We start from the raw sequence: 55486 nt of genomic DNA, 5'->3' as shown, positions 1-55486 counted from the left end.
CGGTCCGGCCGCCACCCCTCCGAAGGTGTTTTCCCGACTCCCTCGACGGGTTCGTCACCGCATGACCTCGTGAGAGGTCTGCGCCCGCCTCTGGGACGGGATGGTGCCGAGCGCACCGTTTTCCACGGGGAGTGTCTCGACCGCCGACGCCCGCCGACGGCGGCCGGCGCGCGGGATCGCGGCGATGAACAGCGCGCCCAGCAGGGCGGGCAGGACGAACCCGTAGAAGTTCCACTCGAATCCGAGCCCGGAACCCAGCAGCCAGCCGCCCAGGAGCGGTCCGGCGATCGCACCGGCCCTGCCCACCCCGAGCGTCCAGCCGAGGGCCGAGCCCCTGCCCGCGGCCGGGTAGAAGATCGCGACGTAGCCGTTGACCAGGATCTGGGTCCCCACGCTGCCGAGTCCCGCGACGGCGACGCAGAGCATCAGCAGGCCGGTGCCGAGGTCGAAGCTCATCAGGTAGATGGACACGGTGGCGGCGAGGAAGGCGCAGACCGTGATGGTCTTGGCCCCGATCCTGTCGGCGAGGACGGACATCACGATGGTGCCGACGATCGCTCCGATGTTCAGGACGAGCAGGAATCGCAGTGAGGGGCCGAGGGGATAACCGGCCTGGCGCATGATCTGCGGCAACCAGGTGTTGAGACCGTAGACCAGCAGCAGGCCGCAGAAGCTGGCCGCACCGAAGAGCAGGGTGGCGGCGAGGTAGCCCCGCCGGAACGGCAGTGTGAAGCCCTTCCTGTCGCGCGGCTCGCCGGGCTCACCGTGACCGTTGCCGAGGTCGAGCCCGTAGCGGGCGGCCACCGCCTCGGCCTCCGCCCGGCGTCCCCGCGCGAGCAGGTAGCTCGCCGACTCGGGAAGCAGCCAGATCGCGAGCGGCAGGATCAGCACGATGGGCGCGGCTCCGACCAGGAACATCACCCGCCAGCCGTGTTCGGCGAGAAGCGCCATCGCCACCAGCGCGGTCAGGCAGCCGCCCACCGGATAACCACAGAACATGAGCGCGTTGTAGAGATTGCGTCGGTTTCTCGGGGCGTATTCGACGGTCAGGGCGATCGTCGTCGGTACGACGCCGCCGAGACCGAGACCCGCGACGAAGCGGAAAAGGCCGAGGAGTTCGGGGGACGACGCCGTGGAACAGAGTGCCATCGCGACGGAGAACCACGCGATGCTGACGAGGATTATCTTGCGCCGTCCGACGACGTCGGTGATCATTCCTGCGACGACCGCGCCGATCAGCATTCCGATCAGCGCGTAACTGCCGATCGCCCCGGCCTGCGCCGGAGTGAGTGCCCATTCCTGGTTGCCGAGCAGGCTGGGAACGACCGACCCGTAGACGATCAGGTCGTAGCCGTCGAAGACGATGGTGAAGAAGCAGATGGCGACGACGGCGAGCCCGCTCCTGGGGCGCGCGGGCGACGAACGCTCGGTCGTGTGCATTGTTCACTCCGGGACGTGAGGCTCGGATATGGGCGTTGTGGCGAAATTACAACGCGTGCACGACGACGGTCCAATAAAACTTGACACCGAAAACGATAAGGGTGTTTTAATTCTTGGCTTTCACTGTCTTTCTGTGTGTGAAAGGTGTGATCGGCTGTAATTGATATATGAATACTGGGTCGATCGTAAGTTCTGGGACTTTTGAGAGGGCCGGAAGGCGAGTCGTCCCTACCGGAGCGGCGGGATCTCCGGAAAATCTCACCACTTGTGATCGTCCTGGTGTGTCGAGGGCCGGTCGAACGCGGCCTGTCCGCCCGATGGCGGCCGGTCAGCGCCCGCGTTCCCGTCCGGCGGCGCCCGCTCGCCCTCCGCGTCCCCCGGCGAGGCCCGCTCCGGTGCGGGAGAGGGGGCGCTGCCCGGCCGCGCCGTCAGTCCTCGCCGGCGGGCACGGCGAGAAGCCGGACGTGCAGGGGAGGCGCGCCGAAGGCCTCGGGGTGGAGGCTGTCGTGGCGCGGCCATGCCTGCCGTGCCGTCCGCACCCGCCGCACCCGGCCGCACCTGTGGAGACGGCTGTACGCCGCTCCCCGGTGACCCGGTTCCTGTCTGCGGCGAAAAGAAATGAGTCGTGTGCCCTGGAAGGTTCCAATCGGCGGAAACCGGCCGAGGTAAGTGGTATAAGTATTAATAAATCACTTATCAATAGCGATTCTGGTATACGGGATACTTGTGGTGGTATGAGAGCTTTCGTATTGTCCGTGGCGGCCATTGGCACCCTGATCGCCGTCATCGGCTGGATGGGTGCCATCGACATCCGAGACACCTTCTCCGCCTCGGCCGTGAGCCCCGCCGCGAGTGACAAGCAGGAGATCAGGAGCTTCACGGAGGCGGGCGGGGGCGTGAGCGGCGCCTCCACGCCGGTGGACAGCGGGCTGAGCACCGCTTTCACCGCGACGGACAAGCGGGTGGTCAAGACCTCCGTGACGAAGGTCGGCGGCAAGTCCTACCTCAGGGTGCAGGTGACGAACGGGTACGGCGCCGCGAGGCGGTTCTCCGTGAAACAACGGGTCTGCCTGAAGAAGAAGTGCCGGACGGTGACGACCGCCCTGTCGGTGAACGCCGGGCGGACGGCCTGGCAGGAGACGTATCTCGGTGTCGGCACCTACAAGAAAAGCGGCACCTTCTCCGTCTCCGCGACGAAGCCGAAGCCGACGAAGTCCACCCCCGCGCCCCGGGTGACCGTCACCGTGGGACCCACGCCCCCCGCCGTGACCACCACGATCACGGTGACCGAGACCGTGACCACCACGGTGACCGCGACTGTCACCGCCACCGCCACAGCCACCGCCACAGTGACGGCCACCGCCACGGTGACCGCCACACCGACGCCCCCTCCATGGCCGACACCCACCCCCACGGTGCCGCCCACAGTGCCGCCCACCGTGGGGCCGACCGGCCCGCTCTGCGACGCGCCCCCCAACACCTACGGGTTCACGTTCTGCCCGACGGGAAACCGGGTGTATCCGCCGGCGGACGGCGCCTGCGAGGTTTTCCGGTGCATCGAGAACTTTCCCAACGGGACGGGCTATCTGGTCATGTGCAAGGACGGCATGGTGAGCATGTCGGGCGGGCTCAACGGAGTCTGCTCCTATCACGACGGGTGGCAGCGGGACATCTACCGCACCACCGCCTGACACACTTCGCGATCTTCGGCAGGCAAATTCGCACGAAGACGGCCACCACGCGATCGTTCAGAGTTCGTGACGACACTCGAATATCGCGTGATGGCCGTGAACGAACAGCACAGGCCTGACGGCTGGATGGTCGCTGTTCAGACGCGGGGCACGACGTGCCCGAAACGGAACATCCGGGTCGGGTCGTAGCGGTCCTTGAGTGCGGCCAGTCTGCGCAGCGTCGGCTCCGGCCACGCGCGGGACAGATCGGCGGGCGCGAGCGCCGACCCGTGGAAGTTGAGCTGCGTCCCGCCGGTCTGCCAGGGAGCGAGGGCGTCGAGCACGGCACCGCCCACGGCGGGGACGACGGTGTCCAGCAGTTCCGGTACGGGAGCGCCGATCACCAGCAGGGAGAAGGCCGCGTCCCGCCCGCCCACGGCGTTCGGGAGGTGCGGCTCGCGGCCCAGCGCCCCGCCGAGGTGGCGCAGTTCCACGACGGCGAGGGGCACGTCGGCCGCCGGGCCCGCCACCGCGAGGAGCGCCTCCAGGGTCTCCTCACCGAGCTCGCGCAGGAGGGCGCCGCGATCCCAGGCCGGCATCGGGTCGACCGGGTCCCGGTGGACGGAGTCGATCGCGCCGAACGGCATCTGCCCGATCTCGCCGAAGATCGGTTCGGCGACGGCCCGCATCGGGGCGAGAAGGGCCTCCGCCTCCTGGGCGTCGCCGAGGTGGACGAAGCGCAGGTGGGTCACGAAACGCCCGCGCAGCGGCGGCGGGAGCTGGGGCAGCGGAGGCAGGCGCAGCATCGCCACCGAGGTGGTCGTGGTCTCCGGCAGCGTGCCGGTCCAGGTCCGGTAGGCGTGCAGGACGGCCGGGGTGTCCTCGGCGTCGAAGTAGAGGCAGCCTCCGTACAGGGTCGACACGGGGAACAGGTCGACGACCATGGAGGTGACCACGCCGAGGCTGCCCTTGCCGCCGCGCAGCCCCCAGAACAGGTCGGGCTCGGTGTTCTGGTCCGTCATCCGGATCGTGCCGTCCGAGGTCACGACGGTGATCTCCCGTACGTGGTCGGCGGCGAAGCCGAAGGTCCGTGACATGGGGCCGATGCCGCCGCCCAGCGTGTAGCCCACCGCTCCGACACCCGACGACGAGCCGCTCAGGGGTGCCAGGCCGTGCGGGGTCGCCTGCTCGATGACGTCGGCCCAGCGGGAGCCGGCGTCGATCCGTGCGCTGCGGCCGGAAGGATCGACGGTGACCTCGCGCATCCTGGAGGTGTTGATCAGCAGTGCCCCGTCGGCCGCCTGGACCGCGCCGTGGCCGGTGGCCTGTACGGCGACGGGAAGGGAGTGGGCCGCCGCGAAGCGGATCGCCGCCGCGACGTCCTCCGCGCCGGTGGCGCCCACGACGAGGGCGGGCCGGTGCGGGACCGCGGTGTTGAATCCGGCGATCTCCTCGTCGTAGCCGTCCTGCCCAGGGGTCAGGACAGGGCCGGCGATCTGGTGGCGCAGGGTCTCCAGCCCTCCGCCGAGGTCTTCCGCCGGGGGAAAGACGGTGGTCATGAGCGTTCTCCAGTGCTTCGTGGTGCGGGTGGGGAGTGTGCGAGGTCGCCGGGTGCCGATCGGACGGCCCCTCATTTCTCGCATCCGGCACTTGGAGATGACTGTATTACCGCTGGTATCGCGACCGCTCGGGGAGTTCGGGGGGACGAGACGGTCGTGTTCCGGCTTGGCGGCGGGCGCTCGGGGCGCTCGATCCGTGGGCGACGGAGGGCGGGTCAGGCACCCGGCCGAGGCGTTCCTCGACGAGGCTCCGGAGCACGCCGAGCGGGTGAAGAAGATCCACCGGCGCCCTGGGCCGTGGCGCCTGGAACGCCGCGGTGCCGTGCCGGCCGAGAAGATCCGTGTGAGCCGATCTCCCGCCGGGTCCCCGCGCCGGTGGTCCCCCCTCGGTGTCGCCCGTCGTGTTCAGTGGTCCTTTTTCCGCTTGGCGGGAGTCTTCTGATCCGCCTCGTCGGCCAGCTGATCCTCCACGATGGCGCACCAGCGATGCCATCGCGCTAGATCGAGATGCTCCTCCACATCGCCCACCCCCGCCTCTGCCATGAGCTGGTGGCTGCTCGCCGCCGCCTCGTGGGCGTTGACCAGTGCGTGGTGACCGTGATTGGCGAGTGATTCGCTAACAGCCAGGTTCACGGCTATCTCTCCCATTGTCTTCGGTCGGTTGGAAAGTTCGTCGCCGAGCCCCTTCCCGGTGAAGTCGCGGCTCTCCGAATCGTCGCTCATAGCTGCTGAGTGCCCCACACGCCCTAGATCTATCTGCGACCTCCCATCCGATGTGGACGATTTCCGTACGCGGGAGCCGTGCGCCGGGTCCGGAGGGTCCCAAGCCCAGGACGCGATTCGCTTACGGGCGGGTTGCAGTTGGCCGGAGAGGGCCTTCTCACCAAGATCTTTAAAATAGCCTCGGCTCAACCGGCATAAGGATCGTGGGGGATGACGACGCGGCTTGATCTCTCGGTTCGCAGGCACGAGGGCGCCTCGGTGACCGTGCTCGCCGGTGAGCTGGACAAGCTGTCCAGTCCGCGGCTTCGCGATGTCCTGGTCACGCAGCTGGACGACGGGGTGGGGAACCTGATCCTCGATGTCACCGCTCTGAGATTCTGCGACTCCACCGGGCTGTGGACCATGTTGGAGGTCCAGCGGCGCGCGAGTGCGGCGGGGGGCTGCCTACGGCTGGCCGGTGTTCACGGGATTCTGGAACGGATCCTGACGGTCACCGGCCTCACGAGCGCGTTCTCCCTCGACCCCGACGTCCCCGCGTCACTGCGGGCCGTCACCCCGGAGGCCCCGGAGGCTACACCGTCCGTGACTCCGGCGGTCCCGGACGCGGAGGCTCCCCGATCCGGGGCCCCGTCCGCCCAGGGCGCGGAGCCCTCACCGTCCGCCCCGGACGCGGAGCCCTCCTCCGACCCAGGCTGAGACGAGGCCCTTCAGGGCGGCGGTACGGCCGGCCGCGGTGAAGGCCGTCCCGTCGTCCACGAAACCGCTCTCACCGGATCTGTTTCTCCTGCCCGGCCCACCCCGGCCGCACGGTGCCGCTCCCCCTCCCCCGGATTCGGTGTCCGCGCACTTCACGGGCCGGTCAACGGGTACTACCCTGCACGGATGACGGAAGTGGAGTTGCGCGGATGGCGGCCCGACGACATGCCGGTCGTGCTCGACGCGTTCGGCTCTCCGGACATGGCGGATCAGGCGGCCCGGCCCATCGACACCGCGCAGGCGGCGCTGGAGTGGATGGGGCTGTGGGGGTTTCGCGATGACGCGCGGGCGTTCGCCGTGGTCTCCAACGGCGAGGTCGTGGGAAACGTCGCGGTGAGCAACATCGACGCGCACGGCACCGGCTGGGTCTCCTACTGGACGCTTCCGCGCGCCAGGGGACGGGGGGTCGCCGTGGCCGCCACCAGGAAGATGACCGAGTGGGCGTTCGGGGAGCGTGGCCTGTTCCGCCTGGAGCTGGCACACCGGGTCGGTAACACCGCCTCCTGCGCGGTGGCGACCAGGGCCGGATTCCTGTCCGAGGGTGTCGAGCGGGCCAAGATCAGCTACGAGGGTGTCCGCTACGACGTGGAGCGGCACGCCCGCCTGGCCACCGACTGACCGATCGAGCGGCGGCACTCGGGTCGCCGACGCCCCTCGATCGGTGACGAGACGGTGGTTCAGAGGCTTCTGAGACCGGCGAGGAGGTCGCGGAGCAGGTTCTCGCGGGGGATCGCGGACGGGGGTGCCGGGGGCCGTACGGCGATCAGGCCGCTCTCGCGCAGGTCGCCGAGGAGCACCCGGAGCACCCCGACGGCGAGGGCGGTCCGCGCGGCCAGTTCGACGACGGGGGTCGGCGCGCGGCAGGCGTCCAGGATCGCCAGATGCTCGGGCTGCAGCCCTTGACGGGGGTCGCCGACCGCCATCACGCCGTTCGCCAGGTCACCGCGTCCGGCCGGGGGCCGCGGCCCCCGGTGGGGGTCGACCGCCACCACCACGGACATGAGGTCGAAATGGGCTCCCGCGACCCTGGTCCGGCCGCGGGTCATCGTGTAGGGGCGGATGATCGGGCCGTGCTCCCGGTCGTCCGGGCGCTCCTGTGTCACGGTCCATCCTCCTGCCCGGACTTCCCGCCGTGCGGCCATCCGTCGGGGAGCGCTCCGGACACGCCGCTCGGGACGGCCCCCCCGTCGGCCTCCCGGGTTCCCGCGATGGAGTTCCCCTGGGAGGGGCGTTCCGCGGGTACGGTCTGGCGCACCCGTCTGGGCAGTTCGTCGCCCGGGGGTAACGGTAACCGTTCGACCTCGACCGAGTGGATGAACCGGGGATCGGCCGGCTCGACCACCAGCTCTCCGGGGAGCAGCACGATCGCCGTGGTGCCGCCGAAGGGGGAGGGCCGCAGGAAGACGCGGATGTCGTGCCGGACGGCGAGCTGCGCGACGACGAACAGGCCGAGCCGGTCGCTGTCCGCCAGGTCGAACTCGGGCGGGTCGGCCAGCAGCGCGTTGAGCCGGGCGGTCTCCTCGGGGGAGATGCCGAGCCCTCTGTCCTCGACCTCGATGGCGTAGCCTTTCGCGACCGTGTCGCCGTGGACGCGTACGGAGGTGTTCGGGGGAGAGAACATCGCGGCGTTCTCGACCAGTTCGGCGAGGAGGTGGATCACGTCGGTGGCGACCGCGCCGACCACGGACGGGCCGTGCGGGACGCCGATCGTCACGCGCGGGTAGTCCTCGACCTCCTCGACCGCGGCGCGGACCACGTCGTAGATCGTGACCGGGTCCCGCCATCCCCGTCCCGGGGCGGCACCGGACAGGATGAGCAGGCCCTCGGAGTGGCGGCGCATCCGGGTGGTGAGGTGGTCCAGGCGGAAAAGGCCTTCAAGGGCCGCCGGGTCGTCGGTCCGCCGCTGCATGCCCTCCAGCATGGTCAACTGCCGGTACAGCAGGGACTGGCTGCGCCTGGCGAGGTTCACGAAGACCTTGTTGACGCCCTCGCGCATCCGGGCCTGACCGACGGCGGCCTCGACCGCGGTCCGCTGTACGGAGGAGAACGCCCTGGCGACCTCGGCGACCTCGGCGGTGCCGTCCGTCTTGATCTCGGGAGTCTCCGAGGAGACCTCCTCGCCCCGCCGGAGCCGCTGGACCACGTCCGGCAGCCGCTTGCCCGCGAGGTCGAGTGCCGCCTGCTGGAGGCCGACGAGCTCACCGGCGAGCCTCCGGCCGAACCGTACCGAGACGAAGACGGACAGCCCGACCGCGACCAGGCCGAGCCCTGCGGCGAGGCCGATCCGGACCATGATGTCCCTGGCGAGGGGCGCCGTCCGCTCGCTGATGCGCGTGCCGACGTCCCCGGCGCGCCTGTCGAAGTCGTCGGAGAGCCGTCCGGCGATCCCGGCCCAGGCGGGTTCGGGCACGGCCGACGCGACGACGGCGTCCTCGATCCTCTCGAACGAGGAGTGGTCGGAGGAGTCGCGCAGCGGGGTGTAGAGCGACTGGAACTCCGGGTCGAGCTGGTCGAAGCCCATGGAGTAGAGGAGCCTGCGGCCGGTGACCAGCTGACCGAACCTCGCGCGTTCCCCGGGGCTCATGGCCCCTTCGACGGCGGCCCCCGATATCAGCGCGGCCTGCTGGCTGAGCATCTCCCGGCTCCGCCCGACCATGACGAGGGCCCGCGTCTGGTCGGTCAGTTCCATGTCAGCGGATATCCGGATCTTCTCGTAGGTGTCGAAGGCGGCCTCGATGATTCCGCTGTAGGCGTCGAGGACCCGCAACCGGGGCTCGGTGCGGGTGTCGACCCCTCTGCGGATCTCGGGGAGCCGGTTCAGCGCGGCCAGAAGCCGGCTCAGGCGGTCCCAGGTGGCGGGGGTGAGGTCGGGACGGACTTCGGCGGTGAGTCGTTCCAGCTCGGCTCGGGCGCCGTTCGTCCGCAGGCGCTGGGCGTCCAGTTGCGAGCGTGGGACGCCGACGTCTCCCAGGACGGAGAGCGAGAGCATCCGCTCGTGCTGGAGCGCGGTGGTCACCTTCCTGGTGGGTACGACCACGTGCTCGTAACCACTACGGATCTTGAGTAGCTCCTGCCCGTCCTGCACCGTGAGGTTGGCCACAAATACCCAAATCGCTACAAGCGATATAATAGGTACCAAGAGTAAAGTGAAAATCTTTACCCTGATTGAGTATTTTCGGCTGGCCATAATACCTCGCACACCTTGAGATGCGTGGTTAACAATGGCCAAACATAGCAATGTGGGTCACTTGGGACCAGGCGTGCACGCGAGTCACGTTGAGATGATTTATCACGTTACTTTGTCCCAGAACCACGAGCACCTCATGGGCGGTCCGGCATCACGAGTCCCTCATGAGTGCCTCCGAGATGATCGAACAGGAGGGGGTCGACGATGCGGAAGATCGCGGACCTGATCGAAACCGAGGCCGAGCGCGCCGACCTGGCGGCGCTGGCCCGTGGCGGCGAGCTGGCGAGGGCGGGAGCGGTGCAGCTGGTCAGGTTCGGACCGCCGCGGGTGACCGCCGAGGTGGACGACGGCGCCGCGTGCGTCGACTTCCGGCTCGTCGACGAGGCCCTCCGCTGGCACTGCAGCTGTCCCGAGGGCAGGCAGGGCGCCTTCTGCGCCCACTGCGTGGCGACGGCTCAGTCGGTCAGGATCAGGACGGACAAGAAGGACTCTCCCGTCGTGCCGTCGGCGACGGCCTCGGAGAGAACGGTGAGAATCGCGTCGTAGGCCGGGCGGTCCTCCGCCCGGAGCGTCGACGGCTCCGACCAGATCAGCGCGTGCTCGCCCGGCGGCAGCCACGACAGGTCGGTCAGCACGTCGTAGAGCGCGTCGAGGTTGTGCCCGAAGGTGCCCGGCAGGTCGAGGGCCTCGGCGATCGCGTCCATCGCCTCGGCCGAAGTGGTGATCTTCACGCCGTCCAGCGGGTGCGGCGTGGCGCCGCCGAGCATGGACCGGACCTCCGTGGCCGGCCCGTGGCGGAACGTCCCCCTGGACACCGTGGTCATCGTCGCCCCCGGCGGGTGGCGGGCACGCCCGTGCGGTCGCCCGTCTCGCGGGCGGCGCCTCTGGTCGTCATCGGCCCTGCCCCCTGAGCCGAGTGGTCGGCACTGTCTCTGGGAGATCTCACCCCGCCGAACTACCCGCGCGCGAACCCGCGAAAACAGGGTGACGGGCGTGTCTTCGCTGCTCACCGCCCGTCGGGCTCCTCACCCTCACCTCGTTGCGTTCCCGGGCCCCCGCCCAGGTCGAAATACCATTGTCTGGTTGTCAGACAATATGCCTACAATCACCCTATGAAAATCGCCGTGATCGGAGCCGCCGTACTCTGGGGGACGGCGGGAACCGCGGGCCTGCTCGTCGCCGGGGTCGATCCCGTTTCCCTCGCCGCCGCCCGCCTGGTGATCGGCGGCCTGGTCCTCGCGGCCGCCACCGCTCCCGCCGCGCGTCTCCTGCTCTCCCCCGGAGGCTTCTACGGGGGCTTCTCCGCAGGTCCCTCCGGGGGCTCCTCGGCGAGTCCCTCCGGAGGGCGGGGGGACGACGGAGGTCCGGGGCGCGGCCCCACGGCACGCCCCGGCGCGCTCGTGGCGGCGGCGGTGGCCGTGGCGGCGTACCAGCTGTGTTACTTCGCCGCGGTCAGCAGGACCGGGGTGGCCGTGGGCACCGTGGTCGCCATCGGCAGCGGTCCCGTCTTCACCGGGCTGCTGTCCTGGCTGTTCGGCCGGGTGCGGCCCGGCCGCCGCTGGGCGGGGGCGACCGCGGTGGCGATCGCCGGTTGCGCCGTGCTCACCGGCGGGGGAGGCGAGGTGCGGGCCGACGGCGTCCTGCTCGCGCTGCTCGGCGGCCTGCTGTACGCCTTCTACGCGGTCACCGCGGCGCGGGCGATCGGGGCGGGCGCGCCCTCGGACGCGGTGATGGGGCTGATGTTCGGCGGGGCCGCCGTCGTCATGGTGCCCGTCCTGCTGTGGAGGGGCACCGGCTGGCTCGCCGAGCCGCACGGCCTGCTCGCCGCCCTCTACCTGGGCTGCGCCACCACCGCGCTGGCCTATTTCCTGTACGGGAGGGGGCTGCGCACGACCCCGGTCGCGACCGCCGCCACTCTCGCCCTGGCGGAGCCGGCGGTGGCGGCCCTGCTCGGGGTCGTCGTGCTCGGTGAGCGGCTCACGCCCACCTCGGTCGCCGGGCTCGTCCTGGTCGGCGCCAGCCTGGCCGCGGTCTCCCTGCCGGAGCGCGTCCGCCCCGGAAGCCGGGGGAACGCTCCGGCGCAAGCCGGAAGCCGCCTGTGAGTGCGCTTACCGAAGCACGCTCACAGGTAACGGCAATAGGGTCGTCGGCGTGACTCTCCCGATCCATCCTGTCTCCGCCGTCGGCGCGCTCGCCGACGCTCTGCGCCGGCGGGTGCTGTCCGGCGAGATCGCCCCGGGTACCACGCTGCCGGAGCAGGAGCTCTCGGCCCTGTACGGGGTGGCCCGCCCGACCGTCCGCGAGGCACTCGCCGTGCTCGTGCACGAGGGGCTGCTCAGACGCGAACGGCACCGCAGTGCCCAGGTGGCCGAGGTGACCGTGGCGGACCTGGACGACCTGATGTTCGTCCGGCGCCCGCTGGAGGAGCTGACGGCCACCTCGCTGGCGGGGCGGCGGGTCGGGGAGGCCGACGCCGCGCTGGCGCGGATGGCCGCGCTGCCCGCCGACGCTCCCTGGTCGGAGATGGTGGCCGAGCACATGGCCCTGCACCAGGCGCTGGTCGTCGCGGTGGGCAGCCCTCGGCTGGAGCGGCTCTACGGCATGCTGGCCGCCGAGACCAGGCTCGGTCTGGTCAGGCTGCGCGTCGTCTACTCCGACCGGCACGTGCTGGTCGCCGAGCACCGGAATCTGCTCGACGCGATCGGCGGGGGGTCTCGGGAGGCCGCCAGGGAGGCGGTCGTGGCGCATCTCGACCACGGCTGGGGTGATCATTAGGGACCGACTTGCATGGCTCTATTGCACGCGGAGCCCTGAAGTCGTCACAATCGCGCCCATGCACGGCAACTCAGTGCCGGACTCCTACGTGTATGTCACCGAAGAAGGCGTGACCCGTCACTACGAGGACGGCAGCGTTGACGCCCTCGCGTGGGAGGACGTCGTCGAGGTGCGGATAGTGGGCGACACGGACCCGGACGGCTCAGAAGACTCGGACATCCTGTACATCCTTCTCGATCGACAAGGCCAGGGGTGTGTGGTGCCCCACTCGGCGACCGACGCGACCTTCCTCGCCCGTCTTCGATATCTCCCGGATTTCGACCTCGACCGGCTCGGCGCGGCGGTGGAGTCCGCGCCCGACGATTATGTCGTCGTATGGCGCAGTCCAGAACCACCTTCTGCTCTTCCGGATTTTGAATACGACTGATTCCCGCATTGCTGTCAAATGCGGCGGCCAAACTTACACGTTTGGATCGTTCCGTCAAGATGCCATCTCTGCCGCACTTCGTCCAATAGTGGACAGTGGCCGGTATTCCCCTAATCAATAGTGATCACTAGGATTTCCTAGGGTATCCACGCTCCTGATGCATTAGGGGATGCTGTCAGCCATTGAATGAGATGCGCGGCGCCTTATTTGGCTGCCTCGGGGCATCTCGGGTGGGATGGGGTGATATGAGAGTGGAAACTGAGGAGCTCGTCGTCGGGCTTCTCAAAGGTCCCGCACGCACCGCTCCGAGCATCTGGACGCGATCCTATGTCCGCATCCTCCTCGCCGGGGATATCGCGTGCTCTGTCATCGCCTGTGAGACCGTTCTGGGCGTTCGCCTGTGGTTCGGCGCCTTCATCCCGGTGGAGGAGGCCCTGCTCGGGCTGGGTCTCGCCCTGATCTGGCCGCTCGCCCTGGCGTCGGGAGGCGCCTATCGCCGGCGTACGCACGGTGAGGGTACGGACGAATTCCGAGCGGTTTTCAATGGTGCCGCCGGTCTGACGGCGGCGGTCGCGATCGGTGCGTATGTCACGCAAACTCCGATCGCCCGAAGTTTTGTCATGGCGATGTTCCCGCTCGCTTTCACTCTCACGCTTTTCTTTCGCTACCGGATGCGCAAGCGACTGCATCGCAGACGCTCGCGCGGCGACTACATGCGTCATGTGGTCGCCGTCGGCCATCGGGAGTCGGTGCTCGACCTGGTGATGCAGTTGCGCAGGCAGCCGCACCACGGCATGACCGTCGTCGCCGCGTGCCTGCCCGCGGGCCCCGACCTGGTGGAGATCGACGGGGTTCCGGTCCTCGGCAACTTCTCCGACGTGCCCACGGTGGTGGCCGAGGTCAACGCCGACGCCGTCGCGGTTTTGGCCTGTCCGGAATTGGACGGCGCCGCGCTGCGCAGGCTCGCCTGGGGGTTGGAGGACGCCCGCACCGACCTGTTCGTGGCCCCCGCGCTGATGGACGTGGCCGGCCCGCGCATCAGCATCAGCCCGGTCGCGGGCATGCCGCTGCTGCATGTCGAGCACCCCGACTTCCGCGGCGCCCGGCGGCTGGCGAAGAGCCTGTTCGACCGGGCGGGGGCGGGTCTCGCCCTCCTGGTGCTGGGGGTGCCCATGCTGGTGATCGCCGCGCTGATCCGCGCGACCAGCCCGGGGCCCGCCCTCTTCCGCCAGGTCAGGGTCGGTAAAGGGGGCACCGAGTTTCAGGTCGTGAAATTTCGCACGATGGTGGTCGACGCGGAGCAGCTCAAGATCGACCTGGAGCGCGAGAACGAGTTCGACGGCGTCCTGTTCAAGATTAGGAACGATCCAAGGATCACCCGCGTGGGTGCCTTCCTGCGCCGATACTCCCTCGACGAACTGCCCCAGCTGCTCAACGTGCTGCGCGGCGAGATGTCCCTCGTCGGCCCGCGCCCTCCGCTGCCCGACGAGGTCAGGCAGTACGGCGCCGACGTACGCCGCCGCCTCGTCGTGAGCCCGGGCATGACCGGCCTGTGGCAGGTCAGCGGGCGCTCCGACCTGACCTGGGAGGAGTCGGTCCGCCTGGACCTCCGCTACGTCGAGAACTGGTCGCTCTTCCTGGACCTGCAGATCCTCTGGAAGACCTGGGGCGCCGTGACCGGCGGAGAAGGGGCCTACTAGTGAAAGCACTCGTGCTCGCCGGAGGGTCGGGCACCCGGCTGCGGCCGATCACCCACACCTCCGCCAAGCAACTCGTCCCCGTCGCCAACAAGCCCGTGCTCTTCTACGGGCTGGAGGCGATCGCCGCCGCGGGCATCCGCGAGATCGGGATCGTCGTCGGCGACACGCACGCCGAGATCGAGGCGGCCGTCGGCGACGGCCGCGCGTTCGGCCTGGAGGTCACCTACGTCCGGCAGCGGGCGCCGCTGGGCCTGGCCCACGCGGTGCTCGTCGCCCGCGACTACCTCGGCGACGACGACTTCGTCATGTATCTCGGCGACAACTTCATCGTCGGCGGCATCAACGACGTCGTCGAGCGCTTCGCCCGTGAGCGGCCCGCGGCCCACATCATGCTCACCAAGGTCGGAGATCCCCGGCAGTTCGGGGTCGCCGAGCTCGACGCCGCCGGCCGGGTGATCGGCCTGGAGGAGAAGCCACCCGTACCCAAGAGCGACCTCGCACTGGTCGGCGTCTACCTGTTCACCGCCGCGATCCACGAGGCGGTGGCCGAGCTCAAGCCGTCGTGGCGGGGAGAGCTGGAGATCACCGACGCCCTGCACTGGCTGATCGCCGACGGGCGGCGGGTCGAGTCCTCCGTCATCTCCGGCTACTGGAAGGACACCGGGAACGTCACCGACATGCTGGAGGTGAACCGGCTGGTACTGGAGTCCCTGCGGCCACGCCTGGACGGCCTGGTCGACGAGGCGAGCCAGCTGATCGGCCGGGTGGTCGTCGAGGAGGGCGCCACGATCGAGCGGTCCCGCGTCGTCGGACCCGCGATCATCGGCCCGGGAGCCCGGATCCGCGACAGCTACATCGGCCCCTTCACCTCGATCGCGGCGGACTGCGCGATCAGCGCGAGCGAGATCGAGTACTCGATCGTCCTGCCCAGGTCCTCGATCGCCGGGGTCTCGCGCATCGAGGCGTCCCTCATCGGCCACGACGTCGAGGTCACCCCCGCCCCCACCACCCCCAGAGCCCACCGTCTCGTGCTGGGCGATCACAGCAAGGTCCAGATCAGTTCATGACAACAGCCGACAGCGGGACGACCTCCGCCTCGTCGAACACTGCGTCGAGCACCCCGTCGAAGGTCCTGGTCACCGGGGGAGCCGGATTCATCGGCTCCCACTTCGCCCGGCTGTTCGCCGCGAGCGGGGCCGCCGTGACGGTCCTCGACAAGCTCACCTACGCGGGAAACCGGGCCAACCTGGAGGGGACGCCCCACGACTTCGTGCACGGCGACGTCTGCGACACCGAACTCCTGGCGGGGCTCGTCCCCGGCCACGACCTCATCGTCAACTTCGCCGCCGAGTCCCACGTCGACCGGTCGATCGACGGCGCCGCCGACTTCGTGCGGACCAACGTCCTCGGTACGCAGGCGCTGATGCAGGCCTGCCTGGAGGCGGGCACCCCGAGGGTGGTGCAGGTCTCGACCGACGAGGTGTACGGGTCGATCGACGAGGGCTCCTGGGACGAGGGCGCGCGGCTCGGCCCGCGCTCGCCCTACTCCGCGGCGAAGGCGAGCGGAGACATGATCGCCCAGGCGTACGCGATCACCCACGGCCTGCCGGTCTCCATCACGCGCTGCGGCAACAACTACGGCCCCCGCCAGTATCCGGAGAAGCTGATCCCGCTCTTCGTCACCCGCCTGCTGCGGGGACGCAGGGTCCCGCTCTACGGCGACGGCGGCAACGTCCGCGACTGGGTCCACGTCGACGACCACTGCGCGGGCATCCGCGTCGTCGCCGAGCGCGGCGCACCCGGCGAGGTCTATCACATCGCCGGTACGGCGGAGCTGAGCAACATCGAGCTCGTCGCCCGGCTCCTTGAGGCCTGCGGCGCCGGATGGGACATGGTCGAGCGCGTCCCCGACCGCAAGGGGCACGACCGCCGCTACTCCCTGGACGACTCCAGGCTCCGCGCGCTCGGCTACCGGCCGTCCGTGCCGTTCGAGCGCGGCCTGGCGGAGACGGTCCGCTGGTACCGGGAGAACCCCGGCTGGTGGGAGGCCGCCGCGGAGGCGGCGGGCGCCGGCCCGGCATCGGGCGGCGCGGATGCGCCCGGTGCGGCGGGTCCGGGGGGCGCGGCCGGTTCGACGGCCCCGGTGGGGCCGATGGGTTCGGCCGGTCCGGCGGGGATGGCCGGTGCGGTGGGCGGACGGCGAGGAGGGACGGCCGGATGACCCGCTGGATGATCATCGGTGCCTCCGGCATGCTCGGGACCGAGCTGGAGGCCCGCCTGCGTGCCGAGGAACAACCCTTCCTCGCGTTCGGCAGGCACGAGCTGGACCTCTGTGACACGTCCGCCGTACGCCACCTGATCGCGGCCTGCAGGCCCGACGTCGTGGTCAACTGCGCCGCGTGGAACGCCGTCGACGAGGCGGAGACGCGGGAGGACGAGGCGCTCGCGGTCAACGGCACCGCGGTGCGCTCACTCGCCGAGGCGTGCGGGCGCGTCGGCGCGCGGATGATCCAGCCCTCCAGCGACTACGTCTTCGACGGCACCGCGCTGGACCCCTACCCCGAGGACGCGCGGCCCTGCCCGGTCAACGCGTACGGCAGGACCAAGCTCGCGGGCGAGCGCGCCGTGCTCGAGGTGCTGCCGCACGGCGGCTACGTGGTGCGCACGGCCTGGCTGTACGCCGCGACCGGCCACAACTTCGTCCGCACGATGATGCGCCTGGAGGGCGAGGGAATGGCCCCCGAGGTCGTCGGTGACCAGTTCGGCCAGCCCACCTGGGCCGGTGACCTCGCGGCGAGGATCGTCGACCTGGCGGTGGGCGACGCGCCGCCCGGCGTCTACCACGCCACCAACTCGGGCCACACGAGCTGGTACGACCTGGCCAGGGAGGTCTTCACGCTGCTCGGCGCCGATCCCGGCCGGGTGAAGGAGATCCCCTCCAAGGACCTCACGCGTCCCGCGCCCCGGCCCGCGTACAGCGTGCTGGGGCACGACGGCTGGCCCAGGGCGGGCCTGCCGCCGATGCGGCACTGGAAAGAGGCGCTGAGGGAGTCCCGTGTGCTCGCGGCGGGCTAGCGGGGGCGTCCGTGTCGAGGGCCGGGCACGGAAGGGGCCGGGCGGGACCCCGCCGGGCGGGACCTGGCCGGCAGGGACCCGGTCGGCCGGGACCCGGTCGTCGGGCGCGAGAAGAAGGACCCAGTCGGAGAACCGTCGGACCGCGTCACGCGGTAGGGGAGCGCATTCATGACAACCTGCAGGCTGTGCGGCTCGACGAGCCTGGCCAGCGTCGTCGACCTCGGGGCGACACCGCCCTGCGAGCGGTTCCTCACCGCGCCGCAGCTGGAGGAGCCCGAGGTCACCTACCCGCTGCACCTGCGGGTCTGCACCGCCTGCTGGCTGGCGCAGATCCCACCGATGATCACCCCGGAGGAGACCTTCACCGAGTACGCCTACTTCTCCTCGTACTCCACCTCGTGGGTGGAGCACGCGCGGGAGTTCGTGCGCGGGGCGGCCGAGCGGCTCGGGCTGGGGGCCGGGTCGTTCGTGGTCGAGGTGGCGAGCAACGACGGATACCTGCTGCGGCACGTCGTCGAGCGGGGCATCCGCTGCCTGGGCGTCGAACCGTCGGAGAACGTCGGCCAGGCCGCCAGGGACGCCGGGGTGCCGACCGTCACGGCGTTCCTCGGCCCGGAGACCGGCGCCTCGGTGCGCGCGGAGCACGGCCCCGCCGACCTGGTGGTCGCCAACAACGTCTACGCCCACATCCCGGACATCGTCGGCTTCACCCGGGGGTTGCGCGCCCTCGTGGCCGACGACGGCTGGGTCTCCATCGAGGTCCAGCACCTGCTCACCCTGATGGAGCGTAACCAGTACGACACGATCTACCACGAGCACTTCCAGTACTACACGGTCGCCTCCGCCCAACGTGCCCTCGCCGCCGGCGGGCTCGCTCTCGTGGACGTCGAGTCGCTGCCCACGCACGGGGGCTCGATCCGGCTGTGGGCGAGACCGGTGGAGGCCGTGGACGCGCAGCGGGAGCCGGGCGCCTGGACGGAGCCGGGCGTCCGGGGAGAGTCGGACGGCCGGGGAGGGCTGGGCGGACAAGCCGGGCCGGGCGGACAGGATGGGCGGGGCGGGCAGAACGGGTCGGGCGAGCGGAACGGGTCGCCGGACGGGCCGAGCGAGCGGGTGGCCGCGCTGCTCGCGGCGGAGAAGGCCGCCGGTCTGCACGAGCTGTCCGGGTACGCCGAGTTCGGCGAGCGGGTGGCGCGGGTGCGGCGGGACCTGCTGGGCTTCCTCCTCGACGCCGCCCGCGAGGGCAGGACCGTCGCGGGCTACGGAGCGCCGGGCAAGGGCAACACCCTGCTCAACCACTGCGGCATCCGGCCCGACCTGCTCCCCTTCACCGTCGACCGCAACCCGTACAAGCACGGCAGGTTCACCCCCGGCACGCGCGTACCGATCCTGCCGCCGGAGAGGCTCGCCGAGGAGCGGCCCGACTACGTGCTGGTCCTGCCGTGGAACCTCCGCGACGAGCTCGTCGACCAGCTGTCCTTCGTGCACGCCTGGGGAGGCCGGCTGGTCTTCCCCATCCCCAATCTGGAGATCGTCGAGGTGAACCCGTGAAGGTCGTCCTCTTCTGCGGCGGATACGGCACCAGGATGCGCACCGGCACCCCCGGTGACGTGCCCAAGCCCATGCAGCTCGTGGGGCCACGGCCGCTCATCTGGCATGTGATGCGCTACTACGCGCACTTCGGGCACACGGAGTTCATCCTCTGCCTGGGGTACGGCGCGCACCACATCAAGGACTTCTTCCTGAACTACCAGGAGACGACGTCCAACGACTTCGTCCTGCGCGCGGGCAGGGTCGAGCTGCTGTCCACCGACATCTCCGAGTGGTCGATCTCGTTCGTGCAGACCGGGATCGCCTCCCCGATCGGCGAGCGGCTGCGCCGGGTCCGCGACCACCTGGACGGCGAGGAGATGTTCCTCGCCAACTACGCCGACGTGCTCACCGACGCGCCGCTGCCGGAGATCGTCGACCGCTTCGCCCGGTCGGGCGCGGGCGCGTCGATGATGGTGGTGCCGCCCGCCGACACCTTCCACTGCATCGAGCTGGGAGAGCGCGGCACGGTCGGCGGGATCACGCCGGTGAGCGAGATGCCGCTCTGGGTGAACGGCGGATACTTCGTGCTCCGCCAGGAGATCTTCGACCACATCCCGGAGGGCGGCGACCTGGTCGCGGACGGCTGTGCGGAGCTGGCCAAGCGCGGCAGGCTGCTCGCCTACCCGCACCGCGGCTACTGGCGGCCCACGGACACGGTCAAGGAACGGGTGGCCCTCGACGAGGCGTACTCGCGCGGCGACCGCCCCTGGGCGCTGTGGGAGCGCGAGCCCGTACCCGGACCCGTGACGGCCTCGGAGCGCGATCCTGCACCCGCACCCGTGCCGGCCCCGGAGCGTGAGCCCGCGCCGGTGCTCGGGCAGGCACCGGAGTACGAGCCGGCGGCGGTGCTCGAAGGCGGGCCCGCGGCGGTGACGGTCACGTGATCCGGTTCAGAGCGACCAGGACGGGCCGGATCGCGCTGCTCGCCGCGCACTGCGACGACCTGGCGATCGGGGCGGGCGGCAGCCTGCTCACCCTCTGCTCCGCGCGCCCCGGCGTCCAGGTGGACGCCCTGGTGCTCTCCGGCGGCGGTACCGAGCGCGAGGACGAGGAACGCGCCGCGCTCGACGCGTTCTGCCCCGGCGCCGACCTGCGGCTCACCGTGCTCAAGCTGCCCGACGGGCGGCTGCCCGCGCGCTGGGAGGAGGCGAAGGAGGCGGTGGAGGAGCTGCGGGCGCGCACCGACCCCGACCTGCTGTTCGCGCCGAACCCCGCCGACGCCCACCAGGACCACCGGGGCCTGGCCAAGCTGGTGCCCACGGCCTTCCGCGACCACCAGGTGCTCGGCTACGAGATCGCCAAATGGGACGGGGACCTGGGGCGGCCCACGGCCTACCAGCCGCTCACCCCGGAGATCGCCGAGGCGAAGGTGGGCCTGCTCCACCGCCACTACCCCTCGCAGCGCCACCGTTCCTGGTTCGACCGCGAGGCGTTCCTGGGACTGGCCCGCATCCGCGGGATCGAGTGCCACGCCCGCTACGCCGAGGCGTTCCACGTCAACAAGCTGACCTTCGACCTGGCTGGAGGCTGAACCGGATGCGCGTGCTGCTGACCGGGCACCAGGGCTACCTGGGGAGTGTGATGGCCCCGGTGCTCGCCGCCGCGGGCCACGAGGTGACCGGGCTCGACTCCGGGCTCTTCGCCGGATGCCTGCTGGGTCCCGCGCCCGACGACCCGCCGGGACACGCGGTCGACCTGCGGGACGTCACCCCCGAGGCCCTGGCGGGGATCGACGCGGTGGTGCACCTCGCCGCGCTCTCCAACGACCCGCTGGGCGCGCTCGCGCCCGAACTGACCTACGACATCAACCACCGCGCGGCGGTGCGCCTGGCGAGGCTGGCCCGTGACGCGGGCGTGCGCAGGTTCCTGTACGCGTCCACCTGCTCGGTCTACGGAGCCTCCGGCTCGGACCTGGTCGACGAGGACGCGCCGCTGCGCCCGGTCACCCCGTACGCCGACTCCAAGGTCCGGGTGGAGAACGACCTGCTCAAGCTGGCCGACGACGACTTCAGCCCGGTGTTCCTGCGCAACGCCACCGCGTTCGGGTTCTCGCCCAGGCTGCGCGCGGACATCGTGCTGAACAACCTCGTCGGGCACGCGCTGCTGTCCGGTGAGGTCAGGGTGCTGTCCGACGGCACCCCGTGGCGCCCGCTGGTGCACGCCGCCGACATCGCGAACGCCTTCGCGATGGCGTTGGACGCGCCGCGCGACGCCGTTCACGCGAAGGCGTTCAACGTCGGCACCGAGGAGAACAACGTGACGGTGGCGGAGATCGCCGCCGAGGTCGCGGAGGCGGTGCCCGGCTCCGAGGTCGTGATCACCGGGGAGAACGGGGCCGACCCGCGCTCCTACCGGGTCGACTTCTCCCGCATCCGCGCCGCGCTCCCCGGCTACCGGGCGCTGTGGACGGTGAAGGCGGGCGCGGTCGAGCTGGTCGAGGCGTACGGGCGGTTCGGCCTGACCGACGACGCCTTCCGGCGCCGCTTCACCAGGCTGGCGTGGCTGTCGGCCCGCCGCGAGGCCGGAACCGTCGACGGCGCGCTGCGACCACGGCGGGGCGGTGAACGGTGACGGGCGAGGGCGGTGAACGAAGACCGGGAACGGAGCACGGCGGCGCGGCGCCGGGGGTGAGGGGCGACGGCGAGACGCCGGAGGAGGAGAACGGCGGCGAGTCGCCGGGCGTGATGAGCGGTGACGAGGTACCGAGCGCGATGCGCGGCGCCGAGGCGCCGAGCGTGACGAGCGACGAGGCGCGGGAGGAGGTGAACGGCGAGGCGCGGGAGATGCACGACCTCGTGGAGCGGCTCTACCCGCTCTGCAGGAGCATCACCGGCGACGGCGTGCGCCGCACCCTGGAGATCGTCGGGGAGTTCCTCCGCCTGCAGGTCCGCGAGGTGCCGACGGGCACCCAGGTCCTCGACTGGACGGTGCCCAGGGAGTGGAACATCCGCGACGCCTACGTCAAGGACGCCTCGGGGACCAGGGTCGTCGACTTCGCCGCCTCCAACCTGCACGTGGTCGGCTACAGCGTCCCCGTGGCGGCGACCATGACCCTGGACGAGCTCCGGCCCCACCTGCACACGCTCCCCGAGCAGCCCTCCCTGATCCCGTACCGCACGAGCTACTACGCGGAGACGTGGGGCTTCTGCCTCGCCCACGACACCCTGGAGAGCCTGGAGGACGGGCCGTACGAGGTCGTGATCGACTCCACGCTCGCCGACGGGCACCTCACCTACGCCGAGCACGTGGTGCCCGGCAGGGTCGCCGAGGAGGTGCTCGTCTCCTGTCACGTGTGCCACCCCTCGCTCGCCAACGACAACCTGGCGGGCATCGCGGTGGCGGTGAGGCTCGCGCGGCGGCTCGCCGGAGCCGACCCGTGGTACACCTACCGCTTCCTGTTCGCGCCGGGCACCATCGGCGCGATCAGCTGGCTGGCGCGCAACAGGGAGCGCGCGAGCCGGATCAGGCACGGCCTGGTGCTGGCCTGCGCGGGGGACCGCGGACCGCTGACGTACAAGCGCAGCAGACGCGGCGACGCCGAGATCGACAGGGCCGTCCGGCACGTGTTGCGAAGCTCGGGGCGCGCCCATACGGTCGTCGACTTCTCCCCGTACGGCTACGACGAACGGCAGTTCTGCTCGCCCGGCTTCGACCTGCCCGTCGGCTCGCTCACCAGGACCCCGTACGCGGGCTACCCGGAGTATCACACCTCCGCCGACAACCCGGACTTCGTCTCTCCCGAGGCGATGGCCGACACCCTGGAGACCTGCTGGGAGGTCACCCGGGTGCTTGAGGACAACCGCGCCTATCTCAACCTCAGCCCGTACGGGGAACCGCAGCTGGGCAGGCGGGGCCTGTACGGGTCGCTGGGCGGGCGCAGCGACACCAAGGAGACCCAGATGGCGATGTTGTGGGTGCTGAACCTCTCCGACGGGAGGCACAGCCTCCTGGACATCGCGGAACGTTCGGATCTTCCCTTCCGTGCCGTGGCGGAGGCGGCAGGGGCCCTTCGTGGTTCGGGACTTCTCAAGGAGTGTTCGCTGTGACGCGGTTCCAGGTCGTGACGGGCTCCCGGGCGGGCGAGGCGCTCAACCTCCGGGTCGGCGAGACGGTGGAGGTGCTCGGCGAGGCCGAGATCATGGCCACGCTGGACGAGAAGGGAGAGCTGGACCGGCTGCCCTTCATGCCGGAGATGCTCGCCTTCTGCGGGCGGCGGCTCACCGTGCACAAGGTGGCGCACAAGCTCTGCGACACGATCGGCGGCAGCGGCATGCGGCGGATGGAGCGCGCCGTCCACCTGAGTGGCGCCCGCTGCGACGGGCAGGCGCACGGCGGCTGCCAGACGGCCTGCCAGTTCTACTGGAAGGAGGCCTGGCTCAAGCGGGTGGACCCGACCTCCCCCGCCTCGGACTCTCCGGTTCCGGACTCCCTGACCCCGACCTCCCCGATCCCGGACTCCTCCTCTGCCGCCTTCGTCGGTGGGAACGGTCTCGCCGCCGGCAGGCCCCTGCTGCCGATCCTGCAGGCCGCCACCAGGAAGGAGCCGGGCCCCGACGGGGAGGAGCGCTTCTCCTGCCAGGCGACCGAGCTGCTGCGCGCCGCGCCCACCTGCCTGCCCTTCAAGGACGTCAGGCAGTACGTCACCGACGTGCGCAGCGGGAACGTGGGCGTGCCCTGGATGCTGCGCTCGTTCCTCGTGGGGCTGTTCAACCGCTTCCAGCAGGCGGCGAAGCGCGTCCTGCCCAGGTGGATGTGGATCAAGGGCGGGATGCGCTGGGGTTTCGTCAGGGGCGAGGCGGGACGCACCACGCCGACGCTGAGCCTGGACCTGCGACCGGGAGAGCTCGTCCGGGTGAAGTCCAAGGAGGAGATCCTCAAGACGCTCAACGACGACCTGCTCAACCGCGGCATGGGGTTCGAGGAGGAGATGTCGCGCTACTGCGGCCACGTCGCACGGGTGAGCGCCCGCGTCGAGAAGTGTCTGGACGAGAAGACCGGCCGCATGCTCCGGATGAAGAACCCCTGCATCATCCTCGACGGCGTCATCTGCGCGGGCGCGTACAACGTCAGCTGCCCGCGCGAGTTCGTCCCCTTCTGGCGGGAGATCTGGCTCGAACGCGTCGAGGAGCCCGGCTGAGCGGGCCGTTCCGTGAAACAGGCGGCGAACCAGACGAACCAGACGGAGAGACGGGCGGAAGACACGGATGGAGCAGCGGACCGAGCCGAACCGTGAACAGGACGGGGACGCCGGTGAGCAGGTCGGGACGATCGGCAGGAAGGCCGGTCGCGGGCTGCGCTGGAGTCTCCTGGGCAACCTGGGCACGAAGGCGACCACCTTCGTCATGGGACTGGTGCTCGCCCGGCTCCTCGTGCCCGAGGACTTCGGCCTCTACGCCATAGCGCTCGCCGCGACCACCTTCGTCATGCACGTCAACGACGTCGGCATCATCGCCGCCACCGTGCAGTGGCGGGGCAGGGTCGAGGAGATGGCGCCGACGGCGACGGTGATGGCCGTGGTGTTCAGCGCGGGGATGTACGGGATCTTCTGGGTGGTGGCCCCGTACTTCGCGGAGCTGGCGGGCAGCGCGGAGGCCACTCCGGTGGTCCGGCTGCTCACCGTGATCATCCTCATCGACGGCGTCACCGCCGTGCGGGCGGGCTCGCTGATGCGCGGGTTCGGGCACGACAGGCTGACCAAGGCCAACATCGCGGGCTCGCTGGTCAACGCCGGGGTGGCCATCGCGCTCGCCGCGAACGGTGCCGGCGCCTACAGCTTCGCCTGCGGGCAGGTGGCGGCCAACACGGTCACCGGCGCGCTGGTGCTCGCCTGGGCCGGGCTGCCGTTCCGCGTCGGCTTCGACCGGGAGGTGGCGGTCAGGCTCCTGCGGTTCGGGGCGCCGCTGGCCCTGGGGCTCGGTATCGAGGCGGTGCTGATGAACGCCGACTACGTCATCGTCGGCGCCGTGCTCGGCCCCGTCGCCCTCGGCTTCTACCTGCTCGCGTTCAACGTCTCCAGCTGGGTGCCCAGCGTGATAGGGACCGCCCTACGCTACGTCACCGTGCCCAGCTTCTCGCGGCTGGCCGAGCAGCGCTCTGAGTCGTTGTCGCTGGGGGTGCAGCGGTCGGTGCCGTTGCTGGTCGCGTTCGTGCTGCCGGTCGCCGTGGTGACGGCCACGCTGGCCCCGGCGATCGTGGCGTTCCTCTACGGCGAGAAGTGGGCACCGGCCGCCGGCGTCCTGGCGCTGCTGGCGGTCCTGATGGTCGTACGGATGCTCACCTCCCTCGCCTTCGACATCCTCACCTCTGCGGGCGCCACCAAGGCGACCGTGTGGATGAACCTCGCCTGGGCCGTGGCGCTGGTGCCCGCGCTGTGGGCGGGCACGCACTGGTACGGCATCCGCGGCGCGGCGGTCGGGCACGCGCTCGCCGGCGTCCTGGTCGCCCTGCCGGTGTCGGCCCTGCTGCTGAGCCGCGCGGGGGTGCGTCTCGCCCCCATCCTGCCCGCTCTCGTACGCCCGCTGCTGGGCGCCGTGGTCGCGGCGGCCGTCACGACGACGCTCGTCGGCCTGACGAGCGGGCTGACGGGCGGCGGGATGACCGCGGTCTCCGCGTTCGTCCAGCTCTGCGTGGCCGGCGGCGGGGGACTGCTCGCGTACGTCCTGATCGCCGTACCCATGACACGGCTCAAACAGCTGGGCGCACGGGTGGTCCCCGTCCGCGCCCGCTGACGGAACACCCGAACCCACGAGACCGACGAGACCGACGAGATCTGCGAGAGGAGAGGTCGGATGGAGAACTCCGACACGCTGGTGTCCATCGTGCTTCCCGTCCGCAACGGGGCCGGACGGATCGAGGGCGCGATCCGTTCGGTGCTCGGCCAGGACCACGAGCGCCTCCAGCTGGTGATCTCCGACAACGCGTCCACGGACGGCACCGAGGAGATCTGCCGTGACCTGGCCGCGACCGACGACCGGATCGTCTACCGCAGGCACCCGGAGAACGTGGGCCTGTTCGACAACTTCGTCCGTACGACCGATCTGGTCGCGGGCACGTTCTTCCGCTGGGTGGGCGACGACGACCGGTTGGAGCCCACCTGCGTGTCCCGGTCCCTCCAGGCGTTCGCGGAGGACGACCGGCTCGTCCTGGTCACCACGCAGGTCGCCTACACCGGCCCCGACGGGACCGTGACCACCGCTCCCCTCGACCGCTCAGGACTCACCTCGGACGACCCGGTCGAGCGGTTCGCCGAGATGCTGGGGCTGCTCAACGAGAGTCACCTGCTCGTCGACCCGCTGTACGGCACGCTGCGGCGCGATCCCCTCGCGGGGATCCCCCGGCGGAACATGCTGCGCGAGGACGAGGTGTTCGCGGCGAAGCTCGCGCTCGCCGGACCGTGGGGGCACGTCCCCGAGGTCCTCGCCCACCGCAACTGGAAGCACGACAGCCTCTCCGCGATCGCCCGGCGCCTCGACGTGCCGCCCTGGCGGGCCCGCTGCTCCACCCTCCTGCAGTGCGCGGAACTGTTCCGCTGGCTGCGGCAGGCCGATCTCACCGCCGACCAGCGCCGCCGTGCCCGCGCCGCCGTACTCGGCATGTACGCGCGGCGCCAGCGGCTCACCGCGGCCCGCCGGGGGCGCAGGCTCGCGCTGATCGCCTCGGGGTTCGTCCCCGGTGGGCGGTGAGCGATGTCCCCTCGTGAGGCCGCCGCCGAGCCGCGGAACCCGAGCCTCGTACCCGAGCCGCGGAGCCCGAGCCCCGAAGCCGGGGACCTCGGATTCCGAGATCCGGGACCTTCCGGCCCCGTCCCTCCAGGTGATCCGGGACCGGCTGATTCCAGACCAGTGACTCCAGAAAGGAGAACCCCGTGACCACCGTCTTCTCCAACAGCCTGGTGGACGACGACACGCGCAGGGAGCTGCTCTACCAAGGGCAGGTCTTCGTCTACTCGGCGACGCCCGCCTCCACCCTGCTCGCCCTCTTCGCCAGGGAGCTGATCGCCGAGGCGTTCGGCGAACGTGACCCGGAGACCGCGCAGTTCGACATGCCGGTGGAGGAGTTCGCCGACCTGCTCGCCCGGCTCAAGCCCCGCTTCATCCATCATCCGCGGTGCAAGGAACTGCTGCCCGCGGTGCTGGAGGAGCTGGGCTGCGACCTGGACCGCACCTACTTCGACGTGCCCCGGTTGCGCACCTCCACCTCCCACGACTACCTCACCTCCGGCATCTCCTACGCCTTCCATCCTCACCGCGACTGCTGGTACTCGGCCCCGTTCAACCAGCTCAACTGGTGGATCCCCGTCTTCGAGGTGGTCCCGGAGAATGTGATGGCCTTCCATCCCCAGTACTTCGCCAGCCCGGTGCGCAACGGCAGCGCGCGCTACGACTACGCGGAGTGGAACAGGACCAGTCGGCTCACCGCCGCACAGCACGTGCGCGGCGACACCAGGGACCAGCCGCGTCCCGAGGAGGCCGTCGTGCTCGACCCGCAGGTGCGGGTGGTGCCGGAGCCAGGGGGCGTCATGGTGTTCTCCGGCGCCCAGCTGCACTCCACGGTGCCCAACACCTCGGGCAGGACCCGCTTCAGCATCGACTTCCGCACGGTGAACATCGACGACGTGCGCACCCGCCGGGGCGCACGCAACGTGGACGCGAAGTGCACCGGTACCACCCTGCGCGACTTCGTACGCTGCTCCGACCTCGACCCGATGCCGGAGGAACTGGCGCTGGAGTACGAGGCGGAGGCCCTGAGCAGGGTCGGGTGAGCGGCGGATCCCCGGCCGCACGGCCACACGGCCGTGACGCCGACGCCGTGACGTCGCCGACATCGTGACGCCGTGACCGTGACCGTGACACCGACGCCGTGATGCCGGGTGACGCCCGGTGAAGCCCGGTGACGCCCGTAGTGACAAGGAGTTCGTGTGCCGCGACCAATACGCATCGTGTCCTGGGCGTCTGGCGCGCTCGGGGGAGCGGGGACGACGTAGTGGAGTTCTGGAAGACCATCCTCGACCTCGCCAAAAGGAAGCGGGTCGGGTTTCCGCTGGTCGGCCTGGCGCTCCTCGCCGCCGTGGTCGTCTTCTTCCTGGTGCCCCCGCGCTACGTGTCGAGCGCCTCCATGGTGCTGACCACGCCCCCCGCGGGAGGAACGACGGACCCGGCCAAGCCGCCGGGGCGGAGCAACCCGCTGCTGCAGTTCAGCGACGGCCTCAGAACCACGGCGGGCATCCTCATCCTGTCCATGAACACCGAGGCGGTCGCGACGGAGCTGGGGATCGTGAAGGACGGTCCCGTCGAGGTCACGATCAACGACGGGCGCACCAACCCCAACATGCTGGGCATCCTCATGAACGGCCCGTTCGTGTACGTGGAGGTGGAGAGCGACTCGGCCGAGGTCACCCGTACGGTCATGGCCAGGACCCAGTTCCGCCTCAAGACCGAACTGGTCCGCAGGCAGGAGGTGCTCGGCGCCCCACGCTCCACCTTCATCGGGTTCGTGGAGGTGGTGCCCGCCGCCTACCCCGTGATGAACCGGAGCGGTACGTGGCAGGCCGCGGGCGGAGCGGCGTTCGTCGTCGTCTTTCTCGGCCTGGGCGTCACGTACGCGGTGGAGCGCCGGAGGGTGTTCCGGCGAAGAGCCGAGGCAGGAAGGTCCGACGAGTCCCGCCCGGTCCCGGACACGGCCCCTGCTCCGTCCATGGAGGCGGCCGGGGCTGGCCGGGCCGACGAGACGCGTCCCGGTGACCGTCAGGAAAAGGCCCGGGCGCACGAGGGCGGCGAGGAGGACGCCGAGCCCGCGCCCGACAGGGAGGGCAACGGCCGTGACGGCAAGCGCGGTAGGGGACCTGGGGGCCGTGACGGCAGAGGTACATCCGAGCCTCAGGTCACCGTGTATCCGGCGGAGGTGATGTCCCCGGCGCCCTCGGCGACACCGGGACGACAGCGACACGCGGACGACGACACGTAGTGACGACACGTGGCGACGACACGTGAACGGCTACCCGCAGGCGACGACGAGCAGGCGACGACACGCAGAACGGCGACGAGCAGGCGACCGCGACAGGCAGACGGAGGAGAACGCGTGGACTTCTGGGGGACCGTACTCATCGTGTTACGGCGTTGGTACGTCGCCCTGCCGGCGTTCCTGCTGTCCATCGGCGGCGCGTTGGGCGTCTACTCGTCGATCCCGACGGTCTACGTCTCGAACGCGGTGCTCGTGCTGACCATCCCGCCCACCGGTGGAAGCCTGCCGAGCGATCCCGAGCGCCCCAACGGACTGACCAACCCCCTCTTGAACTTCGACTGGGGCCTGAGCATGTCCGCCTCGATCCTCATCCAGGCGATCAGCGCGCCGGAGACGGTGGAGTCGCTCGGCGTACACCCCGAGGGCGACACCACCTTCACGGCCACCAACGGCAGCACCAACCCGGAGGCACTGGACGGCGGGCCGTTCGTGTACATCGAGGGCACGAGCACAACGCCGGCCGGGGCGCGGGACATCGTGACACGGGTGAGAGACCGGGCGAGGGTCGAGCTCGCCGCTCGTCAGAGACAGCTCGACGCGCCCCCGGCGACCTACATCACGATGAACGAGATGGTGCCGCCGACGGAGCCGCAACCCCAGCGAGGGGGGAAGATGCGCGGGGCCGCCGCCGCGCTGCTGCTCGGGGTGCTCGCCAGTCTCGCCTCGGTGTTCTCCCTGGAGAGTTTCCTCGACGCCAGGCGGCGAAGGCGAGGGGTGCCCGTGGCGACGTCCGGACTGCCCGCCGAGCCCTCCCTCCTGAGGCGGTGAGGGACCTGGCCTCCACACTTCGCACGGCCCCGGCCCCGGCTCCGACCCCCGTGTCCGTCGCCTCCCTCGACCGTCCCGGCCTCCGCCGTGCCGACGGCGCCACCCTCGCCGCCGCGTTCGCGGTGGTCCTGATGCTGTCTCCGGCGCGGCTGGTCTTCCGCGGTCTGCCCTTCTCGCTCACGCCCGCCGACGCGGTCGGTCTCTTCGCCGCGCTCTGGTGGTTCTGCGCGCAGCTCACCACCACGCTCGGCGCGGCGAAGGGCTCCAATCCCGTACGTACCGCGCTTTTCCTGTACAGCGTGGCGATGCTGGCCACCTACGGATACTCCAGTGCCGCCTACCTGCCGCCCGACGAGCTCGACATGGCCGACCACAGCATCGTCCTCGTGGTGGCGACGGTGGGCATCGGACTTCAGGCGTGCGACGGCATCCGGGGCAAGGCGCGGCTGGACTTCGTCCTGAGGTGTCTCGTGATCTCCGGTGCGGTCGTCGGGGTCATCGCGGCGCTCCAGTTCGTGCTCGAATTCGACCTGACGAAGTACCTCACCTTCCCCGGCTTCCGGTTCACCTCGGATCTGCCGGCGATCCTCGAAAGAAACACCCTGCGCCGGGTCGCGGCGACCGCCGGACACCCCATCGAGCTCGGCGTGGTCTGCGCGATGATCATTCCTCTCGCGCTGCACTACGCGTTCGGCGCCCGGGACAGGGGTGAGCCCTCCCTGCGGTGGTGGATCTGCTGCGGGCTGATCGGCACAGGGCTGATGTTCTCCGTGTCGCGCTCCGCGGTCCTCGGGATCGCCGTCGTCGGCGCGGTACTGGTCACCGGGTGGCCCGCGCGCAGGCGGCTGTGGGCGGCGATCGGCGGCGCGGGCTTCCTGGTCGCGATGAAGGTGGCCGTGCCCGGCCTGATGAGCGTCTTCCTCGGGCTGTTCACCAGCCTGTCCAGCGATTCGAGCATCCAGTACCGGACGCACGACTACGCGGTGGCGGCCACCGAGATCGGAAACCACTTCTGGGTCGGCAGAGGTCTGGGCACCTGGTACGCGCCCAAGCACCTGATCTTCGACAACCAGTACATCCTGTCGCTGGTGGAGACCGGGGTCATCGGCATGGCCACCTTCGCCGGGATCTTCCTCACCGGTATCTGGGCGGCGTTACGCGTCCGCCGCCTCAGCTCCGACCCCGCCGTACGGGACCTGGGGCTCACCCTGGCCGCCTGCCTGGTCGTCCCCCTGGTCGGGGCGGCCACCTTCGACCTGCGCTCGTTCGCGATCGTGACGGGCCTGTCGTTCCTGATCATCGGGTCCGCCGGCTCGCTGCTGCGCGCCACCCGGCAGCCGAGGACCCGAGCCGTCCGCCCGCCGGAGAGACCGGGCGGAGAAGCCGGGCGGGGAGTGCGGTGAAAGGGCCGGTGAGGTCACCGAGACCGATGAGGCCGCCGGGAGGGTCACCCCACCAGCCGGTCGCGCAGGTCGGCCCAGGATCCCGCGGCCAGGTCGCGTTCGCTGATCGCGGTGACCGGCAGCGGCCAGCCGATGGCGAGGTCGGGATCGTCGTAGCGGACGGAGACGTCCTCGGCGGGGTCGTGCTCCCGGTCGATCCGGTAGCAGACGTCGGCCTGCTCGGTCAGTGCCTGATAGCCGTGCAACAAGCCAGGAGGAACGTAGAGGTGAACGAACGTCTCATCGTCCAGAACCACCGACATCTGGCGGCCGAAGGTGGGGGAGTCCGGCCTGGCGTCGACGAGCACGTCGTGCACGGCCCCTCGGGCGCACCGGACGAGCTTGGCCTCCCCCCTGCCGCCCCGGCCGTGCAATGCCCTGATCGTTCCCAGCCGGGACCGCGACTGACTGTCCTGGACGAACGCCTCGGGCCGCAGCCCGTGGGCGGCGGCGAGCGTCGTGTCGAAGGTGCGGGTGAACAGGCCCCGGTCGTCCCTGTGCGGGGTGGGGACGAACAGCAGAACACCGTCGATCTCGGCGCGTTCGACTCTCATGCGGCCATCCTTCCGGCTCCCGAACCTCCCGGTCACGAAGAAGCGGAAAACGGTTCGGGTGTGGGGATATCCGGTCACGAAGAAACGAAAAACGGTCCGGGTATTGGGCCATCCGGCCATGAAGAAACGAAAAACGGTCCGGGTGCGGGGCCGTCCGGCCATGAGGAAGCGGGAAGCGGTACAGACCAACGTTCCCCGCGGGACGTTCCTCTCGCGGACGGGCCGTCCCCTCCGGTGGCGCCGGAGAGGCCCGAGGCCGGGTTCGCGCGGATCAGGGTCGGGGCCGTCGAGGTCATGGCGCTCAGCGAGGAGGAGCTTCTCGACCACGTGGCGGAGGGATGGCGGCGAGGACGCGGCGGCGCGATCGTCACCGCGAACGTCGACATCGTCCGCGCCGCCACGCGCGACCCCGCCCTCGCGGACCTCGTCACCCGTTCCGAGATCGTGGTCGCCGACGGCATGCCGGTGGTCTGGGCGTCGAGGCTCGCCGGCCTGGCGGTGCCCGGAAGGGTCACCGGTGCCTCGCTCGTACACTCCCTCACCGGGCGGGCCGCGCGCGAGAACCGTTCGGTCTACCTGCTCGGAGGGGAGCCCGGCGTGCCGGAGGCCGCGGCGCGGGTCCTCGCCGAACGCTGCCCGGGGCTGCGCGTGGCGGGCACCTGCTCGCCCCCCTTCGGGTTCGACGGCACAGCGGACGGGGTGCGCGCGGTGGTCGAGGGGGTGGTCGCCGCCGCCCCCGACCTCGTCCTCGTCGGGCTGGGATTCCCCAAGCAGGAAAGGGTGATCGAGGCGCTCAGGGCGGAGCTGCCCGACGCCTGGTATCTCGGCTGCGGGGCCGGGATCCCGATGGCGGCCGGGCGGTTCAGCCGCGCCCCCGGGGCCGTGCAGCGGGTGGGCGCGGAGTGGCTGTACCGGCTCGCCCTGGAGCCGCGCCGCCTGGCCCGCCGCTACCTGCGCGACGACGCGCCGTTCGCGATCGCCCTCCTCGCGGGCGCCCTGCGCACCCGCCTGACACCGGGGCGTCGCTCATGAGCGGTGATTCCTCGCGAGGAGCCGAGGCGCCGCGCACAGCCGGTGTTTCCCTGCGAGGAGTCGAGGCGTCGTCCATGACAGATGATTCCCCGCCTGCCGTTGGGGCGTCGTCACCGACCGCCGACTCCCCGCCCGCTCTCCCCGTACGGTCCTCTTCCACGAGAAACGGCTCCGACATGGCTGTTCCAGACTGGCCACCACTCGCCATAGTGATCGTCACGTATTCGAGCGGCAAGGTCATCGAAGGCTGCCTGCGCTCGCTCGACGCGGCACTCGCCGACGCGGGTCCCGCACGGGTCGTGGTGGTGGACAACGCCTCGGCCGACGACACCCTCGCGCGGGTGCGCGAGGTCGCTCCCGAGGCCGAGGTGGTCCAGACCGGGCGCAACGCGGGCTTCGCCGCCGGAGTGAACGCGGGCATCGCCGCCGCGGACGGCTGCGACGTACTGGTGCTGAACCCCGACATCCGGCTCGCGCCCGGTTCCGTGCTCCTGCTCAGGCAGGCGCTCGCCCTGCCGGGAACCGGGATCGCCGCCCCCCGCCTCACCGGTGAGGCGGGGGAGCTCCACCTCTCCCTGCGCAGGCGTCCCACCGTGCCGAGAGCGCTCGGGGAGGCGCTGCTCGGCGGGCACAGGGCCGGGCGGATCCCGGCGCTCGGCGAGCTGGTCGTGGACCCGGCCGCCTACGACAGGCCGCAGACGGCCGACTGGGTGTCCGGTGCGGCCTGGATGATCTCCCGCGCGTGCCTGGACGTCCTGGATCCCCTCGACGAGCGCTACTTCCTGTACTCGGAGGAGACCGAGTACATGCTCAGGGCGGGGGAGGCGGGGTTCGCCGTCCGGTACGAGCCCCGTGCCGTGGCCGTGCATCTCGGTGGCGAGCAGTCCACGTCGAGCATGCTGTGGGCGCTGTCGTCGGCCAACCGGGTCCGGATGCACCGGGAGCGGTACGGCCGCCCGCGCGGGCAGCTGATGCGGCTGGCCGTCGGGCTCAACGAGCTGGTCCGCGCGGTCGCGAAGGGCCGGGTGGGCGGGAGGCGGCACCGGGCCGCCCTGCGTCAACTCCTCCCCCTGCGCGAATGGCCCCTCCTACCCGGCGAGGCTCCCCGACCGGCATCTCCCGCCCGTACGACGGGTGAGGCGGCATCCTCCCCCGGCTACGTCTGCTTCTCGGCGCAGGACTGGTGGTACCACAACCGAGCGCACTCGGACTTCCAGCTCATGCGTTCGATCGCCGCGCACAGGAAGGTCCTCGTCGTCAACAGCATCGGGATGCGCATGCCGATGCCGGGCAGGTCCACGCAGGTGCTGCGACGCGTCGGGCGCAAGCTGCGCAGCGTTGCGATGCTCGTGAGGAGGCCGCTGCGGGAGCTGCCCGGCTTCTACGTGATGTCCCCGCTGCCACTGCCCTTCTACGGGTCGCCGCTGGCGAGGCGGGTGAACGCGCTGCTGGTCCGCGCCCAGGTGCTCGCCGTCTCGCGGGCACTCGGCCTGCGCCGACCCGTGATCATGGTGACCATCCCCACGGCGTGGGACGTGGTGCGGCCGATGCGCAGGCGCGCGCTGGTGTTCAACCGCTCCGACCGGCACTCGTCGTTCCCCGAGTCCGACCGGCCGACCATCGAGGCGCTGGAACGCGGCCTGCTGGAGCGCTCCGACCACGTGATCTACGTCAGCAACGCGCTGATGGGCGAGGAGAGGGGCGTGACCGGAGAGCGCGCGCACTTCCTCGACCACGGCGTGGACACCGATCACTTCCGGCGGCGCCCGGAGAGCGAGCAGCCCGCCGACCTGCGCGCGATCCCCGGGCCGAGGGTGGGTTTCTTCGGCGCGCTGGACGACTATCTCGTCGACTTCGACCTGCTCGAACGGCTCGCCGTCGAGCTGCCGGACGTCTCGCTGGTCCTCATCGGCGACGCGACCGTCCCGATGGAACGGCTCACCCGCCACCCGAACGTCCACTGGCTCGGCTTCAGGCCGTACGAGCGGATTCCCGCGTACGGATCGGGGTTCGACGTCGCGATCATGCCGTGGCTGGACAACCCGTGGATCAGGCACTCGAACCCGATCAAACTCAAGGAATACCTCGCCCTGGGCCTGCCGGTCGTCAGCACCGACTTCCAGGAGCTCGCGAACTATGCCGACCGCGTGAGAATCGCGGCCGACGGTGGCCTTTTCGTCGATGCTGTTCGTGCGACGCTGCGCGACGGCGGGTTGCAACCGGCCGAGGCCGTGCGGAAATCCGTGCTCGGTGCCTCCTGGGCGTCGCGTGCCGCCCAGTTGATGGCACTCGCCGAGCTGTCACCGGGTCCGCGATGAGGGTTCGGGGCGAGGGTCCGCGATGAGAAGGACAGGGTCATGAGATCTGAGAACCACGCCGGGACGCCGGGACGCCGGACCAGACGGTCGTTGCCGCTGCTGGTCGGGGCGGGAGCCGTCTCGGTGTCGGTGGCGGTGCTCGGACTCACCCTGATCGACGCGCCCGACGGCCAGGACCGGGGCCCGCTCGCCGGGGCGTCGGCCGACGCCGACAGTGCGTGGGCCGCGGGACCTCCCGCGACGGCCGCGCGGGTGCCGTGGGAGGGCGGCCCCGCCTACTACGGGCGATTCGCCGCACCGACGGCGGCGGGCTGGACGAAATCGTCGTTCTTCCCGGTGGGCGTCTGGTTCGAGTCCGTGATCACCCAGGGCGACGTGGACAAGGACCGGGCCGCCGGGATCAACACCTACGTGGAGCTGACCGAGACCAGCGACATGGCGCTGGTGCGCAGGAACGGCATGTCGGCGCTGACCCGCACCCCTCTGCCCGGCTACGGCAACGAGACGGTGGGCTGGCTGCTCAACGACGAGGTCGACATGTGGGCGAAGGCGGGAGACGCGCAGTGGACCGGCAAGCACCCCGGTGAGGGATCCCTGTGCGTGCCCGAGGACAGGGGATGCGGTTTCACCGTGCTGCGTACCCGCAAGGAGGAGGTCCCGAAGGGCGACGGCAGGATGCACTACGCCAACTACGGCAAGGGCGTGATGATGTGGGAGAGGGACGCGGACGCCGCCACGTTCGTCAACCGCTTCACCGACGTCGTCTCCTCCGACGTCTACTGGTACACCAGCGCGAGCGTCTGCCTGGACGGGCAGAACTTCCTCTCCCTGCCGGCCTCCAGGTGCCGCAGGGCCGCCAACTACGGCGCCGTCCTCGACCGCCAGCGCGAACTGGACGCGCTGGACGGCCGTCGCCAGCCGATCTACGGCTTCGTCGAGGTCGGCTGGCCCGCCGAGAACGACACCCGGGCGATCCGGCCGGAGCAGGTGACGGGCGCGGTGATGAGCTCGCTGATCCACGAGGCCAGGGGCATCATCTACTTCAACCACAACTTCGGCGGGCCGTGCCACTCCCAGCACGTGCTGCGTGAGGGGTGCGGAAAGGAGGTCAGGCCCGCGGTTGCCGAGATCAACCGGCGGATCGGGCAGCTCGCCCCGGTGCTGAACACCCAGTCGTACGCGCACCGCTTCGGCCCCGGCCTCGACACCATGCTGAAACATCACCAGGGCTCGTACTACGTCTTCGCGATGCTCGACGCGACCACCTCCCCCGGCAGGCGCATCTTCACGCTGCCGCGCGGGCTGCGGGCCGCCCACGCCGAGGTCCTCTTCGAGAACCGGACGGTCCCTGTCGACGCCCAGGGCAGGTTCACCGACTCCTTCGCCGCCGAACACTCCCACCACATCTACCGGATCACGCCGTAGCGCCCCTGGCACTCACCAGGTAGGACGCCAGAACACCCGGCCGCTGCAGGGGCGGCCGAGGCCTGCCAGGTGCGCCGTCTCGCTGTTTGAATTTACGTCACGCCAGGACACGAGTCGGGAGTGAATATACCTGATCGGCCGCTACCGACGAGATTTTCACCAACCTTTCGGCATGCGGAAAGGTAGGCGATTAGACGGCTACGTGAGAAACTCGATGAGTCGTGTCGGTGGGACGCAGGGGAAGGCTGATTATGGCTCGACCGTGGGAAGTCGACCTGAAGGCGACCTTTAGGCGTCGGTTGGGGAAGACGGCCGCTGAGCTGGGCAACAGTCGTACCACGAACGACTGCCCTGATATCTGGGAGCTCGACAACGGCGACATCGCGATTGTGGGACACGATGTGACGTCGGCATTCAGCGACCGGCTTCCCGGGGACGTGCGGATAGGGGCCGATGAGCGGCTGGTGGTAATACCGGGAAACATGCTGCGCGCCGCTAAAGGTGACATTCCGGATGCTTGATTGTATTTGGGATGCCCCTGGAAAGGTTCTTGACCGTTCCGCGTATCACGCTCAGCGCCAACGGGAGTCGGTGCGGCTCACCATGCCGATCTGGAAGCTCGAACGGTCTCAGTTCTTTCGAGAACCGGATGACGATCCAAGTTGGCAGGCGTTCGTGGCCGGCGACTGGGATCGAGCGCTCGCGGCGTTCGAAGGCGACCGGCCTGCGGCTCGAGCAGAGGCGGAGGGATACGCGAAGCAGGGGAGCGAGTTGCGGCGACTGCGGATCGTCGAGTCCCCCGTGACGCCGTACGTTCAGTGGGAATGCCACTGGTTCAAGATCCTCGCAGAGGAGGGCACGGCCATCCGCGTACTCGGCGCGAAGGAGGTCGCCACGTGGGAGCGAGAGAGGCCGCTCCCCGAACTCGTCGTCGACGAACACGCGATCTACCACGTCACCTATGACGATGAGTGGAGAGCGGCCGGAGCGCGCCGCATCGACGATTCGCACCTGATGCGAGAGGCGACAGCGGAAATCGCGCGACTCTGGTCGCTGGGAGAGCCTTTCCTCGATTACTTCCATCGAGAGGTCGCACCCCTGGCGCCTCCGACGCAGAGCCGGTGAGGTAACGGCTCCATGAAATGGCGGTGAGAACGGGTCGCCGAAGAGCGAATCGGTTGCTTCTGACCCTTGTGGTGCTGCTGGTCGTGCTCGTGGCCGTTGGTCTGATCGGTGCCTCGCCGATCGCGCTCGGGTTGTTCGAGGGGGCCACCGACCGATGGGAGCGACTGAGCTTCATAGGGCAAACGTCGCTTCCACGAGATCCTGGATGAGGAGTATCGCCGTTCGACGCCCTCGGGACGAGGAGAAGTTTCTGGTCCGGCATCACGGAAAGCAGGTGATCGCCTCCCTGAAAGGGAACGTGTTCTCTGGATGAGCGTCGGAGCGGGTACGGCCGCTCTCGTCTGCTGTCTCCTACGTGGTGGTCTGCGAAGGCGCTCTGTTCGCATCGGCGCTGATGAGCCTGGCAAGTCATGAGCGGTCACCACTGGTTCAGAAAGCGGGCTGGACACCTCGTGGGGGTAGGTGCCAGCGGGCCCAGACGGTTTTGCCGGGGCGGTCGGGGAGTGGGGTGACGCCGTGATCGTGGGCGAGGGCGCCGACGATCGCGAGGCCGCGGCCGTGGGTGGCCTCGGTGTCCAGAGTGAGGTGGCGTGGTTGTCCGGTGCCTCGGTCGGTGACCTGGATCTGGAACTCGTCGGGGCTCGCCCACAGGGAGAGCCTGACCACGGGCTCGCCGTGGACGATCGCGTTGGCGAGCAGTTCGCCGGCCACCAGGACGGCATCGTCGGCGAGGTGGTGCAGCGCCCAGGCGGTGAGGGTCTCGCTCACCATGGCGCGGGCCTTGCCGACGATCGGCAGGTCGTGCGGCAGGTCCCAGCAGACGGTGCGTGGGTCGCCGGGAAGCTGTGAGTCGTCCGGTGCCGGTGGGGTGTCCGGGGTCTCGGGCATGGCTTCTCCTCGGGGTGGCGGTGTGGTGTCCTCGGCCTCGCGCATCAGGGCGCGTAGTTCGTCGGCGGTGCGGGCTCGCACGATGAGGGGTTCGGGGGCGGGCCAGAGGGCGACGGCGTGGAAGTGGCGGGTGCCGGTGCCGTACCAGACGGTCCAGGCGGGCTCGATCTGGTCGAGCTGTTCGGCGGCGGCGCGCTCGGCCGGGTCCCAGGCCCGGGAGTCGACCCGCTCGGTGACGGCCCCGCGCCGGTGTCTCCCGCTCTGCCGGGGCTGGGGGACGCGCTCGTTCATGTCGTCGCTCCCTGCCGGTACGGGGCGTGCTTGCCGGAGGGGGTGCGAATGCTCGGCGGTCGTCCTCGCCGGTACGGCACGGGAGCCGTGACCCCGGGCTGCTCCGGTCGCCGATGCCGACCGGGGGAAACCGTCACGGACCGCGCGGGGAGAGCGGCGAAGGCCGTGGGGCCGGGGATCGCGCGGATGGGCGTTGAGACGGGTGGCCGGCTGGAGAGGTTGAGGCGGCGGCGGACGGTCATCCGGGCGTGAATTTGAGCGGGAGTGGGCTGCTCCCAGTTGTGGCGGGCGCGGTGCGGGAGGCTGGCGGCCTCGTGCGCGTACGGAGGATGACCGCACCACCGGCAACCGAGCGGCATCGGCGGACGGTCGGCGTGCCAACGGACCCTGATCGGCCGGGGGTTTCCTCTAGGGTGATGCATCAGATCGGACCTCCGATGTCCGGTCGAGGGGCTTGTCATGGCGTGTCGTGCCGTGGCAAGCCCCGCTTTGTTTTGGGGTATTAGGGGCAACAGGGCGAGGTATTTCCGTCTTGCGCGAAGTGACTGCTGTTCACGGGGTGAGGCTTACTCGGCGGTGACAGGTGTGTGTCTGGAAGAGGCGTGAGCCGTGCCTAGGGTGCGTTTTCCAGTGAATCGACGGACATTTTCACTCCTCTTATACGGACATACCTGGTGATTTTTTCGACGGCAGCAGGAAGCCGCTCTCCGCGCGTAAGACAGGGCCGATCCGGCGGATTTTCCGCTCCCCCTGACCTCTTCACAGGGTGCCCCCGAGTGACTACTTTGGGTATCGAAAGTCGAGGCACATCAGTGTGACAGTTTGTGGAAAGCTGTGTTTTTTGTGCCACGATGTGGAATCCCCCGGCTGGACGGAGCTGAAATGCCGAAGAACCCAAAAATCAACCCCAAAAACGAAAAGTGGGCTCTCTTTGGCGCGGAGCTCCGCAAGTATCGAAAAAAGGCAAAAATGACCCAGAACGAACTGGCCGAGGTGACCCAGTTCAGCAGGAGTCTGCTGAGCTTCACCGAGAGAGGTGAGCGCAAACCCGGCCACAACCTGGCGCAACGCTGCGATGACGCTCTGGGGGCGAACGGAGAGCTCCTCCATTGCTGGACGCACATCACCCACGCGGCGAGCCCTCGATGGTTCCGTGACTGGCTCGACATCGAACCGGAAGCGCACGTCCTGCATACCTGGCAACCGCTCGTCGTACCCGGTCTTCTCCAGACCGAGGAGTACGCGCGGGCGGTTATCCGTGGGGAGCCTGGCATAACCGACAAGCAGGTGGAAAAGGCCGTCGCGGCTCGCATGGAGCGGCAGAAGATCTTGCTGCGATCTACGCCGCCTATGCTCTGGGTTATCCTCGACGAAGGAGTTCTTCACCGCCCGATCGGTGGAGAAGAGGTCATGCAACACCAACTCCAGTATCTTCTGGAAATGGCCGAGCGGCCGCGGATCGGTATCCAGATTCTTCCTTTGGTGCGGGGATCGACCACGGGGACTTCGGGAGGATTCGTGATCGCCCAGATTCCAGGAAATCCGGATATGGTATATGTCGAGTCTGTAACGCGCGGGCATGTGGCAAATCGGCCAGAAGATGTCGAGGCTGTCCGTGTTCGGTACGACACCATCCGGGCTGAGGCAAGCCCTCAGTATGTCTCGATCGAATTGATCAGAGAGGCGGAGAGGCTATGGACCTGAGTGATGAGTTGAAGAGCGCAGCCTGGCGTAAGGCCACCAAGAGTGCGTCAAACCAGGGTGACTGCCTGGAGGTGGCTCCGTTGTCGGGGGGCAGGGTGGGCCTGCGGGATACGGAGGCTCCGGAGCGGGCGCCGTTCGTGGTGAGCGCGAGCGTGTGGGATGCCTTCATCGACGGCGCCAAAAAGGGCGAGTTCGACTTCTAGTCCCGATCTCGGAACGAGGGAAGGCTCTCGATCATCGCCAAGGGCTTTCCCGTTCATACCGTCAGCGGCGGAGAGGTGGAGAAGCCATGGGCCTGAACGATGAGCTGAAGATCGCGGCCTGGCGCAAGGCCACCAAGAGTGGCCCCAACGGTGGGGACTGTCTTGAGGTGGCTCCGTTGTCGGGTGGTCGGGTGGGTCTGCGGGATACGGAGGCCCCGGAGCTGGCGCCGTTCGTGGTGAGTGCGAGTGTGTGGGACGCGTTCATCGACGGCGCCAAGAAGGGCGAGTTCGACTTCTGATTCTCGCTCCCTGTCGTAGGGGAAGCTCCCGGTCGTTGCTGGGAGCTTTCCCGTGCGCCGTTATCCGAGTGGAGAGGCGGAGAGACCGTGGACCTGAGTGATGAACTGAAGAGCGCGGCCTGGCGTAAGGCCACCAAGAGTGGATCCGACCAGGGGAACTGCCTGGAGGTGGCTCCGTTGTTCGGTGGTCGAGTGGGCCTGCGAGACACGGAGGCTTCGGAGCTGGCGCCGTTCGTGGTGAGTGCGAGTGTGTGGGACGCGTTCGTGGACGGCGCGAAGAAGGGCGAGTTCGACTTCTGACTCCGCTCCCGGAGCCCTCCATGAGGATGGTCGCGTTGAGTCAGATCCTGCTCATGCTGATCTCCATGAGCTTGTGCGCTCTGACCTCGGCGGCGAGCTGCTCCATCGCGGCGGACTTCTCATCATCCGATTGCACGGGCAGTCCCGCAGCCTGGCGCCGCTCCCGCGCCCGCTGCTTCACCTCGTCCCAGTTGACCGCGCTCATTCGTACTCCCTGTCAGTCGGCTCCGCTAACTGTCCCGAAGATGATGATCGGTGCCATCGAAGTGCGCCGCATTCCGGAAGCCGGAAAACCACGCGAGGCGTTGGAAGCCCGAGGAGACCTTCCTCAGGAAAGATCGATGGCGAGGCCGGAGGTGGCGATGCCGAGCTCGCCGTCGTATTCGGCCCCGGCGGCGGCTCGCGCGGCTGTGGCGTCTGTACCCGGCTGCAGGTGAGTCAGCAACAGGTGCCTGACGTCGGCCTCCTTGGCCTGTCGGCCCGCCTGGCGGGCGCTCGACAGGTTGTGCCGCGAAGCCTCAGGGACCCGGTCCGCATAGGTGGCCTCGGCCAGGAACAGGTCGGCGCCGCGCGCCAACTCCACCACCTCGGGGCTCGGGCCGGTGTCGCCGGTGTACGCGAGCACCCGCTCGCCCGCCGTCAGTCGTACGCCGGCATTGGGCACCGAGTGCGGCAGCAGACGGGTCCGCGCGTGGAACGGGCCGATGTCGATCCGGTCGCCGGGGGTGAACTCGCGCAGGGCATGGGCGTCGGCCAGCATTTCCGGGCGGTCCAGCGCGAGCACCGCGTCCAGGGCGCCGGGCAGTGCGTACACCGGCAGGGGAGGCGGCGGATCGTCACGGAACGCGCGCGCCCGCAACAGCGGGTTCAGGTCGGCGCAGTGATCGGGATGTCCGTGACTGACGAACACCGCGTCGACCTGATCGGCGGTGATCCGTTCCAACAGCCGCGGTACCGTCGCGTACCCGGGGTCGACGAGCAGCCTGAACCCGTCGTGCTCCACGAGATAACCGCTGCAGGCCTGGCCCGCTCCCGGCCACGCGCCGCATCCGCCAAGGATTGTCAGCAGCATCCACGAACCCTAACCGCGCCGACCGTGGCGCGTCCGTGGGAGTGCCGACGAGGAATTCCGGTCGCGTACGGCTCGGGCCGGCCGAAGTCGAGCAGGACGGAGAACTTCGGTTCCTCCCAGTGACTTACAAGTGGGTTTGCAGAAGCCCTTGGTTTGATCCTGGAGCAGCACACAGCGATGGAAAGGGATTCAAATGAGGACTTTTGTCAGGCGTACGGTCGCCCTTGCCGCCACCACCACCGCGGCGCTGATGATCGTCGGTTTCGCGACCGCGGGCGCCGCCCAGGCCAAGCCGCGCGAGCTTGACTGGTATCCGTGTGTCATCGACGGCAAGCCGATGATGTGCTCCGACGGTCCTTTCTAGCACTCACCAGGACGGCCGCCGAAGTGGCAGGGGGAGTGTCCGGCCATGTTCGGAAGCTGAAAAGGCGTCCCGGTCACCCCTGACGAAGCCCCGTCTCCTCGCACCTCGGAGGAGACGGGGCTTCAGCGTGTGCCGCCGCTCGAAAGCCCGGGGGAGGACCGGACGGACGGCGAAGTCGTCATTGTCGCCGGCGGGTGAGGTGCTTCCACCTCCTCGGCTGAGAGACGGTGCCAGGTTTTCGGGTTCGAGGGATGGCCACTGTCGGACACGCTTGGTTGCCGGTGAGTCACCAAGGGTATGTCGTGGCACGTTGCCAAACCCCCGCGAAAAGGCATTTCCTATGACCTTCCCCCGCACGACCATCACCCGCGCCGCCCTACTTCTGACGGTTCTCGCCGCACCGTTCGTCATCCCGGCCACCGCGCACGCCGACAGCCACTACGTCTGCGCGGGCGGCACCCGCTTCCAGCTCTCGGAGATGCTCGGCTACCACGTGCTGGCGAACCGGTGCACCGGCAGCGGGACCGAGAGCCCAGTCGTGATCACCATTACCTCCGGCTACTACGCGGGCGAGCACTTCTGCCGGCAACTCCTCGCCCACGGACCGGAGCTGGTCAGCGGCATGCAATGCACCTGAGCCGGACAGCCTGCTGCCTCTTGCACCGCCACCACGACCGGGCGTTCGAGGTCGCTGCCGGGCCCGGCGGGACGACATGCTCCGGCACCGCACCGGTGGTGCCCGATGATCTGCTGCGAAACGACTGACGCAGAGGCCGACAACGCGTTCGAACGCCCCTGGCGGGCGCACGACCTCGTGTGCTTGAGAGTCGCGCGTGCCGTCCTCGGTGTCGATGGGGCGGGCGCCGTCAGTGTTCGGACTGCTCCTCGGCCCCGGTGCGGCCGCTCATGACGGCGTCGACGGCCATGCGGAGCGTGTCGGTCTCGAATTCGAGTCGCGAGGCGGCGGCGGGAAGCGCGCGCTCGACGAGGAGGCCGTTGAGGACGGATGCCAGGAACCGTGCGCGTCGCTCGACGTCGTTCGCCGGGATCGCGCCTTCGTCGGCGAGGACGGTCAGCCAGCGCTCGATGCGGTGCAGGCCCAGTCGCTCCAGCGAACGGTATGTAGCGACCTGATCATCCGTCGGGTCGGGCGCGATGTACGTCTCGTGGACCGTGCGCCAATACTCGCGCGCCCGGTTTCCGGTACCGACCTGTGAAAGCAGTTGTCGCAGGCACTCGACGAGGCGCTCCGCCGGCGCTCGTTCGATGTCGAGGATGGGATCGTCGGGGATGTCGATGTCGTAGATGCCGGCGACGACGGTGTCGATGAGCTCCCGTTGCGTCGGGAAGAAGTGGCGAAGCGAACCCATGCTGACGCCTGCTCGCGCGGCGACTCCTCGGACGCTCAGCCGAGCGCCCGGGTCCTCTCCGAGCATGGTCGCCGCGGCGATCAGGATCCTGTCGCGGGTGTCTCGTTTCGGTGGACGGTCGGTCATCGTCGGAACCTCCTCACACCCCATTTCTAGCACAGTGTGCTAGCTTCAATGAACTAGCACAGCGTACTAGTGATGGCGTGACCGAAGACAGGAGGTTCTCGGGTGGCGTTCGGAGGATGGCGCAACCGTCGCGCGGCACGGCGCGTGCGCCCTGGCAATGGCGAGCCGCTGCCGCGCTTCCGCTGGTGGCAGCTGCTGAGCAGGTCGGTGCGCACGCTGGCGCTTCGCGCACCGGACGGCACCGTGTCCACCTACGCGGTCGACGTCCGTCAGATGGGTGATCGCGACGACGGCGCGGTACGCGCGCGGCTCTACCGCGACGGCGCACTCGTTTCGCTCTCGACGACGCCGGCTCGCTTCCCCGTGCCGGGCGGTCACATCGAGGTCGTCGTCGGCACCTACGGCTTACGACGCTGCCACTACGTGCGGGCCGACGGCACTGAGGCGCAGTTGACGCCCCATCCCGCCTCCGCCGAGGGGCGACGCGCTCACCTGCATCGGACACACCCGGGGCTGAGCCGCCTCGTCGGCGTCGTCTCGACACTGCTCGTGCTCGTCGGGATCTGCGTGGCCGTGCCACAACTCGTCGAGACCATCTCGCACATTCCGCCCGTGGCGGATGCGCTCGGGACATTCGATCTCCCCGTGCACATCCCGGTCGAGGCGAACATCGCCGTCGGCATCGCGGCGGTCGCGGGCAGCACCGAGCGCGCACTGCGACTGCGTTCGAACTGGCTCGACTCTCTCGCGAGCTGACCATGAGGACCGTGAGGAAGGACATCATGACGAACACCACCGAGGGTTGGCTCCTCCGAGCCGACAAGCCCGAACACTCGCCTCGCGTGCCTGTCGACGTCGAATACCACCGCGTCTACGCGGGTGACAAGCGCCGGATCCCGCGCGGCATCCTCGCGATCGTGCTGCTGTTCGCCGGGCTCATCGGCTTCGCGCAGCTGTTCCTGATCGCCGCCGCCGTCATCGACGCGCAACTCCTCGGCCGTACGGGCTTCACTCCGCTGCGACAAGCCGCCGGCGCGCTCTCGCTCGCCGTGCTCATCCCCTACAGCATGCTGCTGCAGCGCCTGCTCTACGGTGTGCCCGCAGGTTCGCTGCACTCCGTTTCAGGACGTTTCCGCTACGGCGTCCTCGGCCGCTCGCTGCTCGCCTTCGGACCGCTGCTCCTCCTCGTCGTCTCCGTCGGGTTCTTCCTGGTGCCCGGTGAGGCGGTCCCCTGGACGACCGCCGATCTCGTCGCGTTCATCGTCATCAGCGCGCTGCTCAGCCCGCTGGCGGCGGCCGGCGAGGAGTACGGACTGCGGGGCCTGATGTTCCGCGTCGTCGGCGGCTGGACCCGCGGCGCCCGCTCCGGGGCGATCCTCGGCACCGTCGTCACGACCGTGCTGTTCTCGCTCTTCCACGGCACGCTCGATCCCTACCTGCTCACCTCGTATCTCGTGCTGTTCTCGGCGCTGGCGATCGTCACCTGGCGCACCGGCGGGCTTGAGGTCGCCGTCGTGCTGCACGCCGTCTACAACGCCACGGCGTTCGTCCTCGCCACGACACTCCATCTCGACCTCGGCGGAGCCCTCGACAGTCGTGGCGAGACGGTCGGTTCGGTCGAGAACCTGGTGCCGAGCGCCGGGCTTGTCGTCATCACCGCGATCATCTGGTGGATGACCCGGAAGTCGGGTCCGGCACGCACGCCTTCAGCGTGACGTGAGGCGGCATGGGCCGAGCGCTCATTCCACCCACTCGTAGCCCGAGTAGAGGGTGCCGCCGAACCAGAGGAAGCGGCCGGCGCTGTCGACGTAGCGGTAGCTCTGCGCTTCGACCTTCGTCTGATGCCAGCCGGGACCGCAGGGGGTGTAGGGCATGTAAATGGAGGGTCCGGTGAGGCCGAACTCGTTTCTGCCCGTCGTGCCCTCCACCCGGTTCGAGGTCGCACACACCTCCCACGCACCGCGGGACTCGTTCCACTTCTGCACCTCAAGTCGCACCCTGGCCCGCGCGCCATGCACGGTGGTGCAGTCTCCCGCGAGCGCGTAGGCGCTCGCCCACGCCTGGTTGCTCGAAAACGTGCCGGGGATGCGGTGGTCGATGCCCGCGGTGGCCTGGACGCAGAAGGAGGCTCCCCGCTCCACCGTGACCTGGTGCTGTTGGGTGTACGCCTGCGCCGGCTGTGGCACCGCCACGGTCAGCAACAGTGCGGAGATTGCGGACAGTGGGCCAAGAAGCAGGGCGCTCCGTCTCGGCATGGCGTCTCCCATGGGTCGTACGGTCGGTGGGCACGGATCCGGTGTGACGTCGTCGGTGCGGTGCGGTGCGGTGCGGTGCGGTGCGGTGCGGTGCGGTGCGGTGCGACGTGGCCGTGGGAGGCGCCTTTTCGTGGAAGGGCTGTGGTGCTTCCGGGGAGGCGACTCCACGGCTGGATCCGTGGTGGTCCTCGGCCCCGAGACACCCGTCCCGGGCCTGCTGCCGGCTTCCAGACTGCGGTGTGGCCCGTCGGTCGAGGGACCCCGCAAATGTGTGCTGAACGACTTGTGAAAACCCCCATTTGAGGGCTTGCATGACGACATGTGGTCGTTCATCGTCAAGAAATGGAGTCAGCCCTGCGTCGTGCACCGGCCCGGCACACGTTCGAGCGGATCCTGCGGCTGACGCGGACGGGCATCGCCGACGGCGAGTTCCTGGGTGGCCTCTCGCGCCTGCTGCGCGAGGTCGTTCCTTTCGACGCCTCGTTCTGGACGGGGGCCGATCCGGTGACGATGCTCGCCACCTCGCCCTCGCGACTGGAGAACCTGGGGTCCGGTGAATACTGCGACCTCTACTGGGAGAACGAGTTCTTCGTCGAGGACGTCAACCACTTTCACACGCTGGCCGGTCTGCCGACGCCGGCCGCGTCCCTGTGTCGCGTCACGGGTGGGCGTCCGGCGCGGAGCTCCCGCTACCGCACCGTGAACATCGTGCAGGGGCTCGGCGACGAGCTGCGATGCGTGTTCCGGACCGGAGGCGATGTCTGGGGCTACATGTGCCTGTGGCGAGCCGCCGACGCGCGGCCGTTCGACCTCGGGGAGGAGCATCTGATCGCGAGCCTCTCCGCTCCGATCGGTGAAGCCTTCCGGCGCTCGGCGCTGTTGCGGCCGAATCCGGTGATCGGTGTGCCCCACGGCCCCGGGCTGCTCATGTTCGACCCGACCGGGGCCCTCGAATCGCTCAACGAGCCCGCGGAGGCATGGCTGCAGCGGCTGCCGTTCACCCGGTTGAGCCATGACGACCCCGGCGCCACCCCCATACCCGCCGAGCTGCGCTCGGTGGTGAACAAGGCCCGCGCCATCGCCGCCGGGCGCGACACGGGCGCCGCTCGGGCCCGGCTACAGGTCGGTGGGCGGTGGGTGGTGATCCACGGTTTCGTGTTGCGGGAGGCCGGTAGCGAGGGTGGCCGGACGGCTCTGGTGATCGAGTCGGCCAACGCCGCCGAGATGGCGCCTCTGATCGTGAGGGCCTACCAGCTGGGGCGACGGGAACAGCAGGTCATCCACCTGATCGCCGCAGGCCTGACCACTTCGGAGATCGCGGTGAGGCTTTGTCTGTCCACCCATACCGTGCGCGGCTACCTCAAGCAGATATTCGAGAAGGTGAAGGTGTCGACCCGCGGTGAACTCACCGCGAAGATCTTCGCCGACCACTACAAGGAGACGATGCACCCGGACTTCGCCCTCGACCTGTGAGGCGTTCGTCGCGGCGGGGAAAGCCGAGCGGGCCTTCAGGGGGCAGGCGTGTCCGGCCGCGTCCGGTCCGCGTCCGTCGCGGGAGACGGCGGCAGCCGGTCGGTCAGAAGACTTTGGAAGTGCGGGCACGTCATGAGGTCGTCGTGCGGGCATTCCAGGCCGCCCTCCAGCATGTCGAGCGCGACCTGTGCTCGGGCGATCCGGGTCAGCAACCTCTCGCGGTGATGGGCCATCACCTCGTGGCGAGCCGGTGCGGACCGGGCGGTCAGCATGGTCCGGATGTCCGCGAGTCCGAAGCCCGCCTCCTTCGAGATCAGGATCGCCGCCACCCGGTGCAGGTCCGCGTCGGTGTAGCGGCGGCGGTCGCCCGCGCGGGCCGGTGTCATCAGCCCTTCCGCCTCCCAGTGGCGCAGCACGTGTGCCGGTAACCCGAACTGAGCCGCCACCTCGCCAATTGACTTCATGCCGACATTAAGTCGCACAATGACGCCCATGTCCACGTTACTTAGTGTTCTTGACGCCTATGACGACCTGCCTCAAGCCATCGACCTGCGGGAACGCACGTACCAGGCGCTGGGCGACACCGTCGTCGACGTCGGCTGCGGGAGCGGGCGCGCCGTCGGCGAGCTGGCCGCCCGTGGGGTGAGGGCGATCGGCGTCGACCTGGACCCCGCCATGATCAAGATAGCCGCCGGGCGTCGGCCCGCGGGCGAGTTCCGTCTCGCCGACGCCACCGCCCTGCCTCTGGACGACGGCTCGGTCACCGGCTACCGCGCCGACAAGGTCCTGCACACCCTTGCCGAGCCCGAGCGAGCCGTCGCCGAGGCCCGCCGCGTCCTGGCGAGGAACGGCCGCGCGGTGCTCGTCGGCCAGGACTGGGACACCCTCGTGATCGACTCCGACGACCCCGACCTCATCCGCACGCTCGTGCACGCTCGCGCGGACGTCGTGCCGAGCCCTCGGGTCGCCCGCCGACACAGGAACCTCCTGCTGGAGAACGGGTTCGTCGACGTCACCGTCGAGGTCCACACGATCGTGTGGACGGGCACCGAGGGCCTGCCGGTGCTCGCCACCCTGGGCGAAGGCGCCTGGCTCGACGACCAGGCCGCGCGGGCACGCGACGACCGGCTGTTCGTCGCCATCCCGTTCTTCCTCGCCTCCGGGACCCGCGCCGACTGAGCACGCGGTCGCCGGACGGGGAAACCGCCCTCCTCGCCGGTGGCCGCCGAGCCGGAACGTACGAAAATGACAGAGGGCCGTCGTAGGCTGATCCTCGCCCGTGACGGAGGGAGCCCGAGGTGGCCGAGACGACGGTGGCCGACGTGATGGCCGAGCTGGCCGAGCTCGAGGACCCGAGGATGCGCGAGGTGAACGAGAGACACGGTGACGATCACGGTGTGAACCTCGGCAGGCTGCGCGCGATCGCGAAGCGGCTGAAGACGCAGCAGGAGCTCGCGTGCGGGCTCTGGGAGACCGATGACACCGCGGCGAGACTGCTCGCGCTTCTGATCTGCCGCCCGAAGGCGTTCGGACGTGACGAGCTGGACGCGATGGTGCGCGAGGCGCGCGCACCGAAGGTGCACGACTGGCTCGTGAACTACGTGGTGAAGAAGAGCCCGCACTCCGAAGAGCTGCGGCTCGCCTGGCTGGCCGATCCGGATCCGGTGGTCGCGAGTGCGGGGTGGGCGCTCACCGTCGAGCGCGTGGCGAAGAAGCCCGAGGTCCTCGACCTCGTAGGACTGCTCGACGTCATCGAGGCGGAGATGAAAGGCGCCCCTGATCGCCTGCAGTGGGCGATGAACCACTGCCTGGCCCAGATCGGGATCGAGCACGCCGAGCACCGCGCCCGCGCGATCGACATCGGTGAGCGCCTGGAGGTGCTCAAGGACTATCCGACCTCCCCTGGCTGCACGTCTCCGTTCGCGCCCGTCTGGATCACCGAGATGGTGCACCGGCAGGCACGCTGAGGCGGTGACCCGTCCGGCGAGCCACTTCCGACCCCCGATCTCGTGATACGGAGGGCTCTCGGTCACGGTCAAGGACTTTTCCGTCCGTGCCGTCGGCAGTGGAGAGGCGGAATGGGATCAGCGATGGAGCCGGTCAACGTGTAGGTGGGTTGGCGGCGTCTTCGGAGCCCACCGGTCCGGCGTCGTCGGTGGTGGCATGAACCTGCACGAGCCTCTCGACCCCGCGTAGGAAGGTCTCGCAGACCAGCGCCGGGTCGAACAGGCAGCCGGCGGCCATGGCACCGTCGCGCATCATCACGAAGTGGCGGGCGGCGGGGTCGGCGTCTGTCTCCCGGACCTTGGCCAGCAGTTCCGTGACGGTTTCCAGGAACCATTGGCGGTGGGCGAGCACGGCCTTGTGCACCGGGGACTCGGGGTCGGGATACTCGGCGGCGGCGTTGAGGAAGGCGCATCCCCGGAAGCCGGGAGACCGGATGCCCCGGGCGATCGATTCGCCGAGGGCTTGGACGGTGTCGGCGGCCGGGAGCCCGGCGGCGAGGGCCTCGTCCGCCTGGCTTCGCATGGCCCGGTCGACCACGTTCAGGTAGGAGAGGACAAGGTCTTCCTTGCCGGGGAAGTGCCGGTAGAGGGTGGCCCGCGTCACCTGTGCCTCCGCGACGATGCGATCGATGCCGACGGAGTGGATGCCCTCCGCGTAGAAGAGCCGGGTGGCCGTGTCGAGCAGCCGGGATCGTGCTTCGGACGGCCGGCCTTCGGATTGGCTGCGCATGCCGCCATCTTAGTAGGTAGAACGTTCGGTCTTGACAGTTCATGACACAGGGGCCATGCTCGGTGAAGGTAGAACGTTCTGTCTTGTTGAGGATCGTTCCTCGGGTCCCACGCCGGCTCGGTCGCCAACCTGATCGAGAAGGTCGGCCACGGGACGCGCCGAACCGCTCTCCTCGTCATTCGTCCCCCGAAAGGATCATCGTGAGCACGATCGCTGCTTCGCCCGCCATCTCAGGGACCGCGTCCGCACTGCGGCGGCTGTACTTCGTCCGGTTCGTGTTCGCCATCGCCTGGGCCCTCGCGATGTTCACGACCGCCTCGGCACTGGGCCCGGTCGCGGTCACCCTGCTCGTGCTCTACCCGCTGTTCGACGCGGCCGCCGCCGTCGTCGACGCCCGCGCGACGCGCACCACCGGATCACCCGTCCTGCCGTACGTGAACATCGCGGTCAGCCTGATCACCGCCATCGGCGTGGCCGCCGCCTGCGCGTCCGGTATCCCGGCCGTGCTGCGCGTGTGGGGCGCCTGGGCGGTCGTGGCCGGGCTGGTCCAGCTGATCGTGGGTGTCACCCGCCGTGGGATGGGCGGCCAGTGGCCGATGATCATCAGTGGCGGCATCTCCGTACTCGCCGGCGCGTCGTTTATCCTCGGCGCCTCCGCGGACAACCCGACGCTGACCAACGCGGCCGGCTACGCCATCCCCGGCGGCATCTTCTTCCTCATCTCGGCCTTCCGTCTCGGTCGCGCCGCGAAGGGAGACTGACACGGACGGCAACATCTGCGACGTCGTCCTCGGGGTCGGCCCGGCCGGGGAGAACGTCGCCGACCGGGTGGTGCGGGACGGGCTGAGCGTCACCCCGCTCAACCCTGCGCGCGGGGTGCGTTCGTCCCCCGTGCGAGCTACCCGCGAGTGTCCACCGCGCGGTGACGATTCGAGGGCGCCGAATCCATAGCGTTCTCGACGTGACCGCGGCGCTCCGGCCGCGGTGTCTCGTGAGGGAGTCGTCATGCGCCTGTTGAAGCAGCTTCTGGTCGTCGCGGCGGTCGCCTTCGTCGGCAGCGCGGCCGTGGAAGCGGTGCGGGGGAACGCGTTTCTCACCCTGGTTCTCGGGGTCGCGACAGCCGTTCTCGCGGTGGTCGCCTACGCCTGGGTGGTGCGCTGGTCCGAGCGCAGGGCGCCGGTCGAGGTGGCCATCGCAGGCGCCGTCGCCGCTACGGGGCGGGGCGTGCTGATCGGTGTCGGGATGTTCGCGGCGGTCATCGCGAACATCGCCCTGCTGGGCGGCTACCGAATCGACGGCGCGGGCTCGGTGACGAGCGCGGTCGCGCTGTTCGGCTTCATGGCGGCCGCCGCCGTGACGGAAGAGTTGATCTTTCGTGGCATCCTGTTCCGGATCATCGAGGAACGCGCAGGCACGTGGATCGCGCTGGCACTGACCAGCGTGCTGTTCGGCCTGGTGCACCTGTTCAACGAGCACGCCAGCCTGTGGGGCGCGATCGCCATCGCGGTCGAGGCAGGGGGCATGCTCGCCGCCGCCTACGTCGCCACCCGCACCCTGTGGGTGCCGATCGGCCTGCACTTCGGCTGGAATTTCGCGGCGGCCGGCGTCTTCGGCACCGAGGTCTCGGGCAACGGCGCGTCGCAAGGTCTGCTGAACGGTGTGACGTCGGGCCCGGCCCTGCTCACCGGCGGTGAGTTCGGGCCGGAGGCGAGCCCGTACGCGGTCCTGTTCGGGGTGCTGCTGACGATCGCCTTCATGTGGCTGGCCCGTCGGCGCGGCAACCTGGTCCCACGCCGGCGCGGTGCGCGGTCCGGCGAGACCGCTACGCTCCCCCAGTGATCGATCTGCGGCGGTTCCCGGATCTGTGGCGGCGGCTCGACGTCACGGTCCGGGACCTTCCGTTCGCGCTGTCGCTGATCGTCGCGTCACTCCTGCCCGCGCTTCACGACAACGGGACGCAACTCGGCGACCTGCCGGGCCGCCCCTTCGACACGGCGGCCGTCGCGGTGATCGTCCTGGAGTGCCTGCCGCTCGCCGTACGCCGACGGTGGCCGGCCGTCTGTCTCGTCCTGGTGTCGCTCGGCTTCGCCCTCGACCAGCTCCGCGCGTACCACCTGGTGGCGGGCGTCGCCCTGCCCGTCGCGCTCGTGAGCGCGGGCGCCTATCTGGAACGTCACCGGCGTGTCACCGCGATCCTGCTCTCCGCGGCGTACCTGTCACTCGCGCTCGCGCTCGACCGGCTCGGCTCGACCGAGGGGCCGGAAGGGTACGTGACGTTCTACCTGGCGCTGGTCCTCGCGTGGGGCATCGGAGCCTGGCTGCGCTCCACCTGGGCCGCCGAGGCCGAACGCCGCCGCCACGTCGCCGAGACCACCCGCATGGCCGAACGCACCCGCATCGCCCGCGAACTCCACGACGTCGTCACCCACCACGTGACGGCGATGGTCGTGCAGGCCGAGGCGGCACGCTACCTGACCGCCGCCCCCGATCGCCTCGACGCGACCCTGAGCGCCGTCACCGACACCGGCCGGCGGGCCATCGCCGATCTGCGGCACCTGCTCGATCTGCTCAACCCCGACCACGATGAGGCCGTCAGGAGGATGCCGTCCATCGGCGAGCTTCACACGCTGGTGGAGCAGACGCGCCTCGCCGGGCAGCCGGTGGAGTTCACCGAGGAGGGCAGACCGGCGCGATCCGCCGGCAGCGCCGAGTTCGTCGCCTATAGGGTCGTGCAGGAGTCCCTGACAAACGCCCTCAAATACGCCCACGGCAGCCGCACCGTGGTCCATGTGCACTTCGGCGAGAAGGAGATCACCGTGCAGGTCGGCACCGACGGGTCCGGTTCGCGGACCGGCTCGCCCGGTGGGAGTGGGCGGGGCCTCGCCGGGCTCCGCGAGCGGGTCGACGCCCTGGGCGGCGAGTTCGGCGCCGAACGGCGGGCGGACGGCGGTTTCGTCGTGCGGGCACGCATCCCGGTCGGGAGCCCGTCGTGAACGCGCCGATTCGGGTCCTGGTCTGCGACGACCAGGCGCTGATCCGCACCGGGTTCACGACGATCCTCGACGCGCAGGCCGACCTCGAGGTGGTGGGCGAGTGCGGGGACGGTCGCGCCGCGGTCGACCTCGCCCGCCGGCTGAACCCGGACGTCGTGGTGATGGACGTCCGCATGCCGGTGCTCGACGGCATCGAGGCGACCCGCCTGCTGGCCGGTGCCGGAGTGGCGCACCCTGTCAAGGTCCTCGTGGTGACGACGTTCAACCTGGACGAGTACGTGTACGAGGCGCTGCGCGCGGGGGCGAGCGGGTTCCTGCTCAAGGACGCCCCACCGGCGCAGTTGCTGCACGGCATCCGTACCGTCGCGGCGGGTGCCGCGCTGCTGGCACCCGAGGTGACGCGGCAGCTCGTCGGCAGGTACGCGGCGCGGATTCGTCCCGCGGAAGGCGCGCCGGGCGACATCGCGCTGACCCCGCGCGAGCTGGAGGTGCTGCGCCACATCGCCGAGGGCCTGTCCAACAGCGAGATCGCCGCGACGTTGGCGATCAGCCAGGAGACCGTGAAGACCTACGTGTCGCGCATCCTCACCAAACTCGACCTGCGTGACCGCGTGCAGGCGGTGGTCTACGCCTACCGCACGGGTTTGGTGACCTGAGACGCGGTGAATGGCCGTACCTGGGGAGACCGCTCGTTGCCCGGGTATGCCGTGGTGAGCCGGCCATACCGCTGGGTGACGCCCCGAGGCGCGGGGAGCGAGCGCCTCGCTCCCCGCGCCGTCAAACTGAACTCAGCCGGTGACGGCTCCGGAGATGGTGCCGATCGCCGGGCCGGACGGATCCACGAAGATCGTGTAAGTACCCGCCGTCGGTAGGGCGAGACTTGGGAAACTGACACTGGCAGAGGAGGTGGACTTGCTGGTCAGCGTAGTGCCGTCGGGTTTGCGGACGATGAAGGACGTGCTCCCGTAGGCGTTTCCCGTCAACGTGACCGTGACGGTTTGGCCTGCCGTGCCGGAGAACGTGAAGCTCGCGTTCTGGCCCGGGCTCGTGGTGGTGACGGGGCGGCTGCCACCGTTGACCGTCAGGGCGGTGGTGACATCCGCCGGGACCTCGGTGACTGCCACCGTCAGCGCGCCGACGGCGGCCGCCTGCCCGTCCAGGAGGATCGTGTACGTGCCGTCCACGGGAAGAACCGTGGTGTCCCACTGGCAGGACGTCCCGCAGAACTGATCACTCTTCAGTATCGAGCCATCGGGCTTTTTGAGTGAGACTTTGGCGTCGTAGAGGTCGCCGAAGGTTCCGCCGGTGAAACGCAGGTACACCTTCTTGTTCGCGGCGCCCGTGAATTTCCACATACCGTCCTGGCCGGGTGAGGCGATGGTGATGGTGGAAGGGGAGCCTCCAATGGTGATGTTGTTGGTGATGTATCCGGTGTCGATTGTTGCGGTGAGTTTTCCGGTGTAGGCGCTTTCGGGGACGAGGGCGACGGTGTAGGTGCCGTCGGTGGGGAGGGTGGCGGGGGGTAGTGAGCAGGAGGTGCCGCAGAAGGTGGGGTTGATGATTGTTGTTCCGTCGGGTTTTTTGACGGAGACTTTGGCGTTGTAGAGGTCGCCGAAGGTGCCGTTGGTGAATCCGAAGGAGACGTGTTGGCCTTGGGTGCCGGTGAATTTCCAGGCGCCGTTTTGGCCGGGTGAGTTGAGGGTGATGGTGGTGGCGGGGTCTCCGACGGTGATGTTGTTGGTGATGTATCCGGTGTCGATTGTTGCGGTGAGTTTTCCGGTGTAGGCGCTTTCGGGGACGAGGGCGACGGTGTAGGTGCCGTG

At 69.6% G+C, this 55486-nt stretch carries 58 protein-coding genes; 43 read left to right on the top strand and 15 right to left on the bottom strand.

Going from position 1 to position 55486, the window contains the following annotated elements:
- Window positions 1-54: 54 nt before the first annotated feature.
- On the bottom strand, window positions 55-1440 hold the full coding sequence (locus tag ACFY3V_RS06540) for an aromatic acid/H+ symport family MFS transporter (protein ID WP_362896791.1): 1386 nt from the start codon (window positions 1438-1440) through the stop codon (window positions 55-57).
- Window positions 1441-2195: 755 nt separating this feature from the next.
- On the opposite strand from ACFY3V_RS06540, the gene ACFY3V_RS06535 reads away from it, so the two are divergent.
- A complete protein-coding gene (locus tag ACFY3V_RS06535) occupies window positions 2196-3131 on the top strand; it encodes a hypothetical protein (RefSeq protein ID WP_362896790.1) in 936 nt (311 codons plus the stop codon).
- 137 nt (window positions 3132-3268) lie between these two features.
- Here ACFY3V_RS06535 and ACFY3V_RS06530 read toward each other — a convergent pair whose 3' ends face one another.
- Both ACFY3V_RS06530 and ACFY3V_RS06525 read right to left on the bottom strand, forming a co-directional pair.
- Window positions 3269-4669 (bottom strand): FAD-binding oxidoreductase, encoded by a 1401-nt coding sequence (locus ACFY3V_RS06530; protein ID WP_389770687.1) that lies wholly within the window; start codon window positions 4667-4669, stop codon window positions 3269-3271.
- 405 nt (window positions 4670-5074) lie between these two features.
- Window positions 5075-5392 (bottom strand): hypothetical protein, encoded by a 318-nt coding sequence (locus tag ACFY3V_RS06525; protein WP_362896788.1) that lies wholly within the window; start codon window positions 5390-5392, stop codon window positions 5075-5077.
- 210 nt (window positions 5393-5602) lie between these two features.
- Between ACFY3V_RS06525 and ACFY3V_RS06520 the strand changes: the two genes are divergently transcribed.
- On the top strand, window positions 5603-6088 hold the full coding sequence (locus ACFY3V_RS06520; protein WP_389770684.1) for an STAS domain-containing protein: 486 nt from the start codon (window positions 5603-5605) through the stop codon (window positions 6086-6088).
- A 186-nt stretch (window positions 6089-6274) separates the two neighbouring features.
- Window positions 6275-6766 carry a GNAT family protein gene (locus tag ACFY3V_RS06515; RefSeq protein WP_350942701.1) on the top strand — a complete coding sequence of 164 codons (492 nt, stop codon included), beginning with the start codon at window positions 6275-6277 and terminating at the stop codon, window positions 6764-6766.
- 59 nt (window positions 6767-6825) lie between these two features.
- On the opposite strand, the gene ACFY3V_RS06510 is transcribed toward ACFY3V_RS06515, so the two are convergent.
- On the bottom strand, window positions 6826-7251 hold the full coding sequence (locus ACFY3V_RS06510) for a DUF742 domain-containing protein (RefSeq protein ID WP_362896786.1): 426 nt from the start codon (window positions 7249-7251) through the stop codon (window positions 6826-6828).
- Window positions 7248-9248 carry a nitrate- and nitrite sensing domain-containing protein gene (locus tag ACFY3V_RS06505; RefSeq protein WP_389770679.1) on the bottom strand — a complete coding sequence of 667 codons (2001 nt, stop codon included), beginning with the start codon at window positions 9246-9248 and terminating at the stop codon, window positions 7248-7250. The genes ACFY3V_RS06510 and ACFY3V_RS06505 overlap by 4 nt, the downstream gene beginning before the upstream one ends.
- A gap of 291 nt (window positions 9249-9539) precedes the next feature.
- Here ACFY3V_RS06505 and ACFY3V_RS06500 point away from each other — a divergent pair, with 291 nt between their 5' ends.
- Window positions 9540-9881 (top strand): hypothetical protein, encoded by a 342-nt coding sequence (locus ACFY3V_RS06500; RefSeq protein ID WP_350942706.1) that lies wholly within the window; start codon window positions 9540-9542, stop codon window positions 9879-9881.
- Here the strand turns inward: ACFY3V_RS06500 and ACFY3V_RS06495 are convergent.
- Window positions 9791-10150: a barstar family protein gene (locus ACFY3V_RS06495; protein WP_389770675.1), complete on the bottom strand. Its 360-nt coding sequence runs from the start codon at window positions 10148-10150 to the stop codon at window positions 9791-9793. The two genes, ACFY3V_RS06500 and ACFY3V_RS06495, sit on opposite strands and share 91 nt — an antisense overlap.
- 297 nt (window positions 10151-10447) lie before the next feature.
- Between ACFY3V_RS06495 and ACFY3V_RS06490 the strand changes: the two genes are divergently transcribed.
- The 19 genes from ACFY3V_RS06490 to ACFY3V_RS06400 all read left to right on the top strand — a co-directional run bounded on the left by ACFY3V_RS06490 (window position 10448) and on the right by ACFY3V_RS06400 (window position 31096).
- Complete coding sequence (locus tag ACFY3V_RS06490) at window positions 10448-11437, top strand: DMT family transporter (RefSeq protein WP_389770671.1); 990 nt, start codon at window positions 10448-10450, stop codon at window positions 11435-11437.
- Window positions 11438-11486: 49 nt separating this feature from the next.
- Window positions 11487-12110, top strand: coding sequence for a GntR family transcriptional regulator (locus ACFY3V_RS06485; RefSeq protein WP_389770668.1), 624 nt, complete (start codon window positions 11487-11489; stop codon window positions 12108-12110).
- A 58-nt stretch (window positions 12111-12168) separates the two neighbouring features.
- A complete protein-coding gene (locus tag ACFY3V_RS06480; RefSeq protein WP_350942713.1) occupies window positions 12169-12537 on the top strand; it encodes a hypothetical protein in 369 nt (122 codons plus the stop codon).
- A gap of 245 nt (window positions 12538-12782) precedes the next feature.
- Window positions 12783-14237, top strand: a complete 1455-nt coding sequence (locus tag ACFY3V_RS06475; RefSeq protein WP_362896781.1) for a sugar transferase — start codon at window positions 12783-12785, stop codon at window positions 14235-14237.
- A complete protein-coding gene (locus ACFY3V_RS06470; protein WP_362896780.1) occupies window positions 14237-15304 on the top strand; it encodes a glucose-1-phosphate thymidylyltransferase in 1068 nt (355 codons plus the stop codon). The genes ACFY3V_RS06475 and ACFY3V_RS06470 overlap by 1 nt, the downstream gene beginning before the upstream one ends.
- Window positions 15301-16458, top strand: a complete 1158-nt coding sequence (gene rfbB, locus ACFY3V_RS06465) for a dTDP-glucose 4,6-dehydratase (RefSeq protein ID WP_389770661.1) — start codon at window positions 15301-15303, stop codon at window positions 16456-16458. Before ACFY3V_RS06470 ends, rfbB begins: the two co-directional genes overlap by 4 nt.
- Window positions 16455-17312 (top strand): dTDP-4-dehydrorhamnose reductase, encoded by an 858-nt coding sequence (rfbD, locus tag ACFY3V_RS06460; RefSeq protein ID WP_389770658.1) that lies wholly within the window; start codon window positions 16455-16457, stop codon window positions 17310-17312. Before rfbB ends, rfbD begins: the two co-directional genes overlap by 4 nt.
- Before the next feature lie 168 nt (window positions 17313-17480).
- Window positions 17481-18863 carry a class I SAM-dependent methyltransferase gene (locus ACFY3V_RS06455; RefSeq protein ID WP_362896777.1) on the top strand — a complete coding sequence of 461 codons (1383 nt, stop codon included), beginning with the start codon at window positions 17481-17483 and terminating at the stop codon, window positions 18861-18863.
- Window positions 18860-19789 (top strand): sugar phosphate nucleotidyltransferase, encoded by a 930-nt coding sequence (locus ACFY3V_RS06450; RefSeq protein WP_389770655.1) that lies wholly within the window; start codon window positions 18860-18862, stop codon window positions 19787-19789. The genes ACFY3V_RS06455 and ACFY3V_RS06450 overlap by 4 nt, the downstream gene beginning before the upstream one ends.
- Window positions 19786-20436, top strand: a complete 651-nt coding sequence (locus ACFY3V_RS06445) for a PIG-L deacetylase family protein (protein WP_389770652.1) — start codon at window positions 19786-19788, stop codon at window positions 20434-20436. Before ACFY3V_RS06450 ends, ACFY3V_RS06445 begins: the two co-directional genes overlap by 4 nt.
- A 5-nt stretch (window positions 20437-20441) precedes the next feature.
- Window positions 20442-21476: an SDR family oxidoreductase gene (locus ACFY3V_RS06440; RefSeq protein ID WP_362896774.1), complete on the top strand. Its 1035-nt coding sequence runs from the start codon at window positions 20442-20444 to the stop codon at window positions 21474-21476.
- Window positions 21473-22951, top strand: coding sequence for a DUF4910 domain-containing protein (locus ACFY3V_RS06435; RefSeq protein ID WP_389770649.1), 1479 nt, complete (start codon window positions 21473-21475; stop codon window positions 22949-22951). The genes ACFY3V_RS06440 and ACFY3V_RS06435 overlap by 4 nt, the downstream gene beginning before the upstream one ends.
- Window positions 22948-24042: a hypothetical protein gene (locus ACFY3V_RS06430; RefSeq protein ID WP_362896772.1), complete on the top strand. Its 1095-nt coding sequence runs from the start codon at window positions 22948-22950 to the stop codon at window positions 24040-24042. Before ACFY3V_RS06435 ends, ACFY3V_RS06430 begins: the two co-directional genes overlap by 4 nt.
- 67 nt (window positions 24043-24109) lie before the next feature.
- Window positions 24110-25633 carry a lipopolysaccharide biosynthesis protein gene (locus ACFY3V_RS06425; RefSeq protein ID WP_389770645.1) on the top strand — a complete coding sequence of 508 codons (1524 nt, stop codon included), beginning with the start codon at window positions 24110-24112 and terminating at the stop codon, window positions 25631-25633.
- Window positions 25634-25693: 60 nt separating this feature from the next.
- Window positions 25694-26587 (top strand): glycosyltransferase family 2 protein, encoded by an 894-nt coding sequence (locus tag ACFY3V_RS06420; protein ID WP_350942733.1) that lies wholly within the window; start codon window positions 25694-25696, stop codon window positions 26585-26587.
- Window positions 26588-26769: 182 nt separating this feature from the next.
- Complete coding sequence (locus ACFY3V_RS06415) at window positions 26770-27666, top strand: hypothetical protein (RefSeq protein WP_350942735.1); 897 nt, start codon at window positions 26770-26772, stop codon at window positions 27664-27666.
- Window positions 27667-27887: 221 nt separating this feature from the next.
- Window positions 27888-28868, top strand: a complete 981-nt coding sequence (locus ACFY3V_RS06410) for a hypothetical protein (RefSeq protein WP_362896770.1) — start codon at window positions 27888-27890, stop codon at window positions 28866-28868.
- Between the two features lie 114 nt (window positions 28869-28982).
- The gene (locus ACFY3V_RS06405; RefSeq protein ID WP_362896769.1) at window positions 28983-29693 is read left to right on the top strand and encodes a hypothetical protein; all 711 of its coding nucleotides are present in this window, start codon (window positions 28983-28985) and stop codon (window positions 29691-29693) included.
- The gene (locus tag ACFY3V_RS06400; protein WP_389770638.1) at window positions 29690-31096 is read left to right on the top strand and encodes an O-antigen ligase family protein; all 1407 of its coding nucleotides are present in this window, start codon (window positions 29690-29692) and stop codon (window positions 31094-31096) included. The genes ACFY3V_RS06405 and ACFY3V_RS06400 overlap by 4 nt, the downstream gene beginning before the upstream one ends.
- Window positions 31097-31140: 44 nt before the next feature.
- On the opposite strand, the gene ACFY3V_RS06395 is transcribed toward ACFY3V_RS06400, so the two are convergent.
- Complete coding sequence (locus ACFY3V_RS06395; RefSeq protein WP_362896767.1) at window positions 31141-31689, bottom strand: dTDP-4-dehydrorhamnose 3,5-epimerase family protein; 549 nt, start codon at window positions 31687-31689, stop codon at window positions 31141-31143.
- Window positions 31690-31923: 234 nt separating this feature from the next.
- Between ACFY3V_RS06395 and ACFY3V_RS06390 the strand changes: the two genes are divergently transcribed.
- The 5 genes from ACFY3V_RS06390 (at window position 31924) to ACFY3V_RS06370 (ending at window position 37589) form a co-directional block, all read left to right on the top strand.
- A complete protein-coding gene (locus ACFY3V_RS06390) occupies window positions 31924-32721 on the top strand; it encodes a WecB/TagA/CpsF family glycosyltransferase (protein WP_389770634.1) in 798 nt (265 codons plus the stop codon).
- Between the two features lie 176 nt (window positions 32722-32897).
- The gene (locus tag ACFY3V_RS06385; RefSeq protein ID WP_389770631.1) at window positions 32898-35039 is read left to right on the top strand and encodes a glycosyltransferase; all 2142 of its coding nucleotides are present in this window, start codon (window positions 32898-32900) and stop codon (window positions 35037-35039) included.
- Window positions 35040-35078: 39 nt separating this feature from the next.
- Window positions 35079-36464, top strand: coding sequence for a hypothetical protein (locus ACFY3V_RS06380; RefSeq protein ID WP_389770628.1), 1386 nt, complete (start codon window positions 35079-35081; stop codon window positions 36462-36464).
- 251 nt (window positions 36465-36715) lie between these two features.
- Complete coding sequence (locus ACFY3V_RS06375; protein ID WP_362896763.1) at window positions 36716-36985, top strand: hypothetical protein; 270 nt, start codon at window positions 36716-36718, stop codon at window positions 36983-36985.
- A gap of 82 nt (window positions 36986-37067) precedes the next feature.
- Window positions 37068-37589 (top strand): DUF6879 family protein, encoded by a 522-nt coding sequence (locus tag ACFY3V_RS06370; protein ID WP_362896762.1) that lies wholly within the window; start codon window positions 37068-37070, stop codon window positions 37587-37589.
- A 429-nt stretch (window positions 37590-38018) separates the two neighbouring features.
- On the opposite strand, the gene ACFY3V_RS06365 is transcribed toward ACFY3V_RS06370, so the two are convergent.
- A complete protein-coding gene (locus ACFY3V_RS06365) occupies window positions 38019-38768 on the bottom strand; it encodes an ATP-binding protein (RefSeq protein ID WP_389770624.1) in 750 nt (249 codons plus the stop codon).
- Between the two features lie 882 nt (window positions 38769-39650).
- On the opposite strand from ACFY3V_RS06365, the gene ACFY3V_RS06360 reads away from it, so the two are divergent.
- From ACFY3V_RS06360 to ACFY3V_RS06345, 4 genes are all read left to right on the top strand, one after another.
- On the top strand, window positions 39651-40472 hold the full coding sequence (locus ACFY3V_RS06360) for a helix-turn-helix transcriptional regulator (RefSeq protein ID WP_362896758.1): 822 nt from the start codon (window positions 39651-39653) through the stop codon (window positions 40470-40472).
- Window positions 40463-40675, top strand: coding sequence for a DUF397 domain-containing protein (locus ACFY3V_RS06355; RefSeq protein WP_362896757.1), 213 nt, complete (start codon window positions 40463-40465; stop codon window positions 40673-40675). Before ACFY3V_RS06360 ends, ACFY3V_RS06355 begins: the two co-directional genes overlap by 10 nt.
- 86 nt (window positions 40676-40761) lie before the next feature.
- A complete protein-coding gene (locus ACFY3V_RS06350) occupies window positions 40762-40974 on the top strand; it encodes a DUF397 domain-containing protein (protein WP_362896756.1) in 213 nt (70 codons plus the stop codon).
- Between the two features lie 87 nt (window positions 40975-41061).
- Window positions 41062-41274: a DUF397 domain-containing protein gene (locus ACFY3V_RS06345; RefSeq protein ID WP_362896755.1), complete on the top strand. Its 213-nt coding sequence runs from the start codon at window positions 41062-41064 to the stop codon at window positions 41272-41274.
- Window positions 41275-41314: 40 nt separating this feature from the next.
- Here ACFY3V_RS06345 and ACFY3V_RS06340 read toward each other — a convergent pair whose 3' ends face one another.
- On the bottom strand, window positions 41315-41479 hold the full coding sequence (locus tag ACFY3V_RS06340) for a hypothetical protein (protein ID WP_362896754.1): 165 nt from the start codon (window positions 41477-41479) through the stop codon (window positions 41315-41317).
- A gap of 123 nt (window positions 41480-41602) precedes the next feature.
- The gene (locus ACFY3V_RS06335) at window positions 41603-42346 is read right to left on the bottom strand and encodes an MBL fold metallo-hydrolase (protein WP_362896753.1); all 744 of its coding nucleotides are present in this window, start codon (window positions 42344-42346) and stop codon (window positions 41603-41605) included.
- 193 nt (window positions 42347-42539) lie between these two features.
- On the opposite strand from ACFY3V_RS06335, the gene ACFY3V_RS06330 reads away from it, so the two are divergent.
- Window positions 42540-42710 (top strand): hypothetical protein, encoded by a 171-nt coding sequence (locus ACFY3V_RS06330; protein WP_362896752.1) that lies wholly within the window; start codon window positions 42540-42542, stop codon window positions 42708-42710.
- 340 nt (window positions 42711-43050) lie between these two features.
- The gene (locus ACFY3V_RS06325; protein WP_362896751.1) at window positions 43051-43347 is read left to right on the top strand and encodes a hypothetical protein; all 297 of its coding nucleotides are present in this window, start codon (window positions 43051-43053) and stop codon (window positions 43345-43347) included.
- Window positions 43348-43576: 229 nt separating this feature from the next.
- On the opposite strand, the gene ACFY3V_RS06320 is transcribed toward ACFY3V_RS06325, so the two are convergent.
- The gene (locus ACFY3V_RS06320) at window positions 43577-44206 is read right to left on the bottom strand and encodes a TetR/AcrR family transcriptional regulator (protein ID WP_362896750.1); all 630 of its coding nucleotides are present in this window, start codon (window positions 44204-44206) and stop codon (window positions 43577-43579) included.
- A 144-nt stretch (window positions 44207-44350) separates the two neighbouring features.
- On the opposite strand from ACFY3V_RS06320, the gene ACFY3V_RS06315 reads away from it, so the two are divergent.
- Both ACFY3V_RS06315 and ACFY3V_RS06310 read left to right on the top strand, forming a co-directional pair.
- On the top strand, window positions 44351-44962 hold the full coding sequence (locus ACFY3V_RS06315; protein WP_362896749.1) for a hypothetical protein: 612 nt from the start codon (window positions 44351-44353) through the stop codon (window positions 44960-44962).
- 26 nt (window positions 44963-44988) lie between these two features.
- Window positions 44989-45921: a CPBP family intramembrane glutamic endopeptidase gene (locus tag ACFY3V_RS06310; protein WP_389770614.1), complete on the top strand. Its 933-nt coding sequence runs from the start codon at window positions 44989-44991 to the stop codon at window positions 45919-45921.
- 24 nt (window positions 45922-45945) lie between these two features.
- On the opposite strand, the gene ACFY3V_RS06305 is transcribed toward ACFY3V_RS06310, so the two are convergent.
- Window positions 45946-46461 carry a hypothetical protein gene (locus ACFY3V_RS06305; RefSeq protein ID WP_389770611.1) on the bottom strand — a complete coding sequence of 172 codons (516 nt, stop codon included), beginning with the start codon at window positions 46459-46461 and terminating at the stop codon, window positions 45946-45948.
- A 342-nt stretch (window positions 46462-46803) separates the two neighbouring features.
- On the opposite strand from ACFY3V_RS06305, the gene ACFY3V_RS06300 reads away from it, so the two are divergent.
- Complete coding sequence (locus ACFY3V_RS06300; RefSeq protein WP_389770608.1) at window positions 46804-47934, top strand: LuxR C-terminal-related transcriptional regulator; 1131 nt, start codon at window positions 46804-46806, stop codon at window positions 47932-47934.
- A 35-nt stretch (window positions 47935-47969) separates the two neighbouring features.
- Here the strand turns inward: ACFY3V_RS06300 and ACFY3V_RS06295 are convergent, their stop codons facing one another.
- Window positions 47970-48398, bottom strand: a complete 429-nt coding sequence (locus tag ACFY3V_RS06295; RefSeq protein ID WP_362896740.1) for a MerR family transcriptional regulator — start codon at window positions 48396-48398, stop codon at window positions 47970-47972.
- A gap of 28 nt (window positions 48399-48426) precedes the next feature.
- Between ACFY3V_RS06295 and ACFY3V_RS06290 the strand changes: the two genes are divergently transcribed.
- A complete protein-coding gene (locus ACFY3V_RS06290) occupies window positions 48427-49113 on the top strand; it encodes a methyltransferase domain-containing protein (RefSeq protein WP_362896739.1) in 687 nt (228 codons plus the stop codon).
- A 146-nt stretch (window positions 49114-49259) separates the two neighbouring features.
- On the top strand, window positions 49260-49901 hold the full coding sequence (locus tag ACFY3V_RS06285) for a DNA alkylation repair protein (protein ID WP_389771269.1): 642 nt from the start codon (window positions 49260-49262) through the stop codon (window positions 49899-49901).
- A gap of 133 nt (window positions 49902-50034) precedes the next feature.
- On the opposite strand, the gene ACFY3V_RS06280 is transcribed toward ACFY3V_RS06285, so the two are convergent.
- The gene (locus ACFY3V_RS06280) at window positions 50035-50670 is read right to left on the bottom strand and encodes a TetR/AcrR family transcriptional regulator (RefSeq protein WP_362896737.1); all 636 of its coding nucleotides are present in this window, start codon (window positions 50668-50670) and stop codon (window positions 50035-50037) included.
- 200 nt (window positions 50671-50870) lie between these two features.
- Between ACFY3V_RS06280 and ACFY3V_RS06275 the strand changes: the two genes are divergently transcribed.
- The 4 genes from ACFY3V_RS06275 to ACFY3V_RS06260 all read left to right on the top strand — a co-directional run bounded on the left by ACFY3V_RS06275 (window position 50871) and on the right by ACFY3V_RS06260 (window position 54319).
- On the top strand, window positions 50871-51431 hold the full coding sequence (locus tag ACFY3V_RS06275) for a hypothetical protein (protein ID WP_389770602.1): 561 nt from the start codon (window positions 50871-50873) through the stop codon (window positions 51429-51431).
- 244 nt (window positions 51432-51675) lie between these two features.
- A complete protein-coding gene (locus ACFY3V_RS06270) occupies window positions 51676-52509 on the top strand; it encodes a CPBP family intramembrane glutamic endopeptidase (RefSeq protein ID WP_389770599.1) in 834 nt (277 codons plus the stop codon).
- The gene (locus ACFY3V_RS06265) at window positions 52506-53663 is read left to right on the top strand and encodes a sensor histidine kinase (protein ID WP_389770596.1); all 1158 of its coding nucleotides are present in this window, start codon (window positions 52506-52508) and stop codon (window positions 53661-53663) included. Before ACFY3V_RS06270 ends, ACFY3V_RS06265 begins: the two co-directional genes overlap by 4 nt.
- On the top strand, window positions 53660-54319 hold the full coding sequence (locus tag ACFY3V_RS06260; protein ID WP_389770593.1) for a response regulator: 660 nt from the start codon (window positions 53660-53662) through the stop codon (window positions 54317-54319). Before ACFY3V_RS06265 ends, ACFY3V_RS06260 begins: the two co-directional genes overlap by 4 nt.
- 132 nt (window positions 54320-54451) lie before the next feature.
- On the opposite strand, the gene ACFY3V_RS06255 is transcribed toward ACFY3V_RS06260, so the two are convergent.
- On the bottom strand, window positions 54452-55486 hold a 1035-nt coding region (locus tag ACFY3V_RS06255), incomplete at its 5' end, for a pre-peptidase C-terminal domain-containing protein (RefSeq protein WP_389770590.1).

The organism is Streptosporangium sp. NPDC000095, assembly GCF_042899335.1.
Lineage (GTDB): Bacteria > Actinomycetota > Actinomycetes > Streptosporangiales > Streptosporangiaceae > Streptosporangium.
Note: the sequence above shows the minus strand (reverse complement) of the source record. Positions and strands in the feature narration are given on the sequence as shown.

Excerpts from the sequence above, each read along its gene's own strand:
- ACFY3V_RS06350 (WP_362896756.1), top strand. The coding sequence starts at position 40,762 with ATGGGCCTGAACGATGAGCTGAAGATCGCGGCCTGGCGCAAGGCCACC.
- ACFY3V_RS06335 (WP_362896753.1), bottom strand. The coding sequence starts at position 42,346 with ATGCTGCTGACAATCCTTGGCGGATGCGGCGCGTGGCCGGGAGCGGGC.
- ACFY3V_RS06320 (WP_362896750.1), bottom strand. The coding sequence starts at position 44,206 with ATGACCGACCGTCCACCGAAACGAGACACCCGCGACAGGATCCTGATC.
- ACFY3V_RS06375 (WP_362896763.1), top strand. The coding sequence starts at position 36,716 with ATGGCTCGACCGTGGGAAGTCGACCTGAAGGCGACCTTTAGGCGTCGG.
- ACFY3V_RS06385 (WP_389770631.1), top strand. The coding sequence starts at position 32,898 with ATGGCTGTTCCAGACTGGCCACCACTCGCCATAGTGATCGTCACGTAT.
- ACFY3V_RS06355 (WP_362896757.1), top strand. The coding sequence starts at position 40,463 with ATGGACCTGAGTGATGAGTTGAAGAGCGCAGCCTGGCGTAAGGCCACC.
- ACFY3V_RS06480 (WP_350942713.1), top strand. The coding sequence starts at position 12,169 with ATGCACGGCAACTCAGTGCCGGACTCCTACGTGTATGTCACCGAAGAA.
- ACFY3V_RS06530 (WP_389770687.1), bottom strand. The coding sequence starts at position 4,669 with ATGACCACCGTCTTTCCCCCGGCGGAAGACCTCGGCGGAGGGCTGGAG.
- ACFY3V_RS06285 (WP_389771269.1), top strand. The coding sequence starts at position 49,260 with ATGGCCGAGCTGGCCGAGCTCGAGGACCCGAGGATGCGCGAGGTGAAC.
- ACFY3V_RS06295 (WP_362896740.1), bottom strand. The coding sequence starts at position 48,398 with ATGAAGTCAATTGGCGAGGTGGCGGCTCAGTTCGGGTTACCGGCACAC.
- ACFY3V_RS06425 (WP_389770645.1), top strand. The coding sequence starts at position 24,110 with ATGGAGCAGCGGACCGAGCCGAACCGTGAACAGGACGGGGACGCCGGT.
- ACFY3V_RS06270 (WP_389770599.1), top strand. The coding sequence starts at position 51,676 with ATGCGCCTGTTGAAGCAGCTTCTGGTCGTCGCGGCGGTCGCCTTCGTC.
- rfbD (WP_389770658.1), top strand. The coding sequence starts at position 16,455 with ATGACCCGCTGGATGATCATCGGTGCCTCCGGCATGCTCGGGACCGAG.
- ACFY3V_RS06520 (WP_389770684.1), top strand. The coding sequence starts at position 5,603 with ATGACGACGCGGCTTGATCTCTCGGTTCGCAGGCACGAGGGCGCCTCG.
- ACFY3V_RS06280 (WP_362896737.1), bottom strand. The coding sequence starts at position 50,670 with ATGCGCAGCCAATCCGAAGGCCGGCCGTCCGAAGCACGATCCCGGCTG.
- ACFY3V_RS06325 (WP_362896751.1), top strand. The coding sequence starts at position 43,051 with ATGACCTTCCCCCGCACGACCATCACCCGCGCCGCCCTACTTCTGACG.
- ACFY3V_RS06455 (WP_362896777.1), top strand. The coding sequence starts at position 17,481 with ATGACAACCTGCAGGCTGTGCGGCTCGACGAGCCTGGCCAGCGTCGTC.
- ACFY3V_RS06310 (WP_389770614.1), top strand. The coding sequence starts at position 44,989 with ATGACGAACACCACCGAGGGTTGGCTCCTCCGAGCCGACAAGCCCGAA.
- ACFY3V_RS06515 (WP_350942701.1), top strand. The coding sequence starts at position 6,275 with ATGACGGAAGTGGAGTTGCGCGGATGGCGGCCCGACGACATGCCGGTC.
- ACFY3V_RS06365 (WP_389770624.1), bottom strand. The coding sequence starts at position 38,768 with ATGAACGAGCGCGTCCCCCAGCCCCGGCAGAGCGGGAGACACCGGCGC.
- ACFY3V_RS06305 (WP_389770611.1), bottom strand. The coding sequence starts at position 46,461 with ATGCCGAGACGGAGCGCCCTGCTTCTTGGCCCACTGTCCGCAATCTCC.
- ACFY3V_RS06380 (WP_389770628.1), top strand. The coding sequence starts at position 35,079 with ATGAGATCTGAGAACCACGCCGGGACGCCGGGACGCCGGACCAGACGG.
- ACFY3V_RS06360 (WP_362896758.1), top strand. The coding sequence starts at position 39,651 with ATGCCGAAGAACCCAAAAATCAACCCCAAAAACGAAAAGTGGGCTCTC.
- rfbB (WP_389770661.1), top strand. The coding sequence starts at position 15,301 with ATGACAACAGCCGACAGCGGGACGACCTCCGCCTCGTCGAACACTGCG.
- ACFY3V_RS06500 (WP_350942706.1), top strand. The coding sequence starts at position 9,540 with ATGCGGAAGATCGCGGACCTGATCGAAACCGAGGCCGAGCGCGCCGAC.
- ACFY3V_RS06330 (WP_362896752.1), top strand. The coding sequence starts at position 42,540 with ATGAGGACTTTTGTCAGGCGTACGGTCGCCCTTGCCGCCACCACCACC.
- ACFY3V_RS06525 (WP_362896788.1), bottom strand. The coding sequence starts at position 5,392 with ATGAGCGACGATTCGGAGAGCCGCGACTTCACCGGGAAGGGGCTCGGC.
- ACFY3V_RS06490 (WP_389770671.1), top strand. The coding sequence starts at position 10,448 with ATGAAAATCGCCGTGATCGGAGCCGCCGTACTCTGGGGGACGGCGGGA.
- ACFY3V_RS06475 (WP_362896781.1), top strand. The coding sequence starts at position 12,783 with ATGAGAGTGGAAACTGAGGAGCTCGTCGTCGGGCTTCTCAAAGGTCCC.
- ACFY3V_RS06290 (WP_362896739.1), top strand. The coding sequence starts at position 48,427 with ATGTCCACGTTACTTAGTGTTCTTGACGCCTATGACGACCTGCCTCAA.
- ACFY3V_RS06540 (WP_362896791.1), bottom strand. The coding sequence starts at position 1,440 with ATGCACACGACCGAGCGTTCGTCGCCCGCGCGCCCCAGGAGCGGGCTC.
- ACFY3V_RS06370 (WP_362896762.1), top strand. The coding sequence starts at position 37,068 with ATGCCGATCTGGAAGCTCGAACGGTCTCAGTTCTTTCGAGAACCGGAT.
- ACFY3V_RS06340 (WP_362896754.1), bottom strand. The coding sequence starts at position 41,479 with ATGAGCGCGGTCAACTGGGACGAGGTGAAGCAGCGGGCGCGGGAGCGG.
- ACFY3V_RS06395 (WP_362896767.1), bottom strand. The coding sequence starts at position 31,689 with ATGAGAGTCGAACGCGCCGAGATCGACGGTGTTCTGCTGTTCGTCCCC.
- ACFY3V_RS06420 (WP_350942733.1), top strand. The coding sequence starts at position 25,694 with ATGGAGAACTCCGACACGCTGGTGTCCATCGTGCTTCCCGTCCGCAAC.
- ACFY3V_RS06300 (WP_389770608.1), top strand. The coding sequence starts at position 46,804 with ATGGAGTCAGCCCTGCGTCGTGCACCGGCCCGGCACACGTTCGAGCGG.
- ACFY3V_RS06440 (WP_362896774.1), top strand. The coding sequence starts at position 20,442 with ATGCGCGTGCTGCTGACCGGGCACCAGGGCTACCTGGGGAGTGTGATG.